This is a genomic window from Kitasatospora sp. NBC_01287 (genome assembly GCF_026340565.1).
Taxonomy (GTDB): Bacteria; Actinomycetota; Actinomycetes; order Streptomycetales; family Streptomycetaceae; genus Kitasatospora.
Genome location: NZ_JAPEPB010000001.1, coordinates 114,234 through 171,904, shown reverse-complemented (window position 1 = coordinate 171,904; position 57,671 = coordinate 114,234). Strand labels below are relative to the sequence as shown.

16 protein-coding genes (2 of these 16 cut by a window edge) are annotated in these 57,671 nt (G+C 74.8%); 3 read left to right on the top strand and 13 right to left on the bottom strand.

All coding sequences use genetic code 11. The features are described from left to right. From fabD to OG455_RS00360, 13 genes are all read right to left on the bottom strand, one after another. Positions 1–522, bottom strand: the beginning of a protein-coding gene (gene fabD, locus OG455_RS00420; protein ID WP_266288924.1) for an ACP S-malonyltransferase. Its footprint begins 1,662 nt before the window's first position; only the first 522 of its 2,184 coding nucleotides appear in the window; its start codon is at positions 520–522; the stop codon falls past the left edge of the window. A gap of 87 nt (positions 523–609) precedes the next feature. Beyond that, the gene (locus OG455_RS00415) at positions 610–1,701 is read right to left on the bottom strand and encodes a 2-oxo acid dehydrogenase subunit E2 (protein WP_266288922.1); all 1,092 of its coding nucleotides are present in this window, start codon (positions 1,699–1,701) and stop codon (positions 610–612) included. Beyond that, entirely contained in the window at positions 1,698–2,447 is a 750-nt protein-coding gene (locus OG455_RS00410; RefSeq protein ID WP_266288920.1) for a polyketide synthase, read from the bottom strand. Before OG455_RS00410 ends, OG455_RS00415 begins: the two co-directional genes overlap by 4 nt. After that, positions 2,444–3,259, bottom strand: a complete 816-nt coding sequence (locus tag OG455_RS00405) for an enoyl-CoA hydratase/isomerase (protein ID WP_266288918.1) — start codon at positions 3,257–3,259, stop codon at positions 2,444–2,446. The genes OG455_RS00410 and OG455_RS00405 overlap by 4 nt, the downstream gene beginning before the upstream one ends. Beyond that, positions 3,256–4,515: a hydroxymethylglutaryl-CoA synthase family protein gene (locus OG455_RS00400; protein WP_266288916.1), complete on the bottom strand. Its 1,260-nt coding sequence runs from the start codon at positions 4,513–4,515 to the stop codon at positions 3,256–3,258. Before OG455_RS00400 ends, OG455_RS00405 begins: the two co-directional genes overlap by 4 nt. Next, positions 4,512–5,738 (bottom strand): beta-ketoacyl synthase N-terminal-like domain-containing protein, encoded by a 1,227-nt coding sequence (locus tag OG455_RS00395; RefSeq protein WP_266288914.1) that lies wholly within the window; start codon positions 5,736–5,738, stop codon positions 4,512–4,514. The genes OG455_RS00400 and OG455_RS00395 overlap by 4 nt, the downstream gene beginning before the upstream one ends. Further along, the gene (locus tag OG455_RS00390; protein WP_266288912.1) at positions 5,731–5,979 is read right to left on the bottom strand and encodes an acyl carrier protein; all 249 of its coding nucleotides are present in this window, start codon (positions 5,977–5,979) and stop codon (positions 5,731–5,733) included. Before OG455_RS00390 ends, OG455_RS00395 begins: the two co-directional genes overlap by 8 nt. Before the next feature lie 112 nt (positions 5,980–6,091). Beyond that, entirely contained in the window at positions 6,092–7,450 is a 1,359-nt protein-coding gene (locus OG455_RS00385; RefSeq protein ID WP_266288910.1) for an MATE family efflux transporter, read from the bottom strand. A 129-nt stretch (positions 7,451–7,579) separates the two neighbouring features. Continuing rightward, positions 7,580–9,070, bottom strand: coding sequence for a condensation domain-containing protein (locus tag OG455_RS00380; RefSeq protein WP_266288908.1), 1,491 nt, complete (start codon positions 9,068–9,070; stop codon positions 7,580–7,582). Then, a complete protein-coding gene (locus OG455_RS00375) occupies positions 9,067–19,062 on the bottom strand; it encodes a non-ribosomal peptide synthetase (protein ID WP_266288906.1) in 9,996 nt (3,331 codons plus the stop codon). Before OG455_RS00375 ends, OG455_RS00380 begins: the two co-directional genes overlap by 4 nt. Continuing rightward, on the bottom strand, positions 19,059–40,616 hold the full coding sequence (locus tag OG455_RS00370; protein ID WP_266288904.1) for an SDR family NAD(P)-dependent oxidoreductase: 21,558 nt from the start codon (positions 40,614–40,616) through the stop codon (positions 19,059–19,061). Before OG455_RS00370 ends, OG455_RS00375 begins: the two co-directional genes overlap by 4 nt. A gap of 17 nt (positions 40,617–40,633) precedes the next feature. Further along, complete coding sequence (locus tag OG455_RS00365; RefSeq protein ID WP_266288902.1) at positions 40,634–51,259, bottom strand: SDR family NAD(P)-dependent oxidoreductase; 10,626 nt, start codon at positions 51,257–51,259, stop codon at positions 40,634–40,636. Between the two features lie 483 nt (positions 51,260–51,742). Then, positions 51,743–53,062, bottom strand: a complete 1,320-nt coding sequence (locus OG455_RS00360) for a helix-turn-helix transcriptional regulator (RefSeq protein WP_266288900.1) — start codon at positions 53,060–53,062, stop codon at positions 51,743–51,745. Between the two features lie 447 nt (positions 53,063–53,509). On the opposite strand from OG455_RS00360, the gene OG455_RS00355 reads away from it, so the two are divergent. The 3 genes from OG455_RS00355 to OG455_RS00345 form a co-directional block, all read left to right on the top strand. Further along, complete coding sequence (locus OG455_RS00355; protein WP_266288898.1) at positions 53,510–56,569, top strand: type 2 lanthipeptide synthetase LanM family protein; 3,060 nt, start codon at positions 53,510–53,512, stop codon at positions 56,567–56,569. Positions 56,570–56,601: 32 nt separating this feature from the next. Further along, positions 56,602–56,820 (top strand): hypothetical protein, encoded by a 219-nt coding sequence (locus tag OG455_RS00350; RefSeq protein ID WP_266288896.1) that lies wholly within the window; start codon positions 56,602–56,604, stop codon positions 56,818–56,820. A gap of 72 nt (positions 56,821–56,892) precedes the next feature. Then, positions 56,893–57,671, top strand: partial view of a helix-turn-helix transcriptional regulator gene (locus tag OG455_RS00345; protein ID WP_266288894.1) — the start only. The gene runs 2,233 nt beyond the window's last position; 779 of the gene's 3,012 nt are visible here — the first part of the coding sequence; the start codon lies at positions 56,893–56,895; the stop codon falls past the right edge of the window.

Sequence of the window (57,671 nt, the reverse complement as noted above, 5' to 3'; positions counted from 1 at the left end):
CTCGGCGGTGGTGGACAGCACGAAGTGGGTGTCGAAGTTGTACGCGGCGATCTCGCCGTACCGGTCCAGGTCCGCGCTGTGGAAGAGGGCGGGCTCGTCCAGGATCGCCACCATGGCACCGGGGCCGCAGCTGCGCCGCATCAGCTCGGGCTGGGCGGCGGAGCTGAGCAGCGCCTCCTCCCACGGGAGGGCGCCGGCGGCCACCGCGGCGGCGAGCATGCCGGCGCTGGCTCCGAGGACGAGGTCGGGCACCAGGCCGGCCTCGGCGAGCTCCTGGGTGAGCGCGTACTCGGTCATGAAGATCGCGGGATGGGTGAGGGCGGGGTCACTGAAGGGCTCGGAGACGCCGTGGTGCGCGCCGAACACCTCGGCCAGCACGCCGCGGCCCGTCTCGCGCGTCAGGAGCGCGTCCATCCGGTCCATGGCCGCCCGGAACACCGGCCGTTGCTGGTAGAGCGTCCAGCCCATCCGGTGGTACTGCGATCCGAGTCCGGAGTACATGAAGACGATCGGCTCAGCCATGTGCGCCCCTTTCTGACACCTCTGACACCTCTGACACCTCTGACACCTCTGGTACTTCTGGTACTTCTGGTACTTCGGACACGAAAGTCACTCGTCGGCGAGCAGTCGGCGCGGTTCTTCCAGACACCTCTTGATCTCTCCCAGGAACTGGACCGCCTCGCTGCCGTCGACCAGGCGGTGGTCGTAGGTGAGCGCGGTGTACATCATCGGCCGCACCACGATGTCGCCGTCGACGACGACGGGCCGGTCCTGGATCGCGTGCAGCCCGAGGATGGCGCACTGCGGGTGGTTGATGATCGGGGTGGACAGCAGCGAGCCGTACACCCCGCCGTTGGTGATGGTGAAGGTGCCGTCCTGGAGGTCGGCCGGATCCAGCCGGCCCGAGCGGGCCCGGGCGGCGAGCGCCTGGATCTCCTCCTCCAGTTCGGTGAAGGACCTGCGGCCGGCGTCCCGGACCACGGGCACCAGCAGGCCGCGGTCGGTGGCGACGGCGACACCGAGGTCGTAGCGGTCGCGGTGCACCACGTCCGGGCCGTCGATCGTCGCGTTGACCACGGGGAAGCGGCGCAGCGCGGCGACAGCGGCCTTGACGAAGAAGGGCACGATGCCGAGCCGGGTGCGAGGGGCCCCGCCGGGGCGGGAGTTGTACCGCTCGCGCAGGTGCCGGACCGCGGTGAGGTCCACCTCGCTGACGGTGGTGACCATGGCCTGGGTGCTCTGGGCGCGCATCAGGTTCTCGCCGATGCGCCGGCGGATCCGGCTCATCGGCTCCCTGCGCCCGCCGCCCGGCCGGCCGGCGGGCTCCCCGGGCTCCGCGGGTACCGCCGGCGGCACGCCGGTCCGCGCGTCAGCCTCCTCCCGGGTCGCCACGACCGCCAGGACGTCACCGGGCGCCACCGTCGCGCCGACCGGTGCCAGGATCTCGGCCAGGACCCCGGCCGCCGGCGCCACCACCTCCAGGACGACCTTGTCGGTCTCCAGGTCGGCCAGCGGCTCCCCGGCCTCGACCCGCTCGCCGGGTGCGCGGTGCCAGCGGGTGACCTCGGCGTCGTCGCCGGCCCTGGCGAGCCGGGGCGCGGGGACGCCGACCCGGCCGCGCCCCTCGGCGGCCGGCGCGTCCGCGTGCGTCGGCTCCGCGTGCGTCGGCTCCGCGTGCGTCGGCTCCGCGTGCGTCGTCATCTGCCGAACCGCCTCTCGATCCGCTCGCCGACCTCCGCGGTGTGGAACGTGGCGCTGTGCATCACCAGTTCGCGCTCGATCACCTCGGGCAGCTCCTGGCGCAGGCCGCGCACCAGGTGCGCCTTCAGCGCGACGAGGGCACCCCGCGGCTTGTCGGCGATCTCCCGGGCCAGTTCGCCGGCCCGGGGCAGCACCTCGGCGCGCGGCAGCACGGTCAGGCCCACGCCGCGCCGGGCCAGTTCGTCGCCGCGGAAGCCACGGGCGGAGAGCAGCATCTCCTGGGCCAGGTCGGGGCCGAGCTTGGCGGGCAGCACGCAGGTGGCGCCCATGCCGGGCGTGAAGCCGTACTTCATGAAATTGGTGGTGTAGATGCTCTCCCGGCTCAGCAGCACCACGTCGGCGAAGAGCCCGAAGACGAAGCCGCCGCCGACGCCGTGGCCCTGCATGGCGGAGATCACCGGGATCTCGCACTCCAGCGCCAGGCTGTAGAGGTTGGTGTCGGTGAACCGTCCGTGGCCCTCGTGCAGCATGGTCAGCCCCTCACGGGTGCCGCCGGTGCAGAAGTACGGGCCGTAGCCGGTGAGGACGACCGCCCGGTAGGAGGGGTCGGTGCTGACCGCCGCGAAGGCGTCGATCAGGCCGCGCACCAGTCGCGGGGAGAAGGTGTTGCGGTGCTCCTCGTCCCGCATGGTGATCCGCACGACGCCGGGGTCGGTCTCCCTGATGTCGACCACTGGCTGGGTCATCGGACCTCCTCTTCTTCCCAGGGGAACCGGCCGGTCCTGACGTACCGGGCGATGGCGTCGAGGTTGCGCGGGTCGCCGAAGACCTCGCGGTTGGCGGCGAGCGCCGGGGCGCGGGACGCGGCGAGGGCCGGGTTCAGCTCGGCGAAGTACGCCTTGCAGCGGGTCACCGCGGGCTTGGTGAGCCGGCGCAGCCGCAGCAGGTGCCGGCGGAGCAGGTCGTCGCTGCGCGCGTCCCAGGCGTCCACCAGCCCGTAGCGCAGGGCGTCGGTGACGGGGACGGGCTGGGTGGTGAGCGTCAGGTAGCGGGCCGCCTGCTCCCCGGTGCGCCGCACCAGGAAGGGCAGCACGCAGGCCGGCAGCAGCCCCCAGAGCAGTTCGGAGAGGCTGAACCGGGCCGTGTCGTCGGCCAGCGCGATGTCGCAGGCGGCGGCGAAGCCGACGCCGCCCGCGGTCACCTCGCCCCGGATGTGCGCGATGCTGACGAACGGACCGGTGGCCAGGTCCAGCCAGAGGTCGTACAGCGGGCCGGGGTCGCCGCCGCCCGAGCGGGCGCCGCCCTCGCCGCCCTGGCCGCCCTGGCCGCCCTGGCCGCCCTCGCCGAGCGCGGCGAAGTCGGCACCCGTGCAGAACACTTCGGGCAGGCCCTCGACCACGACCACGGTCGCGGTGTCGCGGTGCTCGGCGAGGGCGGCGCGGAACTCGTTGACCAGCGTCGTGTTGATGGCGTTGCGGGCCTGCGGCCGGTCCATCCGGATCCGGCAGACGGTGCCCTGGCGGCTGACCCGCAGGCTCTGGTAGGTCGCCGAGCTCATCGCACCCACTCGTACTCGCGGTGGAACTCGCGGATGCCGGTGAGCACCAGCTTGGGCCGGCCGGGCTGCGCGGCCCGGGCCTGGGGCAGGAAGTCCTGGTCGATGGTGACGTTGCGGGTGCCGAACCTGATGGCGGTGCCGCCGCGCACGACCAGGTCGTACTCGTCGGTGGTGAGCTGGTGGCGGGTGTCGAGGTGCTTGGCGATGCCCATGGCGGCGAGCGTGGCCCGGCTCTCGGGCGTCACCACGCCGCTGTAGAACTCCGAGCAGCAGCCGGAGCCGTAGGAGAAGCAGCCGATCCGGCTCGGGCCCGGGAGGTCGGAGTTCTCGATGGTGCTGGCCAGGGCGAGGAAGACGGTGCCGCCCATGATGTTGCCGACCCGCTGGCAGAACTCCAGGCCGGGCCGCACCCGGCGGTCGAAGTCCGGCTGGATCTCGGGTGCCTTGGCGCGGGCGACCTTGCGCATCATCATCCGGTGCGCGCCCTTGACCATGCCGCCGAACGGGGTGTGGAAGACCAGCCGGTCGAAGGTGGTGCGGTAGTCCACGTCGGCGACCCGCCGGGAGTACTCCTGGAACGCCTGCTCGGCGCAGTCCAGGTACGACAGCAGCGACAGGTCGGCGTCGCCGGCCTCGCTGTCGGGGATCGGGCGGCAGGTGTCCATCACCTCGTAGCCGTGGTAGCCGTTGGCACCGACGTCCACCTGGAAGACCTCGGGGCGGTCGCTGATCAGCATCGCGACGGCGCCGGCTCCGGCGCTGGGCTCGGCGAACGACCAGTCCTGGGTGAGCGCGTCACCGCCCTCGGCGACGACGAACCGCGAGATGTCGGTGGCCACGACCAGTGCCTTGGCGCCGGGGGAGGCCTGCGACAGGATGAAGTTGACGGCCATCTGGAAGCCGGCGGTCCCGGCGTAGCAGGCCTGCTTGAGCTCGAAGAGCCGCACGGTGCGGCTCAGGCCCAGGTGGTGGTGGATGTACGTGCTCATCGACTTCCCGAAGTCCACGCCGGACTCGGTGCAGGTGATGACCAGTTCGATGCGGTCGCGCTCCTCCTGGGAGAGCGCGTCCACGATGGGGCGGGCGGCGTTGACGGCGAAGGTGACCGGGTCCTCGAAGGGGAGGGCGACGGCCTTCTCCTTCATCAGGAGGTTCTGGAAGCGGGTGCGGTCCAGCGACCGGTGGACGGCGAGCCGTTCCAGGTCGAGCACCGCGCTGCCGCCGAAGACGTTCATGGCCTCGATGCCGACTGTCATGTCGTCTCCTCGTGTTCGTCGCGGTTGCGCAGGCAGATCGCGGTGTTGATGCCGCCGAACCCGTAACTCAGGCTCAGCGCCCGGCGGACGGAGTGCGGTTCGGCCTCGGGGCCCACCCAGCGGGGGCGGGGGTCGATGGGGTGGGCGAGGTTGCGGGTCGGGTGCAGCCGCCCGGCTTCCATCTGGAGCAGGGTGGCGGCGACCTCGACCGCGCCGGCCGCGCTGATGCCGTGGCCGGTCAGCGCCTTGGTGGCGTTGAGCCGCACGCCGCCGAGCCCGCAGGCGGCGAGGGCGGCGAGTTCGGTCTCGTCGCCGCGCCCTGACCCGCTGCCGTGCGGGTTGACGTAGTCCACGTCCTCGGGCCGCCAGCCGGCGTGCTCCAGGGCGGCGCGGATCACCGCGCTCTCCCCGTCCAGGGACGGGTGGGGGCTGCGGTGGGCGTCGGCGACGAAGGCCCAGCCCGCCAGGTCGGCGTAGGGGGTGCGCCGGGCGGCGGGCGCGGACTCGATGACCAGGGCCGCGCAGCTCTCGCCGTAGACGAAGCCGTCGCGGTCGCGGTCGAAGGGGCGGCACGCGGCGGCCGGGTCGTCGGCGTACCGGTCCGAGCCCATCGCGCCCAGCGAGCGCAGCGCCTGGCACTCCCAGGAGGACAGGTCGGAGAGGGCGCCGACCGCGACGCAGAGGTCCAGGCGCCCCTCCCGGACCGCCTGCGCTGCCTCGATGACGGCCAGCGCGCCGGCCGCGGAGGCGCCGCCCACGGTGTGGACCGGGCCGCGCACGCCGAGCTGCTCGGCGCACACCGCGGCCACGTCGGTGTCGAGGAAGAGCTGGCCGTAGCCGGGCTTGAGGAACTCCGGGCGGTCGCGGTGGCGGTCCTGCAGCAGCGCGAGTTCGCGCTGCTGCAGGTTGGAGCCGCCGACGATCAGGCCCACGCGCCGCGGGTCGACGCCGTCGGCCTTGGCGTCCTCCCACGCCTCGGTGACGGTGGCCAGCGCGACCTGGCTGGTCCAGGAGACGCTGCGCAGGACCTTGGCGGGGACCGAGGCCGGCAGCTCCAGGTGCGCGATCTCCGCGCCGAGGAAGGCCGAGGAGGCGTGCTGGCGGCCGGGCCGGGTCATCACGCCGAAGGCCTGCCGGCCGGCCAGGAGCGCTTCCAGGAAGCGGTCGCGCCCCTGGCCGATGGCGGCCGTGACGCCTATCCCGGTGATGACCGGCTCAGGCATCGGCGAGCTTCTTCGCCAGTCGCTCGGCGAGCTCGCCGATGTCCTGCGGGCCGAAGAGCTCGGCGCGCGGGATGTCCAGCGCCAGCGACTCCAGGACCAGCGAGACGATCTCGGCGCGGTCCACCGAGTCGGCTCCCAGCTCCTGCAGCTCGTCCGAGGGGACGAAGGTGTGGTCCGCCAGCTCGGGCAGCACCTCGACGGTGTGCGCGCCGATCAGTCGGACGATCTCGTCCTGGTCCATCTGCATGCTCCTTCTGGTCGTGCTCCCGGCGGGGGATCGGGAGATCGGGGGGCGGGACATCGGGTGATCCGGGGATCGGGTGATCCGGTGATCGGGGGATCGGGGGGCGACCTCAGGCCGGTTCGGCGGCGGTCGCCAGGGCCGTCGCCGGGCCCGGGTCGGGGTCGGCGCCGGCGCCCGCGCCGGGCAGCCTGCGGCGGAACTCCACGCGGAGCAGGGCCAGGCTGGCCAGCGCCTGCACGGTGACGGTGGCGATGGACAGGTACCAGACCTGGTCGGCGCTGAAGTCGTGGCGGGAGTGCAGCCAGATCAGCGGCACCACGAAGAGCACCAGCCGGCCGCTGGAACTCAGCAGCGCCGGGCGGGTGTTGCCCAGGCCCTGGAAGAGGCTGGAGCAGGTGAAGATCAGGCCCTGGGCCACGAAGTTCCACGACTGCAGGCGCAGGAACTCCCCGCCCGCGGTGTCGACCGCGTGATCGGAGCTGAACAGCCGCATCAGGCCCGACGGGTCCAGCTGGACGAGCGCGGTCAGCGGCACCATCACCGCGATGATGGCGACGGCGGCGGTGGAGAAGGTGCGCACGACCCGGTCGGCGCGGCCCGCGCCGAAGTTCTGTCCGGCGATGGGCCCGGCGGCGAAGCCGACGGCGATGGCGGGCAGCAACACGGCGTTCATCAGGCGCGACCCGGCGCCGAAGCCGGCCTGGGTGGCGGACCCGAAGCCCCGGATCGCCCAGTAGACCAGGGCGGAGTTGACGAAGAGGAACGCGTACTCGGCGCCCGCGGGCAGACCGATGGCCAGCAGCCGCCGCCAGCGGTCGAGTCGGGGCCGCCACTGGGCGGGATCGATGGTGATGTGGCGCTCGGTCCGCTGGAAGTACACCGCGAGGACCACCACGGCGAAGGCGACCGAGATGGTGCTGGCCAGGCCGGCGCCGGCGACGCCCATGCCGTGGCCGAGGCCCTTGCCGGCGATGAGGAACGGCGCGAGCAGCGCGTTCAGCAGCACGCTCAACGTCTGGATCATCACCGGCTGCTGGACGATGCCGATGCCGCGCAGCCCGGCGCTCATGGTGGCGAGCGGGAACTGCAGCGCCAGCGACGGCAGGAACCAGTACAGGTAGAGGCGGCCGGCGTGCACCGCCGCCGGGTCGCCGGTGATCGAGTCGAGGTACGGACCGAGCAGCAGGTAGCCGGCCACGAGCAGGGCGCCGCCGCCGATCACCGAGAGCACCAGCGCCTGGTTGAACGCCCCGGTCGCGTCGGCCCGGTCCTTGCGCCCGACCGCCTGGGAGACCAGCACCACCGTGCCCACGCCGAGGACCTGGGTGAGGGCCAGCACCAGGAAGGTGGCGTTGCCCGCGCCGCTGACCCCGGCGATGTCCGCCTTGCCGAGCGGGGCGATGAAGTACAGGTCGACCAGATAGTAGAGGGTCTGGAAGAGCAGGCCGATCCCGATGGGCAACGCCATGCCTGCGAGGCTGCGCGCGAGCGAACCCTGGGTCAGGTCTTTCATCTACCGTCTCTCTTTCGATCCTGGTGTCGGTTGGTGCCGGTTGATGCTGGTTGATGCCGGTTGGTGGCGGGGGTCAGTGGGGTCTCAGGGGGCCGGGGCGAGCAGGGTGGCCACGGGGTCGTCGGGGGCCGCGGTCATCCGGCGCAGGACGTCCGTGTACTGGTCGATCCAGCGGGCGATGGTGGCGCGGGAGAAGAGCTCGGCCGCGTAGACCACGCCGCCGGCCAGGCCGCCCTCACGCTCGGCGAAGATGAGGGACACCTCGTACTCCGTCGCGCGCGGCGCGGTGACCAGCGGGGAGAAGGTCAGGCCGTGGGAGGTCACCGCACCCAGGGGTGTGTTGACCAGGTTGATCATGATCTGCAGCGCCGGGGTGTCCCAGCGGCCCGACGGCGAGGCCTCGGCCATGGCCCGCACCACGGCGCCGAACGGCACGCCCTGGTGCGGATGTCCGGCCAGGATCATCTCCTTGACCTGGTCGATCAGCCCACGCACCGTCAGCTCCCCGTCGACGGTGGTGCGCAGCGCGGCCACGTTGGCGAAGTAGCCGAGCAGGCCCTCGACCTCGGTGCGCTGCCGGTTGGCGACCGGCGTGCCGACGACGATGTCCCGCTCGCCGGTCAGCCGGGCCAGCAGGATCGCCCACGCGGTGTGCAGCACCATGAAGAGCGTGGCCCCGCGCTCCCGGGCGAGCCGGCCCAGTGCCTCGGTCAGCTCCGCGTCGATGATGACGGGCAGCCCGTCGCCGGCGTGGTTGCGCACCGCCGGGCGGGGCAGGTCGGTGGGCAGGCCGAGCGTGCTGGGCGCCCCGGCCAGCCGGCGGGTCCAGTACGCGACGCCCTCCTCGGCGTCCTCGCCGGAGTAGCGCGCGCGCTGCCAGCGGGCGAAGTCACCGTACTGGACGGGGAGCGGGGCGGGCGCCACGGGGGCGGCGCCGGGGCTGTAGAAGGTGCCGAGCTCCCGCAGCAGCACCCCGCGGGACCAGCCGTCGTAGGCCATCCGGTGCGCGGCGACGAGCAGCAGGTGCTCCTCGTCGGACAGCCGCAGCAGGCTGCCGCGGATGACGGGTGCGCCGTCGGCGCCCAGCGGCCGGGTGCCGTCGGCGCCCAGCGGCCGCCGGGTCTCCTGGGAGACCAGCTCCTCCAGGACGCTCGCCGGGTCCACCGACTCCACCGCGTGGGCGACGCGCAGCGGGAACGCGCAGGGCTCGGCCACCACCGGCACGGGCGGGGCGCCGTCCTGCCCGCCCGGCAGGTACCGGGTCCGCAGCACCTCGTGGCGGGCCACGATCGCGTCCAGCGCCGCCTGCAGGGCGGGCAGGTCGAGCGGGCCGCGCAGGCCGATGCCCTGGCACATCCGCCACACCGGGTGGGTGGTGGCGCCCCGCATGCCGTTCCACAGGGACTGCTGGCTGAAGGCGGTCACCGCCGGCCCCTCGGGGTCGCGGCGCAGCTCGTCGCCGCCGCTGCTCACGGCCAGGCCCTTGCGGGCCCGCATGAGCCGGAGCAGGCGCTTGCGGTCGCCGTCCGGGTCGGCGCCGCGCGGCGCGGGTCGGGTGTCCTCGGTGGTGGTCATGCCCGCTCCTCGTCGTTCTCCAGCAGGGCCCGCACCTCGTCGTCGGTCAGGCCGCTGACCGAGGTGTAGATCCCGGCGGCCTCTTCCAGCGCCTCGCGCCCGCCGTGCAGGTCGGCGAGGATCTCGGCGACCCCGGCGACGTGCGCGGCGCTGAACAGGTCCTTCAGCGGCACCTTGACCTCGAACACGTCCTCCAGCCGGGCGGCGAGCCGGGAGGCGAGCAGCGAGTGGCCGCCCAGGTCGAAGAAGTCGTCGTACCGGCCGATCGGCTCGACGTCCAGCACCTCGGTGAAGGCGGCGGCGACCAGTTCCTCCGCCGCGCCCGCGGGTGCCTCGCCGGGCTCGCCCGAGTGCCCGGCGGGGTCGGGGGCGGGCAGCGCCTTGCGGTCCAGCTTGCCGTTGGGGGTCACCGGCATCGCGTCCAGCACGAGGATGCGGCCGGGCACCATGTAGCCGGGCAGCGCCGCCTCCAGGGCGGCGCGCAGCGCGTCGGTGAAGGCGCGCACGTCCTCGCCGGCTCCGGGCCGGCTGGTTCCGGCCTCGGGGACGACGTAGCCGACCAGCCGCAGGTCACCGGGGGATTCCTCGCGGGCGACGACGACGGCTTCGGCGACGGTCGGCTCCGCGGACAGCCGGGCCTCGATCTCGCCCAGCTCCACCCGGAAGCCGCGGATCTTGACCTGGTCGTCGGCGCGGCCCAGGAACTCCAGGACGCCTCCTCCCACCTCCGGCCGGGGGGACCCCGATGCGCGCCACCGGACCCGGTCGCCGGTGCGGTAGACGCGGGCCTCGGGCTCGCCGGCCCGGAACGGGTCGGGCAGGAAGCGCTCGGCGGTCAGCTCGGGCCGCCCGTGGTAGCCCAGGGCCACGCCCACCCCGCCGACGTACAGCTCGCCGGCGACGCCGGTGGGCACCGGGCGCTGGTGCGCGTCCAGGACGTACACCCGCTTGTTGGGGACGGGGGCGCCGATGGGCGGGCGCTCCCCGGTGTCCTCGCAGCGGTGCGCGGTGGCCCAGATGGTGGTCTCGGTGGGGCCGTAGAGGTTGAAGAAGCTGCGGCCCGGCGCCCAGCGGGCGACCAGTTCGGCCGGGCAGGTCTCCCCGGCGACGCAGATGGTGCGCAGCCGCGGGTAGTCCCCCTCGGGGAGGGCGGCCAGGGCACTGGGGGTGAGGGTCATCGCGGTGATGCCCTGCTGGGTGAGGACCTCGGCGAGCGGCCGGCCGGGCAGCAGGTCGTCGGCGGAGCCCAGGTGGAGGCTGCCGCCGCCGCGCCAGGCCATCACGATCTCGAAGACGGCCGCGTCGAAGCTGATCGAGGCGAGCTGGATCACCTTGGGCGCGTCCTCCAGGCCGAGCACCCGCCGCTGCGCCTCGGCGACGTTGCTGACGCCGTGGTGGCTGAGCAGGGTGCCCTTGGGGCGGCCGGTGGAGCCGGAGGTGTAGATGACGTAGGCGAGGCTGTCGGGGCCCGCGGTCCTGGGCGGCCGGCCGGTGGGCGCTCCGGCGAGCAGGCCGGGCTCGTCCACCCGGACGACGGTGCCGCACTCCTCGGGCAGCTGCCCGGCGTGGTCGCCGGTGGTCAGGGTGGCGGCCGGGCGGGCGTCCTGGAGCATGTAGCGCACGCGGTCGGCCGGGTAGGTGAGGTCGACCGGCAGGTAGGCCGCGCCGGCCTTGAGGACGGCGAGCAGCGCGGTGATCAGCTCGGGGCCGCGGGGCAGCGCGAGCGCGACGACCTGCCGCGGGCCCACGCCCTGGTCGCGCAGGTGGTGGGCGAGCCGGTTGGCCTCGGTGTCGAGCTCGGCGTAGGTCAGCGTGCGCTCGCCGTGCACCAGCGCGAGGGCGTCGGGGCGGCGGTCCGCCTGCTCCTCGAAGAGCTCGTGGAAGAGGCGCTCGCGCGGGTAGTCGGTCGGCTCCGGGTTGAAGGCCTCCAGCTGCCGGTGGCGCTCGGCGGCGCTGATCACCTCCAGGGCGAGCGCCTCGGTGCCGGGGGCGGAGGCGAGCGCGTCGGCGAGCGACTCCAGCACGGTGTGCAGGCCGTCGGCCACCTGGGCCGGGTCGATCCGCCGGTCGGTGAGGGCGGTCAGCTCGAAGGCGTCGCCCAGGTCGTCGACGCACAGGGTGAAGGGGTAGTTGGTGCGCTCCTGGCGGGACAGCGCGTCGACACCGTCGGTGGACCGGGTGGCGCCGACCGCGGCCTGCTGGTCCGCCCTGCTGTGGCGGTAGTTGAGGATCGCGGTGAACAGCGGGGCCGGGGCGGTCACGCCGCTGCACCGCTGGGCGAGGACGAGCGGGACCTGCTCGTAGCGCAGCAGCTCCACGACCTCGCGGTGGGTCAGGCGCACCAGCTCCTCGGCGCCGAGGCCGGCCAACCGCAGCCGGATCGGCAGGGTGTTGACGAACATGCCCAGCGCCCGGTCGGCGCCCTCGACGTCCTGCAGGCGCCCGAGCAGCACGGTGCCGAACGCGATGTCGTCGCGGCCGCTGGAACGGGCGACGAGCAGGCCCCAGGCGGCGTGGAAGAGCGAGGCGACGCTGACGCCGAGCCGCCCCGCGTGCTCGCGCAGCCGGCGGGCCAGCGGGCCGCCGACGGTGCGGCGGGCCTCGATGATGGCGCTGCCGTCGCCGTGGACGTCGGTGACGCCGTAGGGAGCGGTGGTCTCCGTCAGGTCGGCGAGGCGCTCGGTGAAGTACTCGACGGCGTCGGGCCGTTCGGCCTGGGCGAGCGCGTGGGCGACGAAGGAGCGGTAGGCGACGGGTTCGGGCAGCAGGTGGGCCTGGCCGCGGAGGTGGGCGAGCACCTCCTCGTGCAGGATGCGCTGCGAGGTGACGTCGTCCACCAGGTGGTGGATCTGCAGCAGGGCGTACCAGCGCCCGGAGGCGGGGTCGGGGTCGGGGGCGACCTGGGCGCGGATCAGCGGCGCGGTGCCGATGTCCATGTGCATCCGCCCGGCGCCCATCAGGGCCTCCAGCTGGGCCACCGGATCCTGCCCGGGATCGAGGGCGATCTCCTCCACCGGCAGCGGCGCGCCGCGGTGGACGACCTGCACCGGCTGCGGCAGGCCCTGCCACAGGACGGCGGTGCGCAGGCTGTCGTGGCGGTCGATGACCGACTGGAGCGCGCCGAGGAAGGCGTCGAGCCGGGCCCGGGAGTCCAGCACGGTGAGCGAGGCGAGGATGTACGCGTCGGCGCCGTCGTTGAGCCGGTGGTGGAAGAGCAGGCCCTCCTGGAGCGGCATCAGCGGGTAGACGTCCTGGATGTTGGCGGCGCCGCCGGGGACCGCCCGCTCGATCCGCTCGATCTGGGCGGCGTCGAGGTCGACGAGGGTCAGCATCTGCGGGGTGATCCCGGTGCAGTCGTCCGGGATGAGGTTCGGCGGGATCTCCGTGCGGGCCGTGAGCGGGGCGGTGGTGGTGTCGAGGGCGGCCGCGAGCGAGGCCGGGGTGGGGTGGTCGAAGACGGTCCGCACCTCGGTGGCGATGCCGTGCCGGCGAAGCCGCTCGACCAGCTGGACGATCATCAGGGAGTGGCCGCCCAGGCCGAAGAAGTCGTCGTGGCGGCCGACGCGCTCCACCCGCAGCAGCTCGTGCCAGATGCCGGCGACGACCTCCTCGGTGCCGGGCAGCGGCGCCTCGTACTCCCGGGTGGACAGGGCGCCCAGGTCGGGGGCGGGCAGTGCCTTGCGGTCGAGCTTGCCGTTGGGGGTCAGCGGCAGCGCGTCGAGGACCACGAAGGCGGACGGCACCATGTACTCGGGCAGGGTGGTGGCGAGGTGGTCGCGCAGCTCCTGGGCGGTGGGGGGTTCGCCGGCGAGGCAGGTGAGGTAGGCGACCAGCCGCTTGTCGCCCGGCACGTCCTCGCGGGCCAGCACGACGGCCTCGCGGACCCCGGGGGCCTCGCGCAACTGGGCCTCGATCTCCGGGAGTTCGATCCGCAGGCCGCGGATCTTGACCTGGTGGTCGTTGCGGCCCAGGTACTCCACGGCGCCGTCGGCGTTCCAGCGGCCGAGGTCGCCGGTGCGGTAGAGGCGGGCCTGCGGGTCGTCGGCGAACGGGTCGGGCACGAAGCGCTCTTCGGTGAGCTCGGGGCGCCCCAGGTAGCCACGGGCGACGCCGACGCCGCCGATGTGGATCTCACCGGGCACGCCGAGGGGCACCGGCTGCATCCGCTCGTCGAGCAGGTGGACGCGGAGGTTGGCGATGGGCCGGCCGATTGGGGTGCGGCCGGGGTCGGCACCGGGTCGGCAGGTCCAGTGGGTGACGTCGATCGCGGCCTCGGTGGGCCCGTAGAGGTTGTGCAGGGCGGCCCGCGGCAGGCGCTCCAGGCAGCGGTCGCGCAGCGCGGCGGACAACTCCTCGCCGCTGCACACGATGTGGCGCAGGGTGTCGCAGCCGCGCTCGGCGCCGGCGTCGAGGAAGACGTCGAGCATGGACGGCACGAAGTGCAGCACGGTGACCCCGGAGCGCCGGATCTCCTCGGCCAGGTAGGCCGGGTCCTGGTGGCCCTGCGGGCGGGCGACGACCAGGCGGGCACCGGCGAGCAGCGGCCAGAAGAACTCCCACACCGAGACGTCGAAGCTGAACGGCGTCTTCTGCAGGACGCGGTCGGCGTCGGTCAGGCCGTAGGCGTCCTGCATCCAGCGCAGCCGGTTGACGACGGCGCGGTGCTCGTTCATCGCGCCCTTGGGGCGGCCGGTGGAGCCGGAGGTGTAGATGACGTAGGCGAGGTGACGGTCGGTCAGGCCGGTGTCCGCCGCCTGCGGGTTGTCGGCGGGGTGTTCGGCGATGAGGGGCCAGTCGGTGTCCAGCTCGACCACGTCGGCGGTGGTGTCGGTGATCTTCTCGCGCAGGTCGGCGGTGGTGAGGACGACGGAGGGGGCGCCGTCGTGGAGCATGAAGGCGAGTCGGTCGGCGGGGTATCCCGGGTCGAGCGGCAGGTAGGCGCCGCCGGCCTTGAGCACGCCGAGCAGGCCGACCACCATCTCCACGCCGCGCTCCACGCACAGCGCCACCAGCACGTCGGGGCCCACGCCGCGTTCGCGCAGGAAGTGGGCCAGTCGGTTGGCCCGCTCGTTCAGCTCTCCGTAGGACACCTCGCTGCCTTCGAAGGAGAGGGCGACCGCGTCGGGGGCCGTCGCCGCCCGCTGCTCGAACAGCTCGTGCACCAGGCCGCCGGCCGGGTAGTCCACCCGGGTCGCGTTGAACCCCTCCACCACCAGCGCCCGCTCCGCGGCCGGCAGCACCGCCAGGGTGAGGGCGGGTTCGGTGGACCCGGTCTCCAGCGCGGTGACCAGGGAGGCGAGGGCGGTGTCGAGGAAGCCGATGACGCGGTGCGGTGCCACGGTCTGCTCGTCGGTCTGGGCGGTGAGCATGAAGTCCTCGCCGAGGTCGTCGACGAAGACCGCGAAGGGGTAGTTGGTGCGCTCCTGGATGGCCAGGAAGTGCACGCCGTACCGGTCGCTGCCGCCCTGGCTGGAGGCGCGCGGATCGAGCGAGCTGTGCCGGTAGTTGAGCATGGCGCTGTAGAGCGGGCCGCCCCCGGGCACGCCGCTGGCGCGCTGGGCGACGGCGGGCGAGACGTGCTCGTAGTCGAGCAGGTCGACGATCTCGCGGTGGGTCCGCTCGACCAGGGCGCGGGTGTCGGTCCCGGCCAGCCGCAGCCGCATCGGCAGCGTGTTGATGAACATGCCGAGCACCCGGTCGGCGCCCGCGGTGCCCTGGAGCCGTCCGGACAGCACGGTGCCGAAGACGACGTCGTCGCGGCCGCTGGTCCGGGCCACCACCAGCGCCCAGGCGGCGTGGAAGAGGGTGGCCGGGCTGACCCCGAGGCCGCGCGCGGCCAGCCGCACCCGCTCGGCGAGCCCGGGGTCGATGAACTGCTTGGCCTCGGCGATGCCGCTGCCGTCGCCGTGCACGTCACTCAGGCCGAAGGGCGTGGTGGGCTCCTCGACATCGGCCAGGCGCGCGCGGAAGAACTCCTCGGCGTCCTCGGCCTGGCCCTGCGCGACGGCCTTGGCGACGAACTCGCGGTAGGCGATGGGCTCGGGCAACTGCTCGGTGCGGTCGGCGAGGTGGGCCATCACCTCGGCGAGCATGATCTCCAGTGCCACGTGGTCGGTGGCCAGGTGGTGCAGCTCCAGGAGCAGGTACCAGTGGCCGGTGCCGGTGCCGGTCTCGGTGCCGGTGCCGGTGCCGGTCTCGGGCGCGGTGCGCAGCCGGATCAGCGGCGCGCGGCGCAGGTCCATCCGCAGCCGCTCGGGAGCCATCAGCTCCCGGAAGGCGTCCAGCGCCTCCCGGCCGGGCTCGACGGTGATCTCCTCCAGCTCCGGCGGCGCCTGGCGGTGCACCACCTGGACCGGCCGCGGCAGCTCCTCCCAGCGCACCGAGCTGCGCAGGCTGTCGTGGCGGGCGATCACCGCCCGCAGCGCGGCGACCAGGGCGTCGAGCCGGTCGCGGGAGTCCAGGCGCAGCAGCATCGGCAGCACGTAGGTGTCCTGCTCGGGGTTGAGCAGGTGGTGGAAGAGGATGCCCTCCTGCAGCGGGCCGAGCGGATAGACGTCCTGGACGTTGGCCGCGCCGCCGGGCACGCTCGCCACGATCCGCGCGAGCTGTTCGGCGTCCAGCTCGACCAGGGTGAGCAGCTCCGGCGTCAGCTCGGTGCAGTCGTCGGGGATGAGGTTGGGCGGTGCGCTGAACGCCTCGGCGGTGCTGCCGGCCAGGGTCTGGGCGAGGGCGGCCAGGGTCGGGGCCCAGAAGACGTCGCTGACCTGGCTGTGCACCCCGGCCTTCTGCAGCCGGGCGATCATCTGCACGACGAGCAGCGAGTGGCCGCCGAGCTCGAAGAAGTTGTCCAGCCGGCCGACGCGCTCGACGTGCAGCAGCTCCTGCCACACCTCGGCCAGGGTCTGCTCCAGCTCGCCCGAGGGCGCCTCGTAGCGGCGGGTGGAGTAGGCCTCCAGGCCGGGGGCGGGCAGCGCCTTGCGGTCGAGCTTGCCGTTGGGGGAGACGGGCAGGGCTGCCAGGGTGACGAACGCGGCGGGCACCATGTGCTCGGGCAGGGTGGCCGCGAGGTGGCGGCGCAGCTCCTCCACGCCCGCCTCGTCCGCGCCTTCGGTGCCGGTGCCCTGGCCGTCCTGGTCCCGGTCGGCACCGACGACGTAGGCGACGAGCCGCTTGTCGCCGGGCCGGTCCTCGCGCACCGTGACGGCGGCCTCCGCGACCCGCGGGTGCGCGGACAGCACGGCCTCGATCTCGCCGAGTTCGACCCGCAGGCCGCGGATCTTGACCTGGTCGTCGTTGCGGCCGAGGTAGTCGATGGAACCGTCGGGGTTCCAGCGGCCGAGGTCGCCGGTGCGGTAGAGGCGGGCCTCGGGGTCGTCGCGGAACGGGTCGGGCACGAAGCGCTCTTCGGTGAGCTCGGGGCGCCCCAGGTAGCCGCGGGCGACGCCGGCGCCGCCGATGTGGATCTCGCCGGGCACGCCGACCGGCACCGGCTCGCCCTCCGGATCGAGCAGCAGGATCGCCGAGTTGGCGATCGGGCGGCCGATCGGGGGCAGCGCGGGCCAGTCGCCCGGGTGCGGCGGCAGGGTGTGGGCGGTGACCACGTGGCTCTCGGTGGGGCCGTAGTGGTTGTGCAGGCGGCAGTCGGGGCGCCGCTCGAAGAACTCCCGCATGGCGGCGGTGATCCGCAGCTGCTCGCCGGCGGTGATGACGTCCCGCAGGTCCGGCAGGTCGGCGCCGGACGCGACCGCGTGGTCCACCAGGCTCTGCAGCGCGACGTACGGCATGAAGAGGCGCTCGACCCGGTGCTCGGCCAGGAAGGCGGTGAGGGCGGCGGGGTCGCGCCGGGTGTCCTCGTCGACCAGGACCAGCTCGCCGCCGGCCGTCAGGGTGGCGAAGGTCTCCTGGAAGGCCACGTCGAAGCCGAGCGCGGCGAACTGGAGGGTGCGCCGGGGGGACGGCCACCGCTCCTCGTCCAGGTGCCAGCGCAGCAGGTTGACCAGCGGCCGGTGGGGCATGGCGGTGCCCTTGGGGCGGCCGGTGGAGCCGGAGGTGTAGATGACGTAGGCGAGGTGACGGTCGGTCAGGCCGGTGTCCGCCGCCTGTGGGTCGGTGGTGGGGTGTTCGGCGATGAGGGGCCAGTCGGTGTCCAGCTCGACCACGTCGGCGGTGGTCTCGGCGATCTTCTCGCGCAGGTCGGCGGTGGTGAGGACGACGGAGGGGGCGCCGTCGTGGAGCATGAAGGCGAGTCGGTCGGCGGGGTATCCCGGGTCGAGCGGCAGGTAGGCACCGCCGGCCTTGAGCACGCCGAGCAGGCCGACGACCATGTCCACGCCGCGCTCCACGCACAGGGCCACCAGCACGTCGGGGCCCACGCCGCGTTCGCGCAGGAAGTGGGCGAGGCGGTTGGCCCGCTCGTTCAGCTCCCGGTAGGAGGTCTCGGTGCCGTCGAAGGAGAGGGCGACCGCGTCGGGGGCTGTCGCGGCCCGCTGCTCGAACAGCTCGTGCACCAGGCCGCCGGTCGGGTACTCCACCCGGGTCGCGTTGAACCCCTCCACCACCAGCGCCCGCTCCGCGGCCGGCAGCACCGGGTAGGCGGCCCAGCGGGCGTCGGGCTCGGTGAGGGCGGCGTCCAGGAGCGCGGTGTAGTGGTCGGTCATCCGGCTGACCGCCGCCTCGTCGAACAGCCCGGCGTCGTACTTCAGGTGCAGCTGGAAGCCGCCGGGGCGCTCGTGGACCTCCAGGGCGAGTTCGTACTCGCCCTCCTGGCGCACCGCGTCGTAGGGGGCGACCCGCAGGCCGCCGGGGTCGAGGTCGCGCAGGCTGCCGAGGTCGACGACGCTCGCGTTGAGGTACTCGAAGGCGACCTGGAAGACGGGGGTGCGGGACTGCAGGCGGGACACGCCGAGGTCGCGGACGACCCGGGGGAAGGGGTAGTGCGCGTGGTCCAGGCCGTCGGCGACGGTGAGCCGCAGGTCCTCCAGCAGGGCGGCGAAGCTGGAGTCGCGGTCCATACCGGTCCGCAGCGCGATCATGTTGACGAAGTAGCCGATGACGCCGTCGAACCGCTCCTGCGGGCGCCCGCCGATGGGCATGCCCACGATGAGGTCGCTCTCGCCGGTGTACCGGTGCAGCAGCACGTCGTAGACGGCGAGCAGCACGACGGCGGGCGTGACCCGGCGTTCCCTGGCCAGCTCCACGACGCGCCGGCCCAGCTCGGGCGGCAGGTCGCGGACCAGCCTGCGGCCGTCGATGGCGGCACTGACGCTGCGCGGCGCGCTGGTGGGCAGTTCGAGCACGGGCAGCGGCGGGGCCAGCCGGCGCAGCCAGTAGTCCCGGTGCTCCACGCCGAGCGAGCCGTCGAGCATCTCCCGCTCCCAGTCGACGAATTCGCGGTAGGCGCTGCTCTGGGCCGCGGTGACCAGGCGTTCGCCGCGGGTGAGCCGGTCGTAGGCGTCGAAGAGGGTGCGCAGCAGGAGCGGGACGGAGGTGCCGTCGAAGGCGATGTGGTGGGCGACGACCAGCACGACGTGCTCGCTCGCGGACCTGGCGAACAGGTGGACCCGCAGCGGCAGGGTCGCGGCGAGGTCGAAGGGCTCCTTGGCCCGCTGCCGGACCCGCTCGCGCAGTTCCCCCTCGCTCCAGTCGCTGGCGTCCGCGTACTCGAACCGCAGGGTGCGCTCGCGGTCGACCTGCTGCCGCCCCTCGCCGTCCACGTCGATGGTGACGGTGGCGAGCGCCGGGTGCTGGTAGGGCAGGAACTCGCAGGCACCCCGCCACCGGGCGACGTCGAGGTCACCGGTGAGGGCGAAGCAGAGCGGCACGTTGTAGCCGGTGCCGTCCGGGCTCAGGCGCTGCAGCAGCCACAGGCCGTCCTGGCCTTGGGACAGCGGGCTCAAGGTGGCCTCGCGCTGGTACCGCAGGACCTCGCGGCGCAGTTCGCCGGCGGAGACCCCACCGTCCCGGAACGCGAGCAGAATCTCGTCGATGGTCACAGGAACTCCCCACGGGCGATCAGCTTCTTGACGTCTTCCAGATGCAGTCGACCGCTGCGGAAGCGGTCGAGGTACTCGCTGGTCACCGGCTCCCCGTCGGAGGCGGGTTCCTCCCCGCCGGCGTCGGGGGCGGTCGGCTCGGCGGCAGCCGGCTCCGAGGCGGCGAGGGCGGCCGCGACCGGCGCGTACCGGGTGGCGACCAACTCGGCCAGGCCGCTGATGCTCTGGCACTCCAGCAGCTCACGCCCTGTGACGGTCACCTCGTACCGCTCGGCGAGCGTCTGCACCAGGCGGCGACCGGCGAGCGAGTCGAACCCGTAGTCCCGCAGGTCCCGGTCCGCTGCCAGGCCGGCGACCGGCAGGCGCAGCACCCCCGCCGCGAACTCGGCGATGTGCGTACGGATCTCGTCGATCCCGGCGGTACCGCCACCAATGGCGGGCGACGGGCCGGCGGAGGACGGGTCGGCGGGCGACGGTGCCTGCTCCGCTGCCAGGGTCGCGAGGGCGGCGGGTGCGGGCCGCCCGTCCGCGATCCAGTAGCGGTCCCGGCGGAACGGGTAGCGCGGCAGCGGGACCATCCGCGGGCGGCGGCCGGTGTGCAGCCGCTCCCACGGGACGTCCACGCCGTTGACCCACAGCTGGGCGATCCGGGCCAGGTTGTCCTCGTCCAGCAGTGCCGCGACGGCGGACTCCCCGGCGGTCCCGGCGAGCAGTCCGGCCAGCAGCCGGCCGTCGGCGGCGTCCGCCGTGAAGGTGGGCACACCGCCGAGCCGGGCGGTCTCGGGTGCCGCGCCCGAGTCGAGGTACGCCTTCAGGCCCTCGCGCAGTTCGGCGCGGCTGGAGACGACCAGCGCGAGGCGGCAGTCGAGCGGCTGGCGGCCGCGCTGCGTGGTGTGGGCGAGGTCCTCCAGCCGTTCGGCCGGGGCGTTGTCCAGGTGCTCGGCGAGCAGTTCGGCCACGGCGCCCAGGCGGTCGCGGTCGACCGCGGACAGCACGACGAGCTGCGGGCCCGCGGCCTCGTCGGCGGCCTCGACCGCGGCGATGCCCTCGTGCGGCTCGGCGCCGTACTCCTCCAGCACCAGGCTCGCGTACGAGCCGCCGGCGCCGAAGGCGTTGATCAGGGCGCGGCGCGGCCCGGTCCCCGCCGGTCCGGTCCCCTGCGGCGCGGGCCACGGCTCGCGCCGGGTCACCAGGCGCAGCGGACCGCGGTCGAAGCCCGGGTCCGGGGCCCCCTCGCCGACCAGGACGGTCGGGGCGAGTTCGCCGTGCCGCAGCTGGAGGACGACCTTGGCGAGCTGCGCCATGCCGGACACGGCCTCGCCGTGGCCGAGGTTGGACTTGACCGAGCCGACCGGCAGCCGGCGGCCGGGATCGGCCGGGTCGCCGAAAACCTGTCCGAGCGCGGCGAGTTCGACGGCGTCGCCCACCGCGGAGCCGGTCGCGGCGGCCTCCACGTAGCCGATGCCGGCGGGTTCGACACCCGCGGCCCGCAGCGTCCGGCGGATCAGCCGGGCCTCGGCGGCCGGGTCGGGCGTGGCGAAGCCGTTGGTGCGGCCGCTGTGGCCGGTCGCGGTGCCCTTGACGACCGCCAGCACCCGGTCGCCGTCGGCGAGCGCCCTCTCCAGCGGCTTGAGCAGGACCGCGCCGACACCCTCCGAGGGCAGGTAGCCGTCGCCGCCGCTGAAGCTGCGGGAGCTCGCGGAGGTGCCGATCATCTGCAACTGGCTCAGCCCGACGTACTTGTTCGGGTGCAGGGTCAGGTTGACCCCGCCGGCGACGGCGAGTTCGCAGTCGCCCGCGCGCAGGTCCCGTACCGCGAGGTGGATCGCGGTGAAGGCGGAGGAGCACATGGTGTCCACCGCCACGCTCGGGCCGCCCAGACCGAAGAAGTGGGAGACGCGGTTGGCGATGGAGCTGTAGGAGGAGATGGCGGCGACCGCCTCGCGGCCCGGGCCGGCGCCCAGGTCGCGGTAGTGCTGGTACATCGAGCCGACGTAGACGCCCACCTGGTTGCCGTGGCCCTCGCGCAGCCGGTCACGGGTGTGGCCCGCGTCCTCAAGGAGGTGCCAGACCGCCTGCAGGTAGAGCCGGATCTGCGGGTCCATCACCTGCGCGTCGCGCGGCGAGAGTTGGAAGAAGAGCGGGTCGAACTCGTCGACACCGTCGATGAATCCGCCCCACTTGGACGCGGTGCGGCCCGGCGTGCCGGGGGTCGGGTCGTAGTAGCCGTCATGGTCCCAGCGGGTGGCGGGCACCTCGGTGACGCAGTCGCGGCCGGAGCGGACGACCTCCCACAGCTCGTCCAGGTCGCGGGCGCCGGGGTAGCGGCCGGTCATCCCGATGATGGCGATGTCGGCGGAGGTGGCGGAGGCGGCGAGGTCGTCGGGGGCAGCGGGGGAGTCCGGCGCGGGCTCGTGCCTGCGCTGCCCCGCGCCGCGGCGCTCGGACCTGCCGTCGGTGGCGGCGCGGACCGGTGCTGTCGCGGGCACGGGGGCGGTAGCGGGAGCGGGGGCGGGCACGGCGGGTCGGGCCGCCGGTGTCGGGATGAGCTGCTCCAGCTCGGCGCGGTGCTCGGTGATGAGGTGGTCGGCGAGTTCGCGAATGGTGCGGTGCTGGAAGAGCAGCACCGCCGGCAGGTCGCTGAAGGAGGACCTGAGCGCGTCGAGGATCCGGATCGCGACGATCGAGTCGACGCCGTACCGGTCGAAGTCCTCGTCAGCCTCCAGGCGGGCGGCCGGCATCCGCAGCACCTGGGCGATGAGGCCCGTGAGGTACCGCTCGACGCGTTCGCGCAGGGCGGCCTCGCCGCGGCGCGGCGTGCCGGCGGTGCTGGTAGTGCGGGTGGTGCTGGCCGCGCCGGCGGTGCTGGGCGCGCTGACCAGCGCGCGCAGTCGGCCGGTGTCGCCGTAGAGGACCGTGACGTGCGGTGCGCCGGTCGCCAGGGCCCGGTACAGCGCGGTGAGGGCGGCGCCGGTGGGCAGCGGGGCGCTGCCCTGGGCACGCATCCGGTCCAGCACGGCCTCGTTGACGCGCATGCCGCCGTCGGCCCAGTACGGCCAGCTCACCGAGAGCGTGCGGCCTTGGCGCAGGCCGTCGCCGACCAGGCGGTCGCGGTGGGCGGCGTACCCGTCCTGGAAGCCGTTGGCCAGGGCGTAGTCACTCTGCCCGGCGTTGCCGAACACCCCGGCGACCGAGGAGTTGACCAGGAAGAGGTCCAGCGGCTGGTCGGCGGTGGCCTCGTCGAGGTGCACCGTGCCGTCCGCCTTCGGGGCGAGCACCCGCGCCCAGCCCTCGGGGGTCTTGTGCTCCAGCGGACCATCGCGCAGCACGCCGGCGCACTGGAGCACGCCGTTGAGCGGGCCGTGCAGGGCGGTGACGTCGGCCACCAGCTCGCGGACCGCTCCGGCGTCCGAGACGTCGACCGAGCGGAACTCCACGGTGGCGCCGGCGCGTTCGAGCTCCGCGAGGCGCTCGGCGCCCTCGGCGCTCGGCGCGCTGCGGCCGACCAGGACCAGGCGGGCACCGGCGGTGCGGTCCGCGATCTCCCGGGCGAGGATCAGGCCGAGCCCGCCCAGGCCGCCGACCACCAGGTAGTGGCCGCCGTCGCGCCACGGGTGCGCGGGGGCGTCGGCCGGCTCCTCGGGCTCCGCCTGTCCGGCGGTGAGCCACTGCCCCTCGCGGTACCGCAGCTCGCGGTCGCCGCCGATGAGCCGTGCGGCCAGCTCCTGGCGCGGGCAGTCGGCTTCGACGAGCACGACCTGCCCGCCGAGCAGCGGGTTCTCCTGCGCGGCGCTGCGCAGCAGGGCGGCGACGGCGGTGGCCGTGGCGGCCTCACCGGTCAGCACGTGCACCACGGTCCGCCCGGTGGACTCCCGGGCCGCCTCGCGCAGCACCTCCAGCAGCTGCCACCCGTACGCGCTGACGCGTGCGGCCGCGCCGCTCGGCGCCGGGTCCTCGAAGAGCCGGACGACGGCGCCGGGCAGCAGCTCCGCGGTGTCGGCGGCGAGCCGGGCGTGGGCGGGGTCGCAGACCAGGACGTGCGCCGCCGGGGCGGTGTCCCCGATGGCGGTGTCCCCGATGGCGGTGTCCTCGGTGGCGGTGTCCTCGGTGGCGGTCGCCGCCGGGGCGGGGCGCCAGCTGCGGACGAACAGCGCCGCGTCGTGGCGGAAGCCGGCCGCGGTGCCGCCATCGCCCGTGGCCGGGGCAGCCGGGCCCTCGGCGGCGGCCGCCGTGCGCCAGGCGGAGGCACCGGGGGCGACCGGGGAGGCCGCGCCGGTGTCCGCCGCCGTCCGCGTGGCGGGCGTGCGGATCCAGTACTTCTCGCGGGCGAAGGGGTAGCCGGGCAGGTTGACCCGGCGCGGGCGTGCCCCCTGCGGGTGCAGCCGCTGCCAGTCCACCTCGGCGCCGGTCACCCAGGCGGCGGCGAGCTCCGTCAGTTCACCCGCCGTCAGATGATCCATCGTCAGGCCGGTTCGCAGCAGGCCCTCCGGCAGCCGGTCGGGCACCGCGTCCCGTGCCACCCGGCCCGCGGGCAGGTCCTGCCGGGTGCCTGACAGCCAGCCGCGCAGGTGCTCGACCAGGTCGGGTCCGGACTGTGCGACGACCGCGAGGCGGTGGGTCATCGCGGTCCGTCCGACCTGGGAGGTGAACGCGATGTCCCGCACGTCGGTGGAGCCGGTCGCGACGGTGTCGGCGAGTGCTTCGGCCAGCTCGCGCAGGGCCTGGGCGGTGCGTGCGGAGATGATCACCAGGGCTGGGCCGTTTGTGTGTGTGGTGGGTGCTGTGGTGGGGCGGTGTTCCTGCACGATGACGTGTGCGTTGGAGCCGCCGGCTCCGAAGGAGGACACTCCCGCCGTTCGCGGGCCTTCGCCGGCGGGCCAGGGTGTCAGGTCTCGTTGGACGTGGAGTCGTCCCCAGGTGGTGACTTGGTCGTTGAGGGTGGTGGAGTGGAGGGAGGGTGTGAGGAGGCCTTCGCGGATTTGGAGGAGTGCTTTGGTGAGGCCGGCGATTCCGGCGGCGCCTTCGCAGTGGCCGATGTTGGATTTGACGGATCCCAGGGCGATGGTGGTGCCGGTGGTGCCCAGGGCGCGGTTGAGTCCGGCGATCTCGACGGGGTCGCCGAGGACGGTTCCGGTGCCGTGGGCTTCGATGCAGCCGATTTGTGCGCCGGTGATGCCGGCGCGTGTGAGTGCGGTGTCGATGACGGTGGCTTGGGCGCCGACGTTGGGGACGGTGTAGCCGGTGGAGCGGCCGCCGTGGCCCAGGGCGGTGCTTTTGATGATGCCGTGGATGTGGTCGCCGTCGGTGATGGCGGTTGCCAGTGGTTTGAGGAGGAGGGCGCCGACGCCTTCGCCGGGGACGTAGCCGTCGCCGCCTTCGCCGAAGCTGCCGCAGCGTCCGATGCTGGAGAGGAAGCGTCCTTGGGCGAGGCGGACGTATTTGTTGGGGTGGACGGAGACGTTGACGCCGCCGGCGAGCGCGACTGCGCACTCGCCGCGTTCCAGGCTCTGTACCGCGAGGTGCACGCTGGACAGGGAGGAGGAGCACATGGAGTCCACCGCGACGCTCGGTCCGCGGAAGTCGCAGAAGAACGACACCCGGTTGGCCACGCCCGCAGGCGTGCTGCCGGCCGGCGCGTAGCCGAGGTCGCCGCGGTTCTCCACGCCGTAGAGCTGGTAGTCCTGGTACATCACGCCGGCGAAGACGCCCACGTCGTGGCCGAGTCCGGCGGGGGTGTAGCCGGCGTCCTCGATCGTGTGGTAGGCGGTCTGCAGGAAGAGCCGTTCCTGCGGGTCCATCAACTCCGCCTCGCGCGGCGAGATGTTGAAGAAGAGGGGGTCGAACTCGTCGACTCCGTCGAGGAATCCGCCGACCCGGCCGTAGGTCCGCCCGGGGGTGCCCTTCGCCTCGTCGAAGTAGGCCTCGTGGTCCCAGCGGTCCGCCGGCACCTCGGTGACGCAGTCCCGGCCCGCCCGCAGGTTCTCCCAGAACTGCGCGACACCGCGGGCCCCGGGATAGCGTCCGCTCATCCCGATCACCGCCACCTCGAAGGGCCCCGGCAGACCCCCACCAGCAGGCACCGCCACGGCTGCGGCCACCGCGGGCACGGGGGCGGCGGCGGTCGCGGGCTCGGCGACGCCGGCCAGCTGGGCCACCCGCTCGGCGTGCTCCTCCAGGAAGTAGGCGGTCAGCTCGCGCACACTGCGGTGCTCGAAGAAGAGAGTCTTGGGCAGCGGCCCGAAGAGGTTCTCCAGCCGGCGCACCAGGCGGACGGCGAGGATCGAGTCGATGCCGTACCGGTCGAAGGGCGCGTCGGCCACGAGCCGGGCGGCGGGCACCTTGAGCACGTCCGACAGCAGCTCGGCGATGTGCCGCTCGGCGCGCTCGGCCAGGCCGGTCAGGCCGGTCAGGTCGGCGTGGTCGGCGTGGTCCGCGCTGTTGGCCGGGCCCGCCGCGAGGGCCGGCGCGGCCTCGGCGGCCTCGGCGACGGCGGCCGCGCCTGCCGTCCCCCCGGTGGCCCCGGTCCGCAGCTCACGGCTGGTCAGCCCGCGCAGCCGCGCGCAGACCCGGCCCTCGGTGTCGCAGACGTCCACGTCGATCTGGTCGATCTGGTCGATCTGGTCGGTCGGGCCCCCGGCCCGCTCGGCGGGTCGGGCCCAGGCGTAGACCTCGGCCGGCAGCGGGCGCAGGACGGTCGCCCGGTCGAGCGCGAACGGCACCCGCACGCCCTTCGGGCCGCCGGCGCCGAGGCCGGCGGCGGTCTGCAGGACACCGTCGAGCAGCCCGGGGTCGAGCCAGGCCCGCTCGGGTGCCCCGGCCGGGCCCGACAACCGGGCCACCACGTACGCGCCACCGGGTGCCACGGCGGCCCACTGGACGGTTCGGTGGGACGGTCCGTAGGCCAGGCCCTTCGCGGCGAGGTCGGCGTACCAGGCGTCGTGCTCGATGCGGCGCTCGGCGCCGGACAGCAGCGGGGCCAGGTCGAGGACCTCCTCGGGGCCGGCCTCCTCGGGCCGCAGCGCGCGGACGGTGCCCTGCGCGTAGGCCACGCGCTGCTCGCCGTCACCCGTGTACGTCTCGAAGCCGGCCTCGTCACCGGCCGTGCCGGTGGCGCGGACCGCGAGGTGGACGTCCAGCGGACCGGTCGGCACCAGCGGGCGCAACCAGACGACGCCCTCCAGGCGAACCGGGGTGGCGGCGGCCCGGCCGAGCGCCCGGAGCACGGCCGCGCGGGCCCACTCCAGGTGCAGGACGCCCGGCAGCACCTGGCGTCCGGCCACCACGTGGTCGGTGAGGAAGCGCTCGGTGCCGGTCAGGGCGCGGGAGTAGCGCGGCTGCCCGTCGTGGGAGGTGTCGTGCAGGGTCAGGGTGTCGTCGTTGCCCTGCCCGGGCCGGGCGGCCGCCACGGGCGCCGTTGGCCGTGCGGGTTCGCCGGCCGCGCGCCCGGACCAGTAGCGCTCGCGGGCGAACGGGTAGCCGGGCAGGCCGGTGCGGCGCGGGCGGCGTCCGGAGGCCCGCAGCTCCGACCAGGCGACGGCCGAACCGGTGACCCAGAGTTCGCCCAGGTGCAGCAGCTCGGCCGCGGACAGGCCGGGGCGGACCAGGCCGGCCGCGCGGTCGTCGCCGTCGGCGTCCAGGGTCACCTGGCCGGTGCGGACGGCGCCGGGCTCACCCGCGAGGTAGGCGTCGAGCCGCCGGCGGGCGTCGGCGAGGCCGTGGGCGACCAGGGCGAGCCGGTGCTCCATGGCGCGGCGGCCGACCTGGAGGGTGTGGGCGGCCTCGGCCAGCGCCGGGGCGGGGGCGTCCTGGCGGGCGAGGTGCTCGCTCAGCCGCCGGGCCTGGGTCCGCAGGGACTCCTCGGTGGCCGCGGACAGCACGAGCAGTTCGGCCTCGGCGCCGTCCGGCGTCCCGGCGGTGCGGGGCAGGTACTCCTCGATCACCAGGTGCGCGTTGGTGCCGCTGAAGCCGAAGGAGCTGATGCCGGCGCGGCGCGGGGTGCCCGGCTCGCTCGGCCAGGGCCGGTGCTCGGTGCTCACCGTGAACGGCGAGCCGGTGAAGTCGAAGTGCTCGTTGGGCGTCTCGAAGTGCAGCGTGGGGACCAGGGCCCGGTGGCGCAGCTGGAGGAGGATCTTGTGCACGCCGGCCACGCCCGCCGCGGCGGAGGTGTGGCCGATGTTGCTCTTCACCGCGCCGAGCGCGCAGGGGTCGCGGCGCTCACCCTGCTCGCCGAACGCGGTGGCCAGCGCCTCCAGTTCCACCGGGTCGCCGAGCTTGGTGCCGGTGCCGTGGAGTTCGACGTAGCCGATGCTCTCCGACGGGATGCCGAACCGCTGGTGCACCTCGCGGACCAGCTCCACCTGGCTGGTGAGGTTGGGCGCGGTGATGCCGTTGGTGCGGCCGTCCTGGTTGATGCCGGAGCCCAGGATGACGCCGTGGACGCGGTCACCGTCGGCCTCGGCGTCCGCGAGGCGCTTCAGGACGAGCGCGCCCACGCCCTCGCCGGGCACGAAGCCGTCGGCGCCGTTGTCCATGGCGCGGCAGCGGCCGCTGGGCGAGAGCATCCCGGCCTGGCTCATGTCGACGTAGACCTGCGGGGTCAGGTAGAGGGTCACTCCACCGACCAGGGCCAGGTCGACCTCGCCCGCGCGCAGCGCCTGGCAGGCGAGGTGGGCGGCGACGAGCGAGGAGGAGCAGGCGGTGTTGACGCTGATGGCGGGGCCGCGCAGGTTGAGGTGGTAGGCGAGGCGGGCGGCCGCGATGGCGGTGTTGGACCCGGTGGTCGCGCCGACCCGGTCCTCCTCGTCGCGGACCAGCCCGCCGTACTCGCTGCCCGACATCCCGAGGTAGATGCCGCAGCGGGCGCGGCGCAGCAGGTCGGGGCCGTACCCGGCGTCCTCGAAGGCGTGGTAGCCCTCTTCGAGGAAGAGCCGTTGCTGCGGGTCCATCGCCGCGGCCTCGGTGGGCGCGATGTCGAAGAAGAGCGGGTCGAAGGCGTCGATGTCGTCGAGCCTGCCGAGCCACTTGCTGACGGTCCGGCCCTCGGTGCCGGGCCGCGGGTCGTACCAGGCGGACACGTCCCAGCGGGAGGCGGGGACCTCCTCGACCGAGTCGCGGCCGGCGGCGAGGTTGCGCCAGAACTCCTCCAGGTCGGCGGCGTCCGGGTAGCGGCCGCTCATGCCGACGACGGCGATGGGCTCGTACGAGGCGGGAGCGGCGGCCGGGGCGGGCCGGGTGACGGTCGCCGGGGCGGGTGCGGCGGGTGCGGCGGGTGCGGCGGGCACGGTGGCCGGCTCAGCGGCGGCAGTGGTGACGTCGGGGCGGGCAGGGTCAGGCGCTGACTCCTCGTCCTGGTCGGAGCCGCCGGCCGGCCGGACCACCCGCGCGGCGGACCTGCGGCCGGCGGCGACCGGAGCCACGGCGGCGAGGTGCGCGGCCAACTCCCTCACGGTCGGGTACTCGTAGAGCCGCGGCGCGGTGAGCGACGTCCGGTGGCGGGTGTTGAGGGTGCGGACCCACTCCACGCCGTTGATCGAGTCCAGGCCCATGTCCACGAACGGACGGGTGACCGAGACCTCACTGCGCTCCAGCAGCAGCGCCTCGGCGAGGCTCTCGGCGAGCTCGGCCTCAAGGGCTCTCGGGTCGACGGCGGTCGCCGGGGCCGTCGGGGCGGGCGAGGCGGGGGCGGGCTGCGTCAGGACGGCCTCGCGGGCGGGCTCACGTGCGGGCTCGCGGACGGCCTCGCCCAGCGGCGTGAGCCGGACGGTGGCGCGGGGGCGGTCGGTGGCCGGGGCCGGCACGGGCTGGGCGAGGCGCACGGGCGCGGGGCCCGCGGGCACGGGCACGGGCTCGGCCACGACGGGCCGGGTGGGCGCGGGAGCCACCGGGTCCGCGACGGCCGCGTGCACCGCCGCGCGCGCCGGGGCGGTCACAGCCGTGGTGACCCGGCCCGCCTGGGTCGCCGCCGCGCCCCCCGTGCCGGGCAGCGGGAAGTGCTCCCGGGCGAAGGGGTAGGTCGGCAGCGACAGCCGCCGGGGCGTGCCGTCGTACAGCCGCGCCCACTCCACCGCCTCGCCCGCCACCCAGCGCCGGGCGAGCGCGTCGAGCGCGTCGCGGGTGGGCCGCCACAGCGGGCTGGCCTCCTCCGCGTACGTCTGCCCGGCGCGGTCGCGGCCGGTGCGGGCCGCCTGCCCGGCGGCGGTCGCGGCCAGCGGGTCACCGGCGAGGTGGCGGCGCAGCAGGTCGATCAGCTCGGGCACCGAGTCGACCACGAAGGCCAGCCGGTGCTCCATCGCGTCGCGGCCCACCTGCAGCGTGTACGCGACCTGCGCCGGCTCGGCGTGCCGGCCCCGGCCGGAGAGGTACGCCGCCAGGTTGGCGGCCTGGGCGGTCAACTGCTCCGGGCGCAGCGCGGAGAGGACCACGAGGGCGGAGGTGTCGGCGGCGGCCGAGGCGTACCCGGACCCGCCCTGCGGCCGCGGGTCGTACTCCTCGATCACCAGGTGGGCGTTGGTGCCGCTGAAGCCGAAGGAGCTGACGGCCGCCCGCCGGGGCCCGCCGTCCGGCGAAGTCCACGGCCGAAGGGCGGTGTTGACGTAGAAGGGGCTGTCGGCCAGCGGGATGCGCTCGTTGGGCGAGGAGTAGTTGACGGTGGGCGGCAGCTGCCGGTGCCGCATCGCCAGCAGGACCTTGAGCAGGCCGGCGATGCCGGAGGCGGGCAGCAGGTGGCCGATGTTGCTCTTCACCGAGCCGAGCGCGCAGTAGCCGGTGCGCTCGGTGTAGTGGCGGAAGGCCGCGGTCAGGGCCTCGACCTCGATCGGGTCGCCCAGCCGGGTGCCGGTGCCGTGCGCCTCCAGGAGGGTGATGGTGTCGGGGTCGACGCCGAAGCGGTCGTAGACGTCCTTCTCCAGCAGGGCCTGGGACTTCGCGCTGGGCGCGGTGATGCCGTTGGTGCGGCCGTCCTGGTTCATGCCCCAGCCGCGGATGACGCCGTGGATGTGGTCGCCGTCGCGCTCGGCGTCGGACAGCCGCTTGAGCAGCACCACGCCGATGCCCTCGCCGAGGACGAAGCCGTCGGCCCGCTCGTCGAAGGTGAAGCAGCGGCCGTTCGGCGAGAGCATCCCGGCCTGGCTGGTCATCACGTGCATCGCCGGGCCGGACAGCACGCACACCCCGCCGGCCAGGGCCAGGTCGGAGCGGCCCAGCAGCAGGCTGTCGCAGGCGTGCGCGATGGCCACCAGGGAGGAGGAGCAGGCGGTGTCGATCGCGACGGCCGGGCCGATCAGGTCCAGCAGGTAGGAGATGCGGGCGGCGAGGATCGAGGGCGAGCTGCCGGTCAGCTGCTGGCCGGTCAGGTCGCCGCCGCCGCGCTGGTTGTGGTCGCCGTTGCCGCTGCCCACGTACACGGCGCAGCGGCTGCCGGACAGGCCGCGCGGGTTGACCGCGGCCTCCTCGACGCAGGCCCAGGCGTGCTCCAGGAAGAGCCGGTGCTGCGGGTTCATCGAGGCGGCCTCGGTCCGGGAGATCCCGAAGAAGACCGGGTCGAAGCGGTCCGCCTCGTCCAGGGCGCCCAGCCAGGTGCTGTACGACCTGCCGGGCGTGCTGGGCCGCTCGTCGTAGTAGTCGGCCGAGGGCCAGCGCTCGTCGGGGACCTGGCTCACCGAGTCCACGCCGTCGGCGATGTTCGCCCAGAACTCGTCGAGGTTCCGCGCGCCCGGGAAGGCCCCGCTGACGCCGATCACGGCGATGGCGTCGTCGCCGGACCGGGCCGGGGCCTGGGCCTGCGCACGAGGAGCGGGGGCGGGGACGGGCGCCGGCGTGGGCGCGGGCGGGGCGACCTGGACGGCCGGGGTGGGTGCGGGGGCGGGCGGGGCGATCCGGGCGGCGGGAGCCTGCGCGACGGGCGCGGGGGCCGGCACGGGGGCCGGCACGGGGACCGCGGTGGACGCGGGAGCCGCCTGGGCGAGCCGGGCGAGTTCGCCGGTGACGAAGTCCGTCAGCTGGTCGATCGTCGGGTAGTCGTAGACGCGGGTCGCGTTCAGCGTGAGGCCGAACCGGCGGTTGATGACGTGCACCCATTCGACGCCGACGATCGAGTCGAGACCCATGTCGATGAAGGGGATGTCGGGGGAGACCTCGGAAGGCTCGATGAACAGGGCGTTCGCGAGCGTGGCGGTGAGGTCCGCGGCCACCTCGGCGCTGTTGTACACGGGAGTCGACACGGATTCCTGCGACCTTTCCTCTTCGGTGGTGTCACGTTCGGTGGTGGCACGTTCGGCGGTGGCACGGCTGAACGCGACGCCGTCCGGTGCGATGTCAGCGGGGTGCGGGGCGGTCAGGGCCGGCAGCCGCACCGGGGTCGGGCGCGCGGCGCCCGGGATCACGGCCCGTGCGGCCCGCGCGGGCTCGACGAGCCGGACGACCGGGGCGGCCGCGCGCGTCACCACGGCGGGCGGGGTGGCGACGGGTACCGGCTCGGGCACGACCGGCTCCGGCACGACCGGCGCGGGCACGGCCGGCGCGGCGGTGGCCGGCCGGTCGAGGCCGGCCCCGACCGCGTGCGGTGCGGCGCGGTCCGCCGCACCGGCCGGCTCGGCGTTGCGGCCGCGCACCTCCGCCGAGCGGACGAGCTCGGGGATCCAGAGGCGGGTGGCCGCGAACGGGTAGACCGGCAGCGGGATGCGGCGCGGACCGTCGGCGGGGGCGGCCCCGTCCAGGGCGCTCCAGTCGCAGTCGGCGCCCCGGGTCCAGCGGTCGGCCAGCTCCTCCAGCCGGCCGGCCGCGGCGAGGGCGGCCAGCGCCGGGCCGGTGCACTCCTCGGGGCCGAGGACCGAACGCAGCTCCCTGAGCTGGGCCGTGCGGCCCTGACGCAGACCGGGCGGCAGGGCCGCACCGGCCAGGTACCGGGCCAGACCCGCCGTGAGTTCGGCGACCGAGGACACCACCAGGGCGAGCCGGTGCTCCATGGCCTCGCGGCCGACCTGGAGGGTGTGGGCGATGTCGGCGAGATCGGCGTCACCGAACCCGCGCGCCGGGACGGCGTCGGCGAGCTGGCGCGCCCTGCGCCGCAGCGCCTCCTCGTTCCTGGCGGACAGGACCACGACGGCCGGGCGGGTGCCGGCGGGTGCGGCCGGCCGGATGGGCGCCACGTACTCCTGGAGGATCACGTGCGCGTTGGCGCCTCCCGCACCGAAGGACGAGACACCGGCGATCCGCGGCACCTCGCGTTCGGCCCCGTCCTCGGTGACCACCAGCCGGTCCCAACGCGCGGCCTCCCGCTGGAGCGTGAACGGGCTCGCGGCGAAGTCGATGTTGGGGTTGGTCTCCTCGGCGTGCAGGCTGGGCGCGAGGGTGCGGTGCCGCAACTGGAGGACGGCCTTGGTCACCCCGGCGACGCCCGCGGCGGCCTCCAGGTGGCCGATGGCGGACTTCGCCGAGCCGATCGCGCAGTAGCCGCGCTCGTCGGTGTCCTGACGGAACGCCTCGGTGAGCCCGCGGATCTCGATCGGGTCGCCGAGCTCGGTCCCGGTGCCGTGCGCCTCGATGCAGCCGACCTCGCGGGCCGAGAGCCCGGCCTTGCGCAGCGCGTCGCGGACGACGTCACGCTGGGCCATCGGGTCGGGGACGAAGTAGCCGTTGGTGCGGCCACCGTGGTTGACGCTGCTGGACCGGATGACCGCGTGGACGTGGTCGCCGTCGGCCAGCGCCCGGGACAGCGGCTTGAGGAGCAGCACACCGACGCCCTCGCCGGGGACGAAGCCGTCGCCGCCGAGGCCGAAGCTGCGGCAGCGGCCGTCCGCGGAGAGCATCCGGTGGGAGGCCAGCCTGGTGTACGCGGACGGGTGGAGGTAGAGGTTGACGCCGCCGGCGAGGGCGATCTCGCACTCGCCGCGCCGCAGTTGCTCGCAGGCCTCGTGAATGGCGGTCAGCGAGGACGAGCACATGGTGTCGACGGGCATGCTGGGCCCGTTGAGGTCCAGCCAGTGCGAGACCCGGTTGGCGGCGGAGCCGAACGAGGTGTGCGGGAAGACCTGGTGGCCCTGCTGCCGCAGCTCGACACCGTGCAGTTCGAAGCCCGTCTTGGTGATGCCGGCGAAGACCCCGGCACGGCCGTGGTGCAGGGCCGCGATGCGCTCCCGGGTGTATCCGGCGTCCTCCAGCGCCTGCCAGCAGGTCTGCAGGAAGAGCCGCTGCTGCGGGTCGATCTCGGCGGCCTCGCGGCGGGACATCGCGAAGAAGGCGGCGTCGAAGTCGGCGAACCCGTCGAGGAAGCCGCCCCACTTGGCGTAGCTCCGGCCCTCGGCGAGGGCGCGTTCGACGTCGGGCTCGTAGAAGCCCTCCAGCGGCCAGCGGTCGGCGGGGACCTCGCTGACGGCGTCGACGCCCTCGCGCAGGTTGGCCCAGAAGGCGTCGAGGTCGGGCGCCTGGGGATAGCGGCCGCTCATCCCGATGACGGCGATCGGCTCGTCCGCGCCGGCGGGGGCCGCGCCGGACGTGCGTGGCCGGGGCTGTTCCTGAGGCACCGCGACGGCGGTAGCGGTAGCGGCCAGGTCAGCGGCCCCAGTGACCTCGGCGGCCTCGGCGGCCTCGGCGGGCTCGGCGGCGGGCGGGACGGCCTCGCCGCGCGTCCAGGCCACGCAGTCCGCGCGGTGGGCCGCGACCAGGTGCTCGGCGAGGGCACGCAGCGTGCGGTACTCGAAGAAGAGGGTCTTGGGGATGCCGTCGAACGCCCGGTCCAGCCGGGTGTTCATCTGGATGATCATGATGGAGTCGATGCCGTAGTGCTCCAACGGCTCCAGCGGGTCGACCTGACCGGCGGGGAACCGCGTGACCTCGGCGAACGCCTCGACCAGCCGCGCCACGGTCCGCAGGGTCAACTCCTCCTCGCCGAGCGGCTCGTCCCCGGGCGCCGACCCGACCCCCGGCGCGGCCGCGCCTGCCGGTGCGTCCACCGCTGGTGCGTCCACCGCTGGTGTGCCCTCCGCCGGTGCGCCGCCGAAGGCGGCGGCCAGGGCGCGCAGCCGCGCGGTGTCGCCGTCCAGCACCACCACGTGCGGCTCCGCGCCGGCCAGCGCGGTGTGCAGCGCCCGCAGCCCACGCTCGGTGGCCAGCGGTACGAGCCCGCTGTCGGTGCGCATCCGCTCGGCCCGGGCCGCGTCGACCGCCATGCCGCCCTCGGCCCACAGCGGCCAGGAGACCGATCGGGTGCGGCCGTGCCGCAGCCCGTCGCGCACCAGCCGCTCGCGGTGGCGCGCGTACTGGTCGAGGAAGGCGTTGGCGGCCGCGTACTCGGCCTGGCCCTCGTTGCCGAGGACACCGGCGACGGCCGAGAAGAGGACGAAGCTGTCCAGCGGGAGCTGGGCGGTGGCCCGGTCGAGGTTGACCAGACCTGCGACCTTGGGCGCGAAGACCTCGCGCAGCTCGGCGGTGCCCTTGCGGCTCAGGTGGGCGTCGCGCAGCACCCCGGCGGCGTGCACGACCCCGTCGAGCCGGCCGTGCCGGACCAGGATCTCGGCCACGCGGCGCTCGACGGCCTCGGCGTCGGAGACGTCGAGCTGCCGGTACTCCAGGCGGATGCCGTGCTCCCCGGCGAGGGCGTCCAGCTCGTCGCTGAGCCGCTGGTCCGGCGCGCTGCGTCCGGCCAGTACGGCGACCGCGCCGCTGGTCCGGCGGGCGATCTCGACGGCGAGGAGCCGGCCGATGCCGCCCGCGCCCCCGGTGATCAGGTACACCCCGCCGTCGCGCCACGCGGGCCCGGCGGTGAGCGGTCGGCCGGCGGACGCGGGGATCTCGTCGAGCACGGCCACCTGTCGCACGCCGCGGTCGTAGCGGATCTCGTGGGCGCCGGGATCAGCGGCGTTCTCCGCGAGCAGGTGCGGCAGCGAGGCGGCGGCCTGCTCGGCACCGACCCGGATCAGCTGGGTGACCAGGCGGGAGTTCTCCTTGCGGGCGGTGCGCAGGATGCCGGTGAGGGCCGCCGTGAGCTCCGCGTCCGCGCCGTCGTCGCCGTCGCCGTTGTCGCTGTCGTCCCCGAGGACCACCTGCACCAGCGCGGTGCCGGTGGGGCCTTCGGGGGTGACGGCGCGCAGTTCGGTGAGCAGCCGGTCGGCCAGCGCGAGGAACCGCTCCTCGGGCGCGAGGGCCTGGGTGAGGAGCGCGGCGGTGCGCGTACGGGGCAGGGCCCGGGTGAGTTCGGGCAGCAGCCCCCGCAGGGCGGCGTCCACGAGCACCCAGTGGCCGGCGGATGCCGTCGCGTCGAGGCTCCCGCCGCCGGGGGCGGGCCGGTCCTGCCAGCGGCGGGCCAGCAGCAGCGGCCCCGGCGCGGTGTCGGCCGCGTGGTCGGCCGCGTGGTCGGCGGGCGCGTCCGGGCGCGGTGTGGTGTCGGTCACGGCGGTTACGGCGGGTACGGCGGTTACGGCGGGTACGGCGGGTACGGCGGGTACGGCGGGTACGGCGGGTACGGCTGACTCGACCCAGTAGCGCTCGCGGGCGAAGGGGTAGGCAGGCAGCGGGATCCGGCGGTGGCCGCTGCCGGTGGACAGCTCCGCCAGCGGCAGGCGGTGGCCGGCCAGGTGGAGCCGGGCGACGGCGGTGAGCCGCTCACGGTAGGCGGCCGGGCTCCCGGTGAGGGCGGCGCACTCGCGGATGGCGCGGCTGCCCTCCGCCAACTGCTCCGGGTCCTCCTCGACGTCGCCGCGCAGCTCGCTCCGGAGCACCCGCGGGTCGGCACCGGCGGTCAGCCAGCGCGCCAGCAGGTCGCGCAGGTCGGCGCTGTCGCTGACGACACAGGCGAGCCGGAACCCGAAGTGGCGGCGGCCCAGGGCGAGCGTGCGGCTCAGGTCGCCGCAGTCGGTGTCGGGGACGGCCGCGAGGTGGGCCAGCAGCTGCCGGGCCCGCTGGTCGAGCTGGTCGCGGGTGCGCGCGGACAGCAGGACGAGGTGGCCGGGGCGCGGGTCGGACACCCCGGCGCGCGCGGACGCGGGCGCCTCCTCCACCACGACATGGGCGTTGGTGCCGCTGAAGCCGAAGGCGCTGACGGCCGCCCGGCGGGTGCAGCCGGGCTCCACGTCCCAGTCGCGCAGGCGGGTGTTGACGTAGAAGGGGCTGCTGTCGAGGGCGATGCGCGGGTTGGCGCGCTCGAAGTTGACGGACGGCGGCAGTTGGCGGTGTTCGAGGGCGAGGACGGCCTTGATCAGGCCCGCCACGCCGGCGGCCGCGGTGGTGTGGCCGATGTTGGTCTTGATCGAGCCGAGCGCGCAGTAGCCGGTCCGGGTGCTGTCCTTGCGGAAGCTGCGGGTCAGCGCCTCGAACTCGATGGGATCGCCGAGCGGGGTGGCGGTGCCGTGCGCCTCGACCAGCTGGATGTCGTCGGCGCTGATGCCGAAGTCGTCGTAGACCTGGCGCTGGAGGCGTTCCTGGGCGGCGGCGCTGGGCGCGGTGATGCCGTTGGTGGCACCGTCCTGGTTGATGCCGGAGCCGCGCACGACGGCGCGGATGTGGTCGCCGTCCGCGAGCGCGGCGGAGAGCCGCTTGAGGACGACGATCCCGACGCCCTCGCCGGGCACGAAGCCGTCGGCGCGGTCGTCGAAGGTGTGGCAGCGGCCGGTCGGCGACAGCATGTTGGCGCGTCCGGCGACCCGGTAGAAGTGCGGGGTGGACTGGGCGAAGACACCGCCGGCCAGGGCGAGGTCCACCTCGCCGCTCCACAGCGCCTGGCAGGCCAGGTGGACGGCGACCAGCGAGGACGAGCAGGCGGTGTCGACGGTGATGGCCGGCCCGCGCAGGTCCAGGTGGTAGGCGATCCGCGCCGACAGGATGGACGGCGAGCGCCCCCACATGGCCTGCGCGGGCGCGTCCTCGCCCATCAGGCGCTCGTAGTCGCCGCCGTTGTAGCCCGCGTAGACGCCGCAGCGCAGGCCCTCGACGCCGGCTCCGGCGTGGCCCGCGTCCTCCAGGGCGTTCCAGGCCTCCTGCAGGAAGAGCCGCTGCTGCGGGTCCATGTGGGTGGCCTCGACGGCCGAGATGTTGAAGAACCTCGGGTCGAAGCGGTCGATGTCGGTGAGGAAACCGCCCCGGGGGCAGCGGCGGGCGTCGTCGGCGGGGTTCGCCGGGAGCGGCCAGCGATCGACCTCCTGGGTGAGGTCGCGGCCGTGCGCGAGGTGGTCCCACAGGGCCGCGGGGGTGTCGGAGCGCGGGTAGCGGGCGGCGATCCCGATCACCGCGATCGGCTCGCGCTCGCGCTCGCGCGGGGTGGCAGCGGCAGGGGCCGCGGCGGTGGCCCTGGCGAGGGTGGGCCTGGCGAGGGTGGGAGCGGCCACGGCGGCGGGCGCGGCGGCGGGCTGATCCGCTGCGGGCCGGTCCGCTGCGGGCAGTGGGCCGCCGTCACCGGGCCGCGCCACGGGCTCGCGCGGGACGGTCGGCGCCGACGGCGCCACCGGTCGGTGGTCCCGCATGATGTGCGCGGTGAGGCGGTTGACGGAGGCGTGGTCGTAGAGGCTGGCCGTCGTCAGGTCGATGCCGAGGGCCTCGTTGAGCGCGGCGGAGACCCGGATGCCGACGATCGACTCCAGGCCGTAGTCGGCGAAGGCCGCGGTGGGGTCGATCTCGCCGGCCTCGACCCCGAGGGCCTGCGCGAGCCGGGTGACGACGGTCCGCTTCACCAGGTCCCGCAGCGCCCGCTCGTGCGGGGCGCCCGGCTCGGCCGGCCGCCGCGCCGCGGCGTGGGCGGCCACGGGGGCCGTGGGAGTCACGGCGGTCACGGCTGTAGCGGCTGTAGCAGTGGGGCGGACCGGCGTCGCGTCCTGGTGGATCCACCCGTCACTGAGGGCGCCGACGATCTGCTGGGTCTCGCCCGGTCCAGCGGGCGCGGTGACCGGGCGGAAGCCCTCCTCGCCGAGCAGGCGCAGCCAGCTGTCCGGGGTGAGGGCCGGGCCGCCGGGCACGCGCAGTCCGTCCTCGTGCCGCCACCAGCCGTCGAGCAGGCCGAAGGTGAGGTGGGTGAAGAGACCGTGCCCGGTGATCTCGTTGACCAGCAGCAGGCCGCCGGCCTTCAGCGCGGACTTGGCGTGGCGCAGGGTCCTCGGCAGGTCGCGGGTCGCGTGCAGCACGTTGGCGGCGATCACCAGGTCGTACGTCCCCGGCCGCACGCCCTGGGCGGCGAGCGGGGCCTCGACGTCGAGGATCGCGGTGCTCAGGGCCGGGAGGTCGGTGCCGAACCGGCCGCGGCCGTGCTCCAGGAACACCCGGCTGAGGTCGGTGTAGCGGTAGTCGGCGAGCCGGTCGCGGTACGGGGCCAGCGCGGCGAGCACCCCGGCGGTGGTGCCCCCGGTGCCGGCGCCGATCTCCAGGACGCGGATCCGCGCGTCGGGGTCGCGCTGCGCGAGTTCCCCGACGAACGCGGCGGCGAGGCCGGCCAGCGCGGCGTTGTAGCGGTCGGCGACGGGGTTGCCGCGGTAGACGGACTCGACCAGCTCGGTGGAGGAGGCGGGGAAGAGGACGTCGGTGGCCGGGCGGCGCCCGGTGAGGACGGCCGGTAGCTCGCGCAGCACGGCGTCCAGCAGCCGGGCCCGGGCGGCGGCGTGCGGGTCGGCGGTCAGGTCCTCGCGGGCGGCCCGCCACTCCTCCCAGAGTCCGTCGCCGGCGTCCGGTGCGGTGACGGTCACCCGGTCGCCGTCGACGGCCAGCAGCCCGCGCCCGGCGAGGATCCGCACGGTCTCGGCGAACCACGCGCGGTGGAAGGCGGGCGGACCGAGGCGGCGGGCGGCCTCCCGCAGCGAGTCCGAGCCCGCGCGCAGCACGCCCGCCGCGAGCAGCTGGTGGAGTAGCAGGCGGCCGGCGAGCGGGTCGACGGCGTCCGGTGCCCGGGTGGGAGCGGCGCCCGCGGCGTCCCGGGTCCGCCGGTCCGCCTCGGCGAGCGCCTCGCCCAGCGGGGGCAGGGCGGCCGGGGCCGGGGCGATCCGCCGGTCGGTGGCGGCGAGCGCGGCGAGGGTTTCGGGCCGGGCGGCCTTCACCAGCGCCAGTTGGTCGAAGGGCCCGCCGAGCAGCAGGTCGAGGGCGGCCATGCCCTCGCCCCGCTCGATCGAGAGCCAGCCGAGCTTGGCCATCCGCTCCCGGTACCCGGCGCCGGAGACGATGCCGACGCTGCCCCAGTAGCCGAAGTTCATCACCTTGACCGGGCAGGACCAGGCCTCGGCGAGCGCGTGCGCGTAGGCGTCCCCGAAGACGCAGCCGGCCGCGTAGTTGGCCTGGGCGGCCGCGCGGCTGAAGGACATCGTCGAGGAGAAGAAGACCGCGAAGTCCAGGTCCGCCCCGTCGAACACCTGGCCGAGGCGCACCGTGACGTCGACCTTGGCGGCGAGCGCGGACCGGAAGCCCTCCTCGGTCATCGCGTGCAGGGCCGCGTCCCGCAGGACGATCGCGGAGTGCACGACGCCGTTGATCCTGCCGTGGCGGGACTCGACCGTGCGGCGGACCCGCTCCAGGGCGGCGCGGTCGGTGGCGTCGGCGCGCAGGTACTGCGGCGCGGGGCCGAGCGCGGCCAGCCGGCTGATCTTCCGCTCGATCGCGGCGTCCTGCTCGCGCCGGCCGACCCAGACCACCTGCGCCCGGTGGTGGCGGACGACGTGCTCGGTCCACACCTCGCCGAGGCCGCCGGCGCCGCCGATCACCAGGTAGACGCCGCCGTCGCGGTAGACGCCGCCGGCCGGCCCAGGGAGTGTGCCGGAGAGAGCGCCGGAGGGTGTGGCGGCGAGTGGGACGGAGGGCTCGACGGGCACCAGGCGCTGCCTGAACCAGCGGCCGCCCGCCCGGCCCCAGCTGCCGTCGGCCGCGTCGCCGGGCAGGGCGAGCAGGCCGTCGGGGGAGGCGTCGGCGGCGGTGAGGTCCAGCGCGCGCACCGACCAGTGAGGGCGTTCCTTGGCGAGCGAGCCGGCGAGGCCGTGCACACCGGCGTGTGTCGGGTCGGTGCCGGCCCGGCCGGGGACGGGAAGGGCGTCCTCGGTGACCAGGGTCAACCCGAGCGGCCGAGCCTGGTAGCCGGCCAGGTCGAGGGCCTGGACGAGGCGGAAGCAGGCGAGGGTGCCGTCACGCTGGCCGGTCACCAGCGACTCGTCGGTCACCAGCGACCCGGTGCCCACACCGGCGCCGGCGCCGGGCGGTGCTAGCCAGAACACGTGGGCGAGGTGTCCGTGGGCGGCGAGCTTCGCCGCGAGGTCCTCGGTACCGGCGTCCGGGGAGAGGCAGTGGGCGTCGGAGAACTCCCGCAGGAGCGAGCCGCGCAGGGCGGGGGAGCCGCCGATCAGGACGACCGGCTCGTGCGCGGCGGGCCACGCGGGGGCGTCGGGGGCGGGGACGGGGTCCCAGACGGGAGCGAGCACGGTCGGCTCGCCCTCGCCCTCGACCTCGCGCGGGTCCGGCGCGGGGGAGCCCGCGGCGGTGGCCGGGGCCGCGGCGCGCTGCCGGGCGATCAGCCGGACCGCGTCGGCCTTGGTCAGGCGGCCTTCCCGGACGTCGTCCACGATCTGCCGCAGCGCGTCGGTCTGCCGTTGGTCGTCCGTCATGGGCTGGGAACCTCCGGTCATCGGGCGAGCACCGTCCTCAGTGCGTCGACGGTCGTGTCGGGTTCGGCCTGGCCGGCGAGCATCCGGTCGAGGAGGTCATCGACCTGCCCGAGTTCGCCGGGGTCGAGTTCGCCGGGGTGGAGTTCGTTGGGGTCGACCGCGGAGGGGCCGAGGTCGGCGTCCCGCGGGCCGTCCGGGCGCGCTGCGGTGGCGGCGGCACCGGGCGCGGGCCGCACCCAGCAGTGCCGCCGCTCGAAGGGATAGCCGGGCAGCGGGACCCGGCGCCGGCCGGACGCGCCGTGCAGGAGCCGCCAGTCCACGACGAGGCCGCGGACCCACAGGCCCATCAGGGTGTCCTGGGCGGCGTCCCCGCCGGCGAGGGCGGAGCGCAGCGCGTCGTCGCCGTTGAGGAGCGCGAGCGTCTCGCGGTGCTGCCGCACGTCGCCCAGGTGCAGGCCGGGTGCCTCGCCCTGGTCGAGATAGGCGGTGAGGACGCCCGGCACCTCGTCGAGCGCCGTGACGGCGAAGGCCAGCCGCAGGTCCATCGCGTCGCGGCCGACCTGGAGGGTCCAGGCGATGTCGGGCAGGTCGGCCTCCTCCCACGCGCCCTCCCACGCGCCCTCCCGCACGGCCCGCCGCAACCCGGCGGCCTGCTCGCGCAGCGCCTCCTCGGTCCTGGCCGACAGCACGAGGACGGCCTTGCGGCCGGTGCCCGGCGCGGCCGGCCGCCGGGTGGTGTACTCCTCCAGCACGACGTGGGCGTTGACACCGCCGAAGCCGAACGAGCTCACCCCGGCCCGGCGGGGCAGGTGCCGGCCGTGGACGTCCTCGCCCGTGGTCCAGTCGCGCGCCTCGCGGACGATCTCGAACGGGGAGTCCGCCAGGTCGATGTACGGGTTGACCTCGGCGCAGTGCAGCGACTCGACCAGGGTGCGGTGGCGCATCTGCAGGATCACCTTGATGACTCCGGCCGCGCCCGAGGCGAGTTCGAGGTGGCCGATGTTGGATTTCACCGAGCCCAGTCCGCAGGACCCGGCCGCGGCGCCGACCCCGGCGAAGGCCGCCTTCAGGCCGCCGATCTCGATCGGGTCGCCGAGCGGGGTGCCGGTGCCGTGCGCCTCGATGTAGGTCACGGTGGCCGGGTCGACGCCCGCGTCGCGGTAGGCGGCCGTCAGCAACCGGGCCTGGGCGGCGGAGTTGGGAGCGGTGAGGGAGTTCGCGCGCCCGCCGTGGTTGACCGCGCTGCCGCGGAGCACGGCGTGGATGTGGTCGCCGTCGCGTTCGGCGGCGGACAGCCTCTTCAGGTAGAGGATGCCGACGCCCTCACCGCGCACGTAGCCGTCGGCGCCGGCCGCGAAGGGCTTGCAGCGGCCGTCCTTGGCGAGCATGCCGGCGCGGCTGAAGGCGATGTGGTTGCGCGGGGTCGCGATCACGTTGACGCCGCCGACCAGGGCGCTCTCGCAGTCGCCCGCCCGGATCGCCCGCAGCGCGCGGTGGATCGCGACCAGGGAGCTGGAGCAGGCGGTCTCCACGGGTTCGCTCGGGCCGTGCAGGTCGAGCAGGTAGCTCAGCCGGTTGGGGCCGATGGAGGGGACGAGCCCGGTCGGGCTGTAGCCCTCGGTGGCCAGGCCCGCCCGGGCGACGAGTTCGGTGTAGCCGCTGCCGGTGCTCGCGCCCACGAAGACGGCCGTGTCGGAGCCCGCGAGGCTGTGCGGGGCGTGGCCGGCGTCCTCGATCGCCTTCCACAGGTGGGTCAGCAGCAGGCGTTGCTGCGGGTCCATCAGGTCGGCCTCGTTGGGGGAGATGCCGAAGAGGAGCGGGTCGAACTCGGCGATCCCGTCGAGGAAGCCGCCCCACTTGGCGTCGGTCCTGCCGGGTTCCCGCTGCGGGTCGCCGTACAGCGCCCGCCAGTCCCAGCGGTCCTCGGGCACCTCGGTGACGCAGTCCCGGCCGGAGGTGAGGTTCTCCCAGAACTCGGCGAGGTCGCGGGCACCGGGGAAGGCACCGCTCATGCCGATGACGGCGACGGGCTCGTGAGCGGGGGCGGCCTGGTGGGTGTGGGCGGGGGCGGGTGACGGTACGGGGGCGGGAGCCGCTACGGGGACGGCCACCGGGGCCGGGACCGGCGTGGCGACGACCGGCGTGGCGACGACCCGGGCGGGCACGACCGGGGCAGGCACGGCCGGGGCGGGCCCGGCCGGGGCGGGCACGACCGTCGCCGGGAGGACGCCCAGGGCGGACGCCAGCTCCTCGGCGTGCCGCGCGACGAGGTGGTCGGCCAGCCGCCGTACCGTGCGGTGCTCGAAGAAGAGGGTGGGCAGCAGGTTCAGCCGGAAGGCGCGGCTCAACTCGCCGGCCAGGCCGGTCAGGCTCACCGAGTCGAAGCCGAAGTCGCCGAGTTCCGCGTCCGGGTCGACGTCGGCGAGGCGGACCTTCAGCAGGTCCGACACCGTACGGGTGAGCGACTGGCGCACCGCGGTGAGGAGTTCGGCCTCGTCCACGCCACCGGCCACCACGGCGGCGGTCACGGTCACGGGCACGGGCACAGGGGCGGCGGTGGTGGGCGTGGTCGGGAGTGCGGGCGGCCTGGCAGCGGCCGCGTAGGTCGAGGTGTCGGCGGCTCGTTCTCGCAACAGGTCGGCCTTTCCGTGGAGTACGACGGCGTGCGGCCGGTCGGTGCCGTACGCGAGGTCCAGTGCGGCCAGGGCCCTCTCGGTGGGCAGCGGCACGCTTCCCTGACGGCGCATCCGCTCCAGCGCCAGCGGTTCGGCCCGCATGCCGCCGTCGGCCCAGTACGGCCAGCCCACCGAGAGGGTGCGGCCGGAACGCCGCCCGGCCCGGGCGAGGGCGTCGCGGTGTTCCGCGCAGCGGTCCTGGAAGGCGTTGGCGAAGGCGTAGTCGCCCTGGTGGGCGTTGCCGAACACGCCCGTCACCGAGGAGCTGAGCAGGAACAGGTCGAGGGGGAGCGCGGCGGTCGCCCGGTCGAGGTGGAGCGTCCCGGCCACCTTGGGGGCCAGCACCTCCAGCCACCGGTCACGGGTCGTGCGGGCGAGGGCGCCGCCGCCGATGACACCGGCGCAGTGCACCACTCCGGTGAGCGTGCCGAACTCGGCGGTGACGCCGGCCACCAGGGCCCGCACCTGGTCGAACACCGTGATGTCCACGGCCCGGTAGCGGGCGACAGCTCCGTGGGCGGTCAGCTCCCGCAGGATCTCCTCCTGCCGGGGCCCCGGCGCCGATCGGCCCGCGAGCACGATGCGCGGCTCCCGCACCGAGCGGGCGATGTCCCGGGCGAAGGCGAGCCCGACTCCGCCGGCGCCGCCCGTCACCAGGTAGACGCCGCCGTCGAGCCAGGGCCGGCCCTGCGGCGTGACGGCACGCTCGGAGAGCCGTTTCACCAACCGCAGCCCGTCCTCGTACCGGATCTCGACGTCGCCGGACACCGCGTCGGCCTCCAGCGCCGCGGCCAGCGACGCCACCGGCTCCGCGGGACCCACGGCGACGACCTGGCCCGCGATCCGCGGCAGCTCGCGGGCGGCGCTGCGCAGCAGGGCGGCCAGCGCGGTCAGGTGCGACGCGTACGGCTCCTGGCCGACCGCGAGGACCTGCACGAGGGCCTCGCCCGTTCCGGCGAGCTCCCGGAGCAGCCGCACCACCTGCCAGCCGTAGCCCGCCGCGCGCTCGGCGTCGTCGCCCTGGACCGGATCCAGGACGTGGACCCGCAGGCCGGGCGACAGCTCCGCCGTGCGGCGCGCGAGGTCGGCCGCCGACGGCTCGACGACCAGAACGCGGTGCCCAGGGCCGGGCAGCGGGCCACCCTGACGGGGCGCGGGCGGGGCCTGGGTCCAGTCGGGGACGAAGACGAGGGTCTCGTCGGTCTCATCAGGGCTGGGGGAAAGCATTTCTGATGCGTCGTCACCTCCCGCCGGGGTGCCGGTGGTCAGGGTGCCGGGGGTGCCGGGGGAGCCGGCGAAGTGGCGGGAGGCCAGCTGGTAGCCGTTCGGCACCCAGTACTTCTCGCGGGCGAAGGGGTAGCCGGGCAGGTTGACCCGGCGCGGGCGTGCCTCCTGCGGGTGCAGCCGCTGCCAGTCCACCTCGGCGCCGGTCACCCAGGCGGTTGCGAGCTCCGTCAGTTCACCCGCCGTCAGTTGACCCATCGTCAGGCCGGGTCGCAGCAGGCCCTCCCGCAGCCGGTCGGGCACCGCGTCCCGCGCCACCCGGCCCACCGACACACCCGATCGGGACCCTGATTCGGACCCCGACACCCACTCCCGCAGCCGGTGCACCAACTCGTGCCCCGTCTCCACCACCACCGCGAGGCGGTGGGTCATCGCGGTCCGTCCGACCTGGGTGGTGAACGCGATGTCCCGCACGTCGGTGGAGCCGGTCGTGACGGTGTCGGCGAGTGCTTCGGCCAGCTCGCGCAGGGCCTGGGCGGTGCGTGCGGAGATGATCACCAGGGCCGGGCCGTTTGTGCGTGTGGTGGGTGCTGTGGTGGGGCGGTGTTCCTGCACGATGACGTGTGCGTTGGAGCCGCCGGCTCCGAAGGAGGACACTCCCGCTGTTCGTGGTCCTTCGCCGGCGGGCCAGGGTGTGAGGTCTCGTTGGACGTGGAGTCGTCCCCAGGTGGTGACTTGGTTGTTGAGGGTGGTGGAGTGGAGGGAGGGTGTGAGGAGGCCTTCGCGGATTTGGAGGAGTGCTTTGGTGAGGCCGGCGATTCCGGCGGCGCCTTCGCAGTGGCCGATGTTGGATTTGACGGATCCCAGGGCGATGGTGGTGCCGGTGGTGCCCAGGGCGCGGTTGAGTCCGGCGATCTCGACGGGGTCGCCGAGGACGGTTCCGGTGCCGTGGGCTTCGATGCAGCCGATGTGTGCGCCGGTGATGCGGGCGCGGGTGAGTGCGGTGTCGATGACGGTGGCTTGGGCGCCGACGTTGGGGACGGTGTAGCCGGTGGAGCGGCCGCCGTGGCCCAGGGCGGTGCTTTTGATGATGCCGTGGATGTGGTCGCCGTCGGTGATGGCGGTTGCCAGTGGTTTGAGGAGGAGGGCGCCGACGCCTTCGCCGGGGACGTAGCCGTCGCCGCCTTCGCCGAAGCTGCCGCAGCGTCCGGTGCTGGAGAGGAAGCGTCCTTGGGCGAGGCGGACGTATTTGTTGGGGTGGACGGAGACGTTGACGCCGCCGGCGAGTGCGGTGGTGCATTCGCCGCGTTCCAGGCTCTGTACCGCGAGGTGCACGCTGGACAGGGAGGAGGAGCACATGGAGTCCACCGCGACGCTCGGTCCGCGGAAGTCGCAGAAGAACGACACCCGGTTGGCCACTCCCGCAGGCGTGCCGCTGATGGCGAATCCGTCGCCGACGAGCTGCGCCTGGGCGGCGTACAGCTGGTACTCCATGTACATCACGCCGGCGAAGACGCCCACGTCGTGGCCGAGTCCGGCGGGGGTGTAGCCGGCGTCCTCGATCGTGTGGTAGGCGGTCTGCAGGAAGAGCCGTTCCTGCGGGTCCATCAACTCGGCCTCGCGCGGCGAGATGTTGAAGAAGAGGGGGTCGAACTCGTCGACTCCGTCGAGGAATCCGCCGACCCGGCCGTAGGTCCGCCCGGGGGTGCCCTTCGCCTCGTCGAAGTAGGCCTCGTGGTCCCAGCGGTCCGCCGGCACCTCGGTGACGCAGTCCCGGCCCGCCCGCAGGTTCTCCCAGAACTGCGCGACACCGCGGGCCCCGGGATAGCGCCCGCTCATCCCGATCACCGCCACCTCGAAGGGCCCCGGCAGACCCCCACCAGCAGGCACCGCCACGGCCGCGGCAACCGCGGGCACGGGGGCGAACACAGCAGGCGCCCCCACGACCACGGCGGGCGCGGCCACGGGCTCCACCGGTGCGGGCGCCGGCGGGGCGAGGAGGGCGGCGGCCCGCTCCCGGTGCTCCTCGGCGAGGTGGGCGGCCAGCTCGCCCACGCTGCGGAACTCGAAGAAGAGGGTCTTGGCCAGCGGCCCGAAGTCCTTCTCCAGCGCGCCGATCAGCTGGAGGGCGACGATGGAGTCGATGCCGAACCGCTCGAAGGGCGCCTCGGCGGTGAGCCGGGCCGCGGGCAGCTTCAGTACGCCGGCGAGGACCTGAGCGACATGGCGCTCCACCAGTTCGCCGAAGTTGGGGGCGTCGATGGGCACGGCGGCCTCCGTCGGGGTCGGGGGAAGGGGCGCGGCCACTGACACTGGCGGGGCCGGGGCTGGGGCTGGGGCTGGGGCCGGGGTCGGGGCCGGGGCGGCTGCCAGGACCGGCTGGGCGAGGCGCGCCAGGAGGGCGTTGCGCTCGCCGGACAGGACGATCACCCTCTCCCGCCCGCTCTCGTACGCGCGGTAGAGCGCGGCGAGCCCGTCGGCGGTGGAGAGCGGGCTCTCGCCGCGTTCGCGCCGCCGCCGCATGGACGCCTCGTCCACCCGCATGCCGCCCTCGGCCCACAGGCACCAGTTGACGGCCAGGGTGCGGCCGGAGCGTTCGCCGCGCCGGACGGCGGCCTGCCGGCCGGCGCAGAACTCGTCCAGGTAGGCGTTGGCGAGGGCGTAGTCGGCCTGGCCGATGGTGCCGAAGAGACTGGCGACGGAGGAGAAGGCGAGGAAGAAGTCGAGGGGGAGGTCCCGGGTGGCGGCGTCGAGGTGCTCGGTGCCGGCGACCTTGGCGGCGAGCACCGCGCGGACGCCGGCTTCGGTCTTGTGCGTGAGCAGGCCGTCGCCGGTGATGCCGGCGGCGTGGACGACGCCGTGCACCGCGCCGAAGCGGTCGACGGTGTCACGGACCAGGCGGTCGGTGTCCTCGGCGGAGGAGAGGTCCGCGCGGAGGTGGTGGACGCGGTCGCCGAGGCGCTCCAGCTCCCGGCGGCGGGCGTCGTCCAGGACCGACCGGCCGGCGAGGACGACGTGTGCGCCGGGCGACTTCGCGACGATCTCGCGCGCCATCAGCAGGCCGAGGCCGCCGGTGCCGCCGGTGATGAGGTAGGCGCCGTCCGCGCGCCACCGCAGGGCCTCGCCCGGCCGCTCGGCGGCGGGGAGTTCGCGCAGTTCGGGCAGGCGCGGGCCGTCGTGGTGGCGGGCCTCGGTGTCCTGGGGCCGGCCGGCGTGCAGGTCGAGCAGGCGGGCCACCTCGGCGGCCGGTGCCGTCGCCGGGACCTCCACCAACTGGCAGACCAGGCGGGGGTGTTCGGTCCGGGCGACCTTCAGCAGCGCGGCCAGCGCCCGGGCGGGGTGCGCGCGGTCCGGGTCGGCGACGGGCACGACGACCTGGAGCAGCACCTCGCCGGCCGAGGAGTGGGCGGCGGCCTCCCGGGCCAGCTCCAGGAGGTGCAGGGACTGCTCGGTGAAGCGGGCGGCGGGTGAGGCGGGCCCGGAGCGCAGGGCGAGCAGGCGGGTGCCGGGGAGCGCGGTGTCGAGGGCGGCGGTGTCCAGGGCGGCGGTGTCGCCGTCGTCCTGGGCGAGGGCGACGAGCCGGTGGGCGTAGCGGGGGAGGCCGGTCCCGGCGGGTCCGGCTGTGGCTCCGGCTGTAGCTCCTGCGGTGGCTCCGGCCGCGGGTTCGGGGCGCCAGTGGAGCTCGCCGAGGATGACCTGGGAGGTGCTCACGGCGGCCCGCGGGGCGATGCGCGAGGTGTAGCCGGTGATCCGGGCGCGGAGGTCGCCCTGCTCGTCGCAGATGTCGATGTCGAAGGTCTGGCCGGTGCCGGGCGCGGGCCTCACCCGGACGGCGCACCGCTCGGGCCAGGCGCCGAAGAGGTCGAAGCCGGCGATGACGAAGGGCAGGGACGGCCCGGGGAGCGCGGTGCCGGCGTCGGCGTCGTCGAGGTCCAGGCGCAGCCCGATCGAGGCCTGGAGGGCGCCGTCCAGCAGGCTCGGGTGGGCGGCGAAGGCCCCGGGGTCGGCGCCGGCGGGCAGTTGGAGGTCGGCGACGACGTACGCGTCCGGGCCCTGGCCGGCCCGGCGCAGCAGCCGCAGGGGTCGGTGCGCGGGGCCGTAGGCCATGCCGCTCGCGGTGAAGGCGGTGTAGACCCGCTCACCGGTCCAGACGCGGTCGGTGCCGGACCGCAGGGCGTCCAGGTCCAGCGGCGCCGGCTGCGGCGGGGTGCCCAGCGGCACCGCGCGGCCCTCGCAGTGCGTCACCTCGCCGTCCGCGCCCGGCTCCTGGGGGCGGGAGGCGATGCGCAGGCGCAGGTCGCCGCTGTCGTCCCGCCAGACCCGGGTGCGCAGGGTGACGGGCCCGGCCACGGCGAGGGGCCGCAGGAAGACCAGGTCGCGCAGGCCGAACTGACCGAGGGGCACCTCCACGGCGCGGCTCACGGCCGCGAGGGCCGCCTCGACGTAGGCCGCGGCCGGCAGGACCGGCCGACCGCCGACGGTGTGGTCGGCGAGGAACGACTCGCGGCCGGTGAGGACGGTGGTGTACTCGTGCGAGGCCAGCGTCGAGCTGTTCTCGTGCAGCAGGGGGTGCAGCACCGCCGGGGTCGCGGGCGTGAGCGCGGGCGTGGGCGTGGGCGCCTCCCGCGGCGGGGTGCGGCGGCCGTTCCGCGCGGTGTGGGGCACGGGTTCGAAGGGGTACGTCGGCAGGCTCAGGCGCGGCGGGGTCGTGCCGTCGTACAGCTTCCGCCAGTCGATGTCGGTGCCGGTGACCCACAGGGAGAGGAAGTCGGCGGGTCCGCCGTGCCGGGTCCAGGCGGTCATGGCCTCGGCGGCGAGCCAGCCGTCGGAGAGGTCGTCGAGGTCGCCGTCCCGCGCGGGGGCGCTGGGGACCTGTCCGCGGTACACGCCCGCCGCGCCGCCTACGCCCGCCGCGCCGTCCTCGCCCGCCGCGCCGTCCTCGCCCCGCGTGGCCGCGCGGAGCCTGTCGCGCAGCTCGTCCAGGGAGCCGGCGACCACGGCCAGCCGGTGTTCCAGGGCAGCGCGCCCGGTCTGCAGCGTGTACGCGACGGACGGCAGGTCGGAGTCGGTGAGGCCGTCGTCGCCCAGGGCCGCGAGCAGCCGCTCCGCCTGCGCGGTCAGGCGCTCCTCGTCCCGCGCCGAGAGCGGTACCACCACGTCGGGGCGGGCGGGTCCGGTCGCCGCGGGGCGGTCGGCGGTGTACTCCTCGACCACCAGGTGGGCGTTGGTGCCGCTGAAGCCGAAGGAGCTGACGGCCGCCCGCCGCGGCACGCCCTCGGGCGGCGTCCAGGGCCGCGGGCCGGTGCTGACGTAGAAGGGGCTGCCGTCGAAGGTGATGTGCTCGTTCGTCCGGGCGTGGTGCAGGGTTCCGGGAAGCCGGCCGTGCCGCATCGCCAGCAGGACCTTGAGCAGGCCGGCGATGCCGGAGGCGGCGAGCAGGTGGCCGATGTTGCTCTTCACCGAGCCGAGCGCGCAGTAGCCGGTGCGCTCGGTGTAGTGGCGGAAGGCCGCGGTCAGGGCCTCGACCTCGATCGGGTCGCCCAGCCGGGTGCCGGTGCCGTGCGCCTCCAGGAGGGTGATGGTGTCGGGGTCGATGGCGAACCGGTCGTACACCGAGCGGAGCAGGTCGGCCTGGGAGGTGACGCTGGGCGCGGTGATGCCGTTGGTGCGGCCGTCCTGGTTGACGCCCCAGCCGCGCAGCACGCCGTCGATGCGGTCGCCGTCGCGGACGGCGTCGGACAGCCGCTTGAGCAGCACCACGCCGACGCCCTCGCCGGGCGCGATGCCGTCGGCGGTCTCGTCGAAGGCGCTGCAGTGGCCGCGCCTGGAGAGCATGCCGGCCTTGGCGCCCATGATGTGCATCGACGGGCTGGTGAGCAGGCAGACCCCGCCGGCCAGGGCCAGGTCGGTGTGGCCCAGCAGGAGGCTGTCGCAGGCCTGTGCCAGGGCCACCAGGGAGGAGGAGCAGGCCGTGTCGACGGCGACGCTCGGGCCCTTGAGGTCGAGGAAGTAGGAGATGCGGGCGGCGAGGATCGAGGAGGACTCGCCGAGGTACGCGTGCGCGTTGAGGTGGCTGTCGTCGAATGCCCGGCCGTAGTCACCGTGCCGGCAGCCCACATGGACCCCGCAGCGCGTTCCGGCCAGGGCGAAGGGATCGATTCCGGCGTCCTCGACGCAGGCCCAGGCCTGTTCGAGGAACAACCGCTGCCGGGGATCCATCCATTCGGCTTCCAGCGGTGAGATGTTGAAGAACTGCGCGTCGAACAGGTCGCTGCCGTCGAGGGCGCCCATCCACCGCCCGTAGGTCCTGCCGGGGGCGGCCGGGTCCGGGTCGTAGAAGTCGTCGACGGCCCAGCGGTCGGCCGGTACCTCGGTGACCGAGTCGCGTCCTTCGGCGATGTTCCGCCAGAACTCACCGAGGTTCGCGGCGCCCGGGAACCGCCCGGACATGCCGATGACGGCGACGGCCTGCTCGGCGCTGCCGCGCTGCGGCGAGGGGAGCGCCGGGCGCCGGGCGGAGCCCGCCGCGCCGGCCTCGGCCCGCAACTCGGCGATGTGCTGGGCCAGGCGCTCGACGGACGGGAAGTCGTAGATCCGGGACACCGAGAGGGAGAGCCGCAGGCGGCTGTTCACCGCGTTGACCCACCGCAGTCCGCTCACCGAGTCCAGCCCGAGTTCGGTGAAGGCGGCGCTCGCGGAGATGTCGGCCCGGGGAACGTCGAGTGCGTCGGCGAGCGTGCTCACGAGAACGTCTGTCAACGAGCCGGACCTCGGGTCCATGGCCTGCCTCTCTTTTCGCGGGGTGACTTTCGCGGGATGACTTTCGCGGGGTGACTTTCGCTGGGGTGGCTCACGATTCGCACCGGGGAGACCGGTGGCGCCTGCCTGCCGAGGGCGGGCCGACACCCCTCGTGGGCCCGCCTCGCGAGCCCGTGAGACCTGGCACGGTGCGGCCGTCGGCCCGTTCGGCTGAGGGTTGTGGCGCCCGGCGGGATCCGTGAGAGGGGCTCTCCAGGGATCGGCGACCGCACCGGGGCGGTGCCGGAAGCGGCAGGTCAGGTACCTTCGCGCCGGGCGGGTTCGCTCTTCATGATCTCGGCGGCTCAAGTGGCGTTCAAGGGGTTGCCAGGGTTGCCCGCTCGCTGGCAACTGGCAACCCTGGCAACGGAAGTACCGCTGACTGGCCTGCTCACGTCAAGGCCGTACCCGTACCAGTGGCCGACCGCCTCAGTGCGGTGGCGCCTGAACCGGGGCCGGCTCGTGGCGCTCGCCCGCGAACGCTTCCAGGGATTCGTTCTCGCCCGTGAACGGGTCCAGGGACCCGTCGCCGCCCTGGCGCACGAGGTCGCGTGCGAAGGAGCGCAGGAGTGGATGGCAGCTGTACAGCCCCGGCACGGGCGTGTTCAGCAGGCTGGCGTCCACCAGCTCCTCCAGCACGTCCTCGGTGTGGGCGTGGCTGCTGCCCAGCAGGTCCGCCGCGGTGGAGACCGAGGTGAGCGCGGCGTCGAGCGGTGCGATCAGGCGGAACGCCCGTGCGGCCCGCCCGTTGAGCCGGTCGTAGCTGGGCCGGAAGGCGCTCGCCACGGTACCGCCCCCCAGCCGCAGCATCGACATGCCCTCCTCGCCCTCCCGAAGCCGCTCGACCAGGGAGGAGATCAGCCAACTCGGTCGCGCGGCCAGCCGGCCGGCGGCCACCCGCAGGGCCAGCGGCAGCAGCTCGCAGACCTGGGTCAACTCCCGGGTGGCCTGCGGCTCGGCCGCGGTGCGGTGCTCGCCGATGGTCGACGCGACCAGCCGCACGGCTTCCGGCCGGCTCATCGTCTCCAGCGACAGCAGGCGCGCCGAGGTGAGCGCGGTCATCCGGATCCGGCTGGTGAGCAGGACCATGCAGCCGGGTGAGGCGGGGAGCAGCGGCGCCACCTGTTCGACGCTGCCCGCGTCGTCGAGCACGATGAGCATGCGCCGGCCGTCGACCAGCGTCCGGAACAGACTGGCGCGTTCGGCCACCGTGGCGGGGATCACCACACCCGGCCGCAGTGCCCGCAGGAAGCCGGCCAGCACCTCGCCGGCCGAAGGCCGGGTGCCCTGGCCGGGCCCCGGGCCCGCCAACTCGGCGAAGAGGAAGCCGTCGGGGAACCGCTCGCGCACCCGCTGCGCCCAGTGCACCGCGAGTGCGGTCTTGCCCACGCCGGCCATGCCGTCGATCGCGCAGACCGTCGTGCCGCGGGTCGGCAACATGCCGTCCAGCCGCCGGATCGCGTCCTGGCGGCCGACGAAGTCGGCGGCGACCACCGGTAGCTGCGCGGGCCGTGAGATGCCGGGCGAGCCGAACCGGCTCTCCGCGGCGGTGAGGTACTTGAGCAGGGAGCCGTCCGCGCCCAGGACGTCGTCGCAGCGTCCGGCCAGCTCGGGTGTGGCGGCTCTGGCGCCGGTCTCCACCCTGCTCAGGTAGCCCTTGCTGTAGTGGGTCATCTCGCTCAGCGACTTGAGGGACACCCCCAACCGGGTGCGCAGCCTCCTCAACTCATGACCGAAACCCTCGTTCATCGTTGCTCCCCCACCTGTTCACCGTCGCGTTCACCGTCGCGGTCGAGGCGACCGGCAGGGCCATGAGCGGACCGAGTGTTGATCTTCACTTCGTTCATTGGCAGTGCCGGACTGTGCGAAGTCATGGGCCGAGCATTGCCTGCCGCGCGCCGGCTCCGCATGGGGACCGGCCCCCGCTTTTCGCCGCCTGGTCCGTCGCGGCGTCGTCCGCACCCGAAGAGCCCGTGCCTCGTCCCGCGCCGGCCCCGCGAGGCCCGGCCGGCACTTCGCCGGATCGGCGAACGCCCAGGTGGCCCCGCCACCAGGGCGCCCCGCCGCCTCGCGAGGTACCGCACCGGACACCGGGCCCGAGCCGGCGCGGGATCAGGCACGGGATCAGGCGCGGGCGCTGAATATGGGGGCCGGCCCCTATGCGGCAGGGGGCCGGCCGATGGCATGATCACAGACATGACCGATCCGCACACCTGGTGGGTCGGCGGCGTTGCCTTGGCCGAGCGGCTGCCGCTACCCCTGCGATCAACCGGCAGTCCGGTTGACTTGACCGAGAGCTGGCGGTCCGACTACCCATCACCCGCGCTCTTCCGGGCCCGGCTGGCCGACCTGGGACTGGACGAGGACGGCCTGCGCGCCCTCCTCGCCGAGGAGCCCGCGGCGCTGGCGGCCAGGATCGGCGAGCCGTCCTGGGTCGCCGGGGTCGAGCGGGTGCTGGCGAGCGCCCCGCTCGACCCGCCGCTGCCGGCCGGCGGCTCCTGGTCGGCGGGCTTCGCGACGGTGCTCGCGCCGTTCACCGAGACGGCGACCGAGCGGCTGCTGCGAGCCGTCGACCGGTCCCCGCTGGACGCGTTGGCCGACCTGGGACGCGTCCGACGCTGCTTCGCCGAGCAGTTGGGCACCTCGCTGGTGCAACTCGCCCGACGGACGCTGGTGCTCGAACTCAACGTGCTGCGGGTGAGTGGGCGGCTGCGCGGCGACACCCCGGAGCTCCGGTTCGCCGACTTCGTGCGCCGGCTCTCGGCGCGGGCCGGGCTGCGCGCCCTGGTCACCGAGTACCCGGTACTGGCACGGCTGTTGGCGCAGTGCTGCGAGCAGGCCGTGCAGGCGTGGTCGGAGCTGCTGGAGCGCTTCGCCGCGGACCGGAGCGCGCTCCTCGAAGGGCTCCTGGCGGGCACCGACCCCGGCCGGCTGGTCGAGGTGGAGACCGGGGCCGGCGACCGCCACCAGCACGGCCGGTCGGTCGCGATCCTGCGGTTCGAGCACGGCGCGCGGGTGGTGTTCAAGCCCCGCCCACTCGCCGTGCACGTCCACTTCAACGACACCGTCCGCTGGTTCAACTCCCGCTTACCCGGCCCCCGGCTGCGGACGCTGGCCGTACTGGAACGCCCTGACCACGGGTGGGTCGAGTACGCCACCGCCGAGCCGTGCGCCGACCAGGCGCAGGTCGACGGTTTCTACCAGCGCCTCGGCGCGCTGCTGGCCCTGGTCCACGCCCTCGGCGGCACCGACGTCCACTTCGAGAACCTGATCGCCTGCGCGGACCAGCCGGTCCTGGTGGACCTGGAGACCCTCTTCCATCCGGTGCTGGCGCGGCCGCGGGGTGACGACCCGGCACAGGTCGCCCTGGAGTCCTCGGTCTACCGGACCGCCCTGCTGCCCTTCCTGGTGGCCGGCGACCACGGCTCCCTCGACCTCTCCGCGCTCGGCGGGGACCGGGACACCCCGCTGCCGGACGACATCACCGGCTGGTCGGCGCCCGGCACCGACGAGATGCGCCTGGTCCGCACCGCCGGCGTGTTCCGCGGCGCGGCCAACCGGCCGCGCCTGGGCAGGCTCGACGCCGATCCCGGCGCGCACATCGAGGCGCTGCTCGACGGATTCCGGGCCGGCTACGACACGATCGCCGCCCACCGCGGCGAACTGACCGGCCCCGGCGGCCTGCTGGCCCGCTTCGCGGCCGACGAGACCCGGGCCGTGCTGCGCCAGAGCCGCTGGTACGCGACGCTGCTGGACGAATCCACCCATCCCGACGTCCTGCGCGACGCCCTGGAGCGTGACCGGCTGCTCGACGCGCTGGGGCGCGAGCCGTCCGCGGATCCCTCGCTGCGCCCGCTGGTCGGCGCCGAGCTGGCCGCGCTGTGGCGCGGCGACCTGCCACTGGTCAACTGCAGGCCCGGGACCACCGAGCTGACCCTGGGCGCGCTGAGGGTCACCGGACTGGTCACCGAGTCCGGCCTGGCCCGCGCCGAGCGCTACCTGAAGGCGATGAGCCGGACCGACCGGTTCGACCAGGAGTGGGTGATCCGCGCCGCGCTCGCCACCCGGGACACCGGCCCCCAGCACGCCGCCCTGCCGCCGCCCGGGCCGCTGGCCGCGGCCGTGCCCGATCCGGAGCGGCTGCTGGCCGCCGCCTGCGGGATCGCCGACCAGATCCTGGCGGGAGCGCACGACGACGGCCGCCGGGTGAACTGGCTCGGCCTGGAGCCGCTCGACGACCGGCTCTGGGCGATCCTGCCGCAGGGCGCCGGACTCCCGCACGGCTACTGCGGCACCGCGCTCTTCCTGGCGCAGCTCGACAGGATCGCCGGCACCGAGCGGTACGCCGCGGTGGCACGGCGCGCGCTGCTCCCCGTCCCGGGCCTGCTGGCGGCACTGGCCGAGCGCCCTGCCGACCTCGGGACCATCGGTGTCGGCTTCGCCGGCCTCGGCGGCATCGCCTACGCGCTCAGCCGGCTCGCCGGCCTGCTGGACGACGGCGAGCTCGCCGGCTGGGCCGCCACCGCGGTCGACCTGGTGGCCGTGGCGGCGAAAGGCCGGGCGCCCTGGGAGCCCGGAGTGCTGGACGGTGACGCCGGCTGCCTGGCCGCGATGCTCGCCGTCCACCGGATGACCGGCTCCGCGCAGGCCCTCCAGGTCGCGCGCGGCCGTGCTGACCGGCTGCTGCCCCGGGCGTCGCAGGAACATCCGGGCGTCGGCCTGGCCGGCGGCGCGGCCGGCGTGGGCTGGGCCCTGCTGCGGTTCGCCGCGGCCGGCGGCGGGCCGCGGTACGCCGCGGCGGGCGTGGCGGCCCTGCGTGCCGCGGCCGCCCGGGACGCCGCGGTGGCGGTCGGCACCGGCTGGTGTGACGGACCGTCAGGCACCGCGCTCGCCGTCGCCGACAGCGCCGCCGCGGCCACCGTCCCCGACCTGGCCGGCCTGCTGGAGCGCGTCGTCAGCGCCACCGCCTCCCGGACCGGCGGCGGCCACAGCCTCTGCCACGGCGAGGCCGGCGCGCTCGATCTGCTGCTCACCGCCACCGCGGCGGGCCTGGCCGAACCCGAGGCGGCGCTGCCGCGGGCCGGCGCGCTGCTGGCCGCGCTCGACCAGTACGGCCCGCGCTGCGCGACGCCCGGGGCGGTGGGCAGCCCCGGGCTGCTGACCGGGCTGGCCGGCATCGGGCACGGGCTGCTCAGACTCGGCTTCGGCGCCCGTGTCCCCTCGATCCTGCTGCTCCAACCCTCGTACCAAAGCTGACCGACCACCACAACGCTCGAAGGAGTCGTACGATGCGCAACGAAGCACTGGTCATGGCCTGGAAGAACCCGCGCGGCCGACACGAGGCCGCCTCAAGCCACCCCGCCGGAGAGATCCGCCTCACCAGGGCCGCCACGGCCGCCACGGTGGGCCGCCGGGCCCAGCTGCTGGCCCGGCCGGCCGGCCCGGCCATGGCGGAGTGCCCGATCCTCTACCCCACGTGCACCATCACCGGCCCCATGGCGGTGTGAGAACCCTCACGGTGCGACCGGCTCCGCCGGATCCTCCTGGCGGATCCTTGATTCCAGCTATAGCCTCAATATGTGATCATCACATCACCGGCAGTGGTGGGGCGGGGCAATGAACTCGCACTGCTGGACGCGTGCCTGACGTCTGCTCAACAAGGGGAGGGTCAGGCGGTCTTCCTCCTCGGCGATGCCGGAATCGGCAAGTCGCGGCTGGCCGCCGAGTGCGCGTTCCACGCGTTCTCCGGCGGCCTGGCCGTGCTGCGCGGCCGGGCCGCGACCACCGGGGCGACCAGGCCGTTCCGGCCGATCGCCGAGGCGCTGCTCTCGTTCTTCCGACTCAGCGGAGCGCCGCAGAACCCCGAACTGGTGCCCTACCGCTCCGCGCTGGGCGCTCTGCTGCCCGAGTGGCGGGACGCCGAACCGGCCGGCGAAGCCGCCTCGCTGTTCGAGACCGCCGAGGCGGTCCTGCGACTGCTGCTCGCGATCGCGCGCGACCTGGGCCAGCACCGGCAGCCCGGCTGCCTGCTGGTCATCGAGGACCTGCACGAGGCCGAGCCCGAGACCCTGGCCGTCCTGGAGTACCTCTGCGACAACCTCCGAGGCCTGCCGGTCTGCCTGGTGGCAACCCTGCGCCCCGACGCCGGCCCGGCCGGCCGGCTGGCCCGGACGGCCGCCCTGCGCCGCTCCGCCACGCTCAGCGAGCTGCGGCCGCTGACCGCCGACGACGTGCGGGCGATGGCCACCTCCGCGCTCGCGATCGACGCCGGAGCGCTGCCCGCCGAGGTGGCCGACCGGCTGGTCCGGGATTCCGAGGGCAACCCCTTCGTGGTGGAGGAACTGCTCGGCGGCATGAT

Bases quoted from the DNA above. Each gene is read 5' to 3' on its own strand.
- OG455_RS00415 (WP_266288922.1), bottom strand. From the start codon at position 1,701: ATGACGACGCACGCGGAGCCGACGCACGCGGAGCCGACGCACGCGGAG.
- OG455_RS00410 (WP_266288920.1), bottom strand. From the start codon at position 2,447: ATGACCCAGCCAGTGGTCGACATCAGGGAGACCGACCCCGGCGTCGTG.
- OG455_RS00405 (WP_266288918.1), bottom strand. From the start codon at position 3,259: ATGAGCTCGGCGACCTACCAGAGCCTGCGGGTCAGCCGCCAGGGCACC.
- OG455_RS00400 (WP_266288916.1), bottom strand. From the start codon at position 4,515: ATGACAGTCGGCATCGAGGCCATGAACGTCTTCGGCGGCAGCGCGGTG.
- OG455_RS00395 (WP_266288914.1), bottom strand. From the start codon at position 5,738: ATGCCTGAGCCGGTCATCACCGGGATAGGCGTCACGGCCGCCATCGGC.
- OG455_RS00390 (WP_266288912.1), bottom strand. From the start codon at position 5,979: ATGGACCAGGACGAGATCGTCCGACTGATCGGCGCGCACACCGTCGAG.
- OG455_RS00385 (WP_266288910.1), bottom strand. From the start codon at position 7,450: ATGGCGTTGCCCATCGGGATCGGCCTGCTCTTCCAGACCCTCTACTAT.
- OG455_RS00380 (WP_266288908.1), bottom strand. From the start codon at position 9,070: ATGACCACCACCGAGGACACCCGACCCGCGCCGCGCGGCGCCGACCCG.
- OG455_RS00370 (WP_266288904.1), bottom strand. From the start codon at position 40,616: ATGACGGACGACCAACGGCAGACCGACGCGCTGCGGCAGATCGTGGAC.
- OG455_RS00360 (WP_266288900.1), bottom strand. From the start codon at position 53,062: ATGAACGAGGGTTTCGGTCATGAGTTGAGGAGGCTGCGCACCCGGTTG.
- OG455_RS00355 (WP_266288898.1), top strand. From the start codon at position 53,510: ATGACCGATCCGCACACCTGGTGGGTCGGCGGCGTTGCCTTGGCCGAG.
- OG455_RS00350 (WP_266288896.1), top strand. From the start codon at position 56,602: ATGCGCAACGAAGCACTGGTCATGGCCTGGAAGAACCCGCGCGGCCGA.